This window comes from Luteibacter sp. RCC_6_2 (assembly GCF_041360655.1).
Lineage (GTDB): Bacteria > Pseudomonadota > Gammaproteobacteria > Xanthomonadales > Rhodanobacteraceae > Luteibacter.
In genome coordinates this window covers 230,687-285,520 of the sequence record NZ_JBFUPQ010000002.1, presented here as the reverse complement: position 1 = coordinate 285,520, position 54,834 = coordinate 230,687, and the positions used below count along the sequence as shown (strand labels likewise).

57 protein-coding genes and 1 tRNA gene (2 of these 58 only partly in view) are annotated in these 54,834 nt (G+C 66.2%); 43 read left to right on the top strand and 15 right to left on the bottom strand.

Features of this window, described 5'->3' with window-relative positions; translation table 11 throughout:
- Nucleotides 1-2,379: the 5' portion of a hypothetical protein gene (locus AB6730_RS03120; RefSeq protein ID WP_371022196.1), read on the bottom strand. Its footprint begins 12 nt before the window's first position; 2,379 of the gene's 2,391 nt are visible here — the first part of the coding sequence; the start codon lies at nucleotides 2,377-2,379; its stop codon lies beyond the left edge, outside the window.
- A gap of 243 nt (nucleotides 2,380-2,622) precedes the next feature.
- On the opposite strand from AB6730_RS03120, the gene dapE reads away from it, so the two are divergent.
- Entirely contained in the window at nucleotides 2,623-3,753 is a 1,131-nt protein-coding gene (gene dapE, locus AB6730_RS03115; RefSeq protein ID WP_371022195.1) for a succinyl-diaminopimelate desuccinylase, read from the top strand.
- A 13-nt stretch (nucleotides 3,754-3,766) separates the two neighbouring features.
- Here dapE and AB6730_RS03110 read toward each other — a convergent pair whose 3' ends face one another.
- Nucleotides 3,767-4,579, bottom strand: a complete 813-nt coding sequence (locus tag AB6730_RS03110; protein WP_371022194.1) for a phosphodiester glycosidase family protein — start codon at nucleotides 4,577-4,579, stop codon at nucleotides 3,767-3,769.
- A 103-nt stretch (nucleotides 4,580-4,682) separates the two neighbouring features.
- Between AB6730_RS03110 and AB6730_RS03105 the strand changes: the two genes are divergently transcribed.
- Complete coding sequence (locus AB6730_RS03105; RefSeq protein ID WP_371022193.1) at nucleotides 4,683-5,171, top strand: NUDIX domain-containing protein; 489 nt, start codon at nucleotides 4,683-4,685, stop codon at nucleotides 5,169-5,171.
- Between the two features lie 187 nt (nucleotides 5,172-5,358).
- On the opposite strand, the gene parC is transcribed toward AB6730_RS03105, so the two are convergent.
- Entirely contained in the window at nucleotides 5,359-7,599 is a 2,241-nt protein-coding gene (gene parC, locus AB6730_RS03100) for a DNA topoisomerase IV subunit A (protein ID WP_371022192.1), read from the bottom strand.
- Nucleotides 7,600-7,696: 97 nt separating this feature from the next.
- On the bottom strand, nucleotides 7,697-8,734 hold the full coding sequence (locus AB6730_RS03095) for a proline iminopeptidase-family hydrolase (RefSeq protein ID WP_371022191.1): 1,038 nt from the start codon (nucleotides 8,732-8,734) through the stop codon (nucleotides 7,697-7,699).
- 165 nt (nucleotides 8,735-8,899) lie between these two features.
- On the opposite strand from AB6730_RS03095, the gene AB6730_RS03090 reads away from it, so the two are divergent.
- Nucleotides 8,900-10,150 carry an acyltransferase family protein gene (locus AB6730_RS03090; RefSeq protein WP_371022190.1) on the top strand — a complete coding sequence of 417 codons (1,251 nt, stop codon included), beginning with the start codon at nucleotides 8,900-8,902 and terminating at the stop codon, nucleotides 10,148-10,150.
- Nucleotides 10,151-10,219: 69 nt separating this feature from the next.
- Nucleotides 10,220-10,711 carry a nuclear transport factor 2 family protein gene (locus tag AB6730_RS03085; RefSeq protein ID WP_371022189.1) on the top strand — a complete coding sequence of 164 codons (492 nt, stop codon included), beginning with the start codon at nucleotides 10,220-10,222 and terminating at the stop codon, nucleotides 10,709-10,711.
- Between the two features lie 9 nt (nucleotides 10,712-10,720).
- On the opposite strand, the gene AB6730_RS03080 is transcribed toward AB6730_RS03085, so the two are convergent.
- A complete protein-coding gene (locus AB6730_RS03080; RefSeq protein ID WP_371022188.1) occupies nucleotides 10,721-11,551 on the bottom strand; it encodes an endonuclease/exonuclease/phosphatase family protein in 831 nt (276 codons plus the stop codon).
- Between the two features lie 125 nt (nucleotides 11,552-11,676).
- Between AB6730_RS03080 and AB6730_RS03075 the strand changes: the two genes are divergently transcribed.
- Both AB6730_RS03075 and AB6730_RS03070 read left to right on the top strand, forming a co-directional pair.
- Nucleotides 11,677-12,159, top strand: a complete 483-nt coding sequence (locus tag AB6730_RS03075) for a hypothetical protein (RefSeq protein ID WP_371022187.1) — start codon at nucleotides 11,677-11,679, stop codon at nucleotides 12,157-12,159.
- A 43-nt stretch (nucleotides 12,160-12,202) separates the two neighbouring features.
- Nucleotides 12,203-13,123 carry a hypothetical protein gene (locus AB6730_RS03070; RefSeq protein WP_371022186.1) on the top strand — a complete coding sequence of 307 codons (921 nt, stop codon included), beginning with the start codon at nucleotides 12,203-12,205 and terminating at the stop codon, nucleotides 13,121-13,123.
- A gap of 49 nt (nucleotides 13,124-13,172) precedes the next feature.
- Here AB6730_RS03070 and AB6730_RS03065 read toward each other — a convergent pair.
- From AB6730_RS03065 to ftsY, 5 genes are all read right to left on the bottom strand, one after another.
- Nucleotides 13,173-13,248: transfer RNA gene (locus AB6730_RS03065), tRNA-Phe, on the bottom strand.
- A gap of 66 nt (nucleotides 13,249-13,314) precedes the next feature.
- On the bottom strand, nucleotides 13,315-13,593 hold the full coding sequence (locus tag AB6730_RS03060) for an oxidative damage protection protein (RefSeq protein WP_371022185.1): 279 nt from the start codon (nucleotides 13,591-13,593) through the stop codon (nucleotides 13,315-13,317).
- A complete protein-coding gene (mutY, locus tag AB6730_RS03055) occupies nucleotides 13,590-14,636 on the bottom strand; it encodes an A/G-specific adenine glycosylase (RefSeq protein ID WP_371022184.1) in 1,047 nt (348 codons plus the stop codon). The genes AB6730_RS03060 and mutY overlap by 4 nt, the downstream gene beginning before the upstream one ends.
- On the bottom strand, nucleotides 14,633-15,685 hold the full coding sequence (locus AB6730_RS03050; RefSeq protein ID WP_371022183.1) for an AsmA family protein: 1,053 nt from the start codon (nucleotides 15,683-15,685) through the stop codon (nucleotides 14,633-14,635). Before AB6730_RS03050 ends, mutY begins: the two co-directional genes overlap by 4 nt.
- Before the next feature lie 29 nt (nucleotides 15,686-15,714).
- The gene (gene ftsY, locus AB6730_RS03045; protein ID WP_371022182.1) at nucleotides 15,715-16,866 is read right to left on the bottom strand and encodes a signal recognition particle-docking protein FtsY; all 1,152 of its coding nucleotides are present in this window, start codon (nucleotides 16,864-16,866) and stop codon (nucleotides 15,715-15,717) included.
- Between the two features lie 64 nt (nucleotides 16,867-16,930).
- Here ftsY and rsmD point away from each other — a divergent pair, with 64 nt between their 5' ends.
- The 7 genes from rsmD (at nucleotide 16,931) to AB6730_RS03010 (ending at nucleotide 22,877) form a co-directional block, all read left to right on the top strand.
- A complete protein-coding gene (gene rsmD, locus AB6730_RS03040; RefSeq protein WP_371022181.1) occupies nucleotides 16,931-17,500 on the top strand; it encodes a 16S rRNA (guanine(966)-N(2))-methyltransferase RsmD in 570 nt (189 codons plus the stop codon).
- Nucleotides 17,501-17,526: 26 nt separating this feature from the next.
- Nucleotides 17,527-18,030, top strand: a complete 504-nt coding sequence (gene coaD, locus AB6730_RS03035) for a pantetheine-phosphate adenylyltransferase (protein ID WP_306851747.1) — start codon at nucleotides 17,527-17,529, stop codon at nucleotides 18,028-18,030.
- A 17-nt stretch (nucleotides 18,031-18,047) separates the two neighbouring features.
- A complete protein-coding gene (locus AB6730_RS03030; RefSeq protein WP_371022180.1) occupies nucleotides 18,048-18,551 on the top strand; it encodes a hypothetical protein in 504 nt (167 codons plus the stop codon).
- Nucleotides 18,552-18,898: 347 nt separating this feature from the next.
- Nucleotides 18,899-19,156 carry a YfhL family 4Fe-4S dicluster ferredoxin gene (locus AB6730_RS03025; protein ID WP_306851743.1) on the top strand — a complete coding sequence of 86 codons (258 nt, stop codon included), beginning with the start codon at nucleotides 18,899-18,901 and terminating at the stop codon, nucleotides 19,154-19,156.
- Nucleotides 19,157-19,220: 64 nt separating this feature from the next.
- On the top strand, nucleotides 19,221-20,936 hold the full coding sequence (gene ggt, locus AB6730_RS03020; protein WP_371022179.1) for a gamma-glutamyltransferase: 1,716 nt from the start codon (nucleotides 19,221-19,223) through the stop codon (nucleotides 20,934-20,936).
- A complete protein-coding gene (locus AB6730_RS03015; protein ID WP_371022178.1) occupies nucleotides 20,933-21,784 on the top strand; it encodes an MBL fold metallo-hydrolase in 852 nt (283 codons plus the stop codon). Before ggt ends, AB6730_RS03015 begins: the two co-directional genes overlap by 4 nt.
- Nucleotides 21,785-21,806: 22 nt before the next feature.
- Nucleotides 21,807-22,877 (top strand): TMEM43 family protein, encoded by a 1,071-nt coding sequence (locus AB6730_RS03010; RefSeq protein ID WP_371022177.1) that lies wholly within the window; start codon nucleotides 21,807-21,809, stop codon nucleotides 22,875-22,877.
- Here the strand turns inward: AB6730_RS03010 and AB6730_RS03005 are convergent.
- The 5 genes from AB6730_RS03005 to AB6730_RS02985 form a co-directional block, all read right to left on the bottom strand.
- Nucleotides 22,832-24,112, bottom strand: coding sequence for an EAL and HDOD domain-containing protein (locus AB6730_RS03005; RefSeq protein WP_371022176.1), 1,281 nt, complete (start codon nucleotides 24,110-24,112; stop codon nucleotides 22,832-22,834). The two genes, AB6730_RS03010 and AB6730_RS03005, sit on opposite strands and share 46 nt — an antisense overlap.
- A 54-nt stretch (nucleotides 24,113-24,166) precedes the next feature.
- Entirely contained in the window at nucleotides 24,167-24,610 is a 444-nt protein-coding gene (locus AB6730_RS03000; RefSeq protein ID WP_371022175.1) for a flagella synthesis protein FlgN, read from the bottom strand.
- The gene (flgM, locus tag AB6730_RS02995; protein ID WP_371022174.1) at nucleotides 24,607-24,915 is read right to left on the bottom strand and encodes a flagellar biosynthesis anti-sigma factor FlgM; all 309 of its coding nucleotides are present in this window, start codon (nucleotides 24,913-24,915) and stop codon (nucleotides 24,607-24,609) included. Before flgM ends, AB6730_RS03000 begins: the two co-directional genes overlap by 4 nt.
- Before the next feature lie 104 nt (nucleotides 24,916-25,019).
- Nucleotides 25,020-25,721: a flagellar basal body P-ring formation chaperone FlgA gene (gene flgA, locus AB6730_RS02990; protein WP_371022173.1), complete on the bottom strand. Its 702-nt coding sequence runs from the start codon at nucleotides 25,719-25,721 to the stop codon at nucleotides 25,020-25,022.
- Nucleotides 25,718-27,025, bottom strand: coding sequence for a methyl-accepting chemotaxis protein (locus AB6730_RS02985; protein ID WP_371022172.1), 1,308 nt, complete (start codon nucleotides 27,023-27,025; stop codon nucleotides 25,718-25,720). Before AB6730_RS02985 ends, flgA begins: the two co-directional genes overlap by 4 nt.
- Before the next feature lie 158 nt (nucleotides 27,026-27,183).
- Here AB6730_RS02985 and AB6730_RS02980 point away from each other — a divergent pair, with 158 nt between their 5' ends.
- The 30 genes from AB6730_RS02980 to fliP form a co-directional block, all read left to right on the top strand.
- The gene (locus AB6730_RS02980) at nucleotides 27,184-28,101 is read left to right on the top strand and encodes a chemotaxis protein (protein WP_371022171.1); all 918 of its coding nucleotides are present in this window, start codon (nucleotides 27,184-27,186) and stop codon (nucleotides 28,099-28,101) included.
- Between the two features lie 182 nt (nucleotides 28,102-28,283).
- On the top strand, nucleotides 28,284-28,703 hold the full coding sequence (flgB, locus tag AB6730_RS02975) for a flagellar basal body rod protein FlgB (protein WP_371022170.1): 420 nt from the start codon (nucleotides 28,284-28,286) through the stop codon (nucleotides 28,701-28,703).
- Nucleotides 28,700-29,113: a flagellar basal body rod protein FlgC gene (gene flgC / locus AB6730_RS02970; RefSeq protein WP_306851719.1), complete on the top strand. Its 414-nt coding sequence runs from the start codon at nucleotides 28,700-28,702 to the stop codon at nucleotides 29,111-29,113. The genes flgB and flgC overlap by 4 nt, the downstream gene beginning before the upstream one ends.
- 8 nt (nucleotides 29,114-29,121) lie before the next feature.
- Nucleotides 29,122-29,772 carry a flagellar hook assembly protein FlgD gene (locus tag AB6730_RS02965; protein ID WP_371022169.1) on the top strand — a complete coding sequence of 217 codons (651 nt, stop codon included), beginning with the start codon at nucleotides 29,122-29,124 and terminating at the stop codon, nucleotides 29,770-29,772.
- A 20-nt stretch (nucleotides 29,773-29,792) separates the two neighbouring features.
- Complete coding sequence (gene flgE / locus AB6730_RS02960; protein WP_371022168.1) at nucleotides 29,793-31,019, top strand: flagellar hook protein FlgE; 1,227 nt, start codon at nucleotides 29,793-29,795, stop codon at nucleotides 31,017-31,019.
- A 36-nt stretch (nucleotides 31,020-31,055) separates the two neighbouring features.
- Nucleotides 31,056-31,796 (top strand): flagellar basal-body rod protein FlgF, encoded by a 741-nt coding sequence (flgF, locus tag AB6730_RS02955; RefSeq protein ID WP_371022167.1) that lies wholly within the window; start codon nucleotides 31,056-31,058, stop codon nucleotides 31,794-31,796.
- A gap of 62 nt (nucleotides 31,797-31,858) precedes the next feature.
- Nucleotides 31,859-32,644 carry a flagellar basal-body rod protein FlgG gene (flgG, locus tag AB6730_RS02950; RefSeq protein WP_371022166.1) on the top strand — a complete coding sequence of 262 codons (786 nt, stop codon included), beginning with the start codon at nucleotides 31,859-31,861 and terminating at the stop codon, nucleotides 32,642-32,644.
- 8 nt (nucleotides 32,645-32,652) lie between these two features.
- Nucleotides 32,653-33,333 carry a flagellar basal body L-ring protein FlgH gene (flgH, locus tag AB6730_RS02945; RefSeq protein ID WP_371022165.1) on the top strand — a complete coding sequence of 227 codons (681 nt, stop codon included), beginning with the start codon at nucleotides 32,653-32,655 and terminating at the stop codon, nucleotides 33,331-33,333.
- A 23-nt stretch (nucleotides 33,334-33,356) separates the two neighbouring features.
- Nucleotides 33,357-34,457 (top strand): flagellar basal body P-ring protein FlgI, encoded by a 1,101-nt coding sequence (locus AB6730_RS02940; protein WP_371022265.1) that lies wholly within the window; start codon nucleotides 33,357-33,359, stop codon nucleotides 34,455-34,457.
- Between the two features lies 1 nt (nucleotide 34,458).
- Nucleotides 34,459-35,460 carry a flagellar assembly peptidoglycan hydrolase FlgJ gene (gene flgJ, locus AB6730_RS02935; RefSeq protein ID WP_371022164.1) on the top strand — a complete coding sequence of 334 codons (1,002 nt, stop codon included), beginning with the start codon at nucleotides 34,459-34,461 and terminating at the stop codon, nucleotides 35,458-35,460.
- A gap of 34 nt (nucleotides 35,461-35,494) precedes the next feature.
- Entirely contained in the window at nucleotides 35,495-37,369 is a 1,875-nt protein-coding gene (flgK, locus tag AB6730_RS02930) for a flagellar hook-associated protein FlgK (RefSeq protein WP_371022163.1), read from the top strand.
- 5 nt (nucleotides 37,370-37,374) lie between these two features.
- Nucleotides 37,375-38,571: a flagellar hook-associated protein FlgL gene (flgL, locus tag AB6730_RS02925; protein ID WP_371022162.1), complete on the top strand. Its 1,197-nt coding sequence runs from the start codon at nucleotides 37,375-37,377 to the stop codon at nucleotides 38,569-38,571.
- A 294-nt stretch (nucleotides 38,572-38,865) separates the two neighbouring features.
- Nucleotides 38,866-40,308: a flagellin gene (locus AB6730_RS02920; RefSeq protein WP_371022161.1), complete on the top strand. Its 1,443-nt coding sequence runs from the start codon at nucleotides 38,866-38,868 to the stop codon at nucleotides 40,306-40,308.
- A 139-nt stretch (nucleotides 40,309-40,447) separates the two neighbouring features.
- Nucleotides 40,448-41,806 carry a flagellar filament capping protein FliD gene (gene fliD / locus AB6730_RS02915; protein WP_371022160.1) on the top strand — a complete coding sequence of 453 codons (1,359 nt, stop codon included), beginning with the start codon at nucleotides 40,448-40,450 and terminating at the stop codon, nucleotides 41,804-41,806.
- 22 nt (nucleotides 41,807-41,828) lie between these two features.
- Nucleotides 41,829-42,245 (top strand): flagellar export chaperone FliS, encoded by a 417-nt coding sequence (gene fliS, locus AB6730_RS02910; protein WP_371022159.1) that lies wholly within the window; start codon nucleotides 41,829-41,831, stop codon nucleotides 42,243-42,245.
- A complete protein-coding gene (gene fliT, locus AB6730_RS02905) occupies nucleotides 42,242-42,538 on the top strand; it encodes a flagellar protein FliT (RefSeq protein WP_371022158.1) in 297 nt (98 codons plus the stop codon). Before fliS ends, fliT begins: the two co-directional genes overlap by 4 nt.
- Before the next feature lie 29 nt (nucleotides 42,539-42,567).
- Nucleotides 42,568-43,149 carry a PilZ domain-containing protein gene (locus tag AB6730_RS02900; RefSeq protein WP_371022157.1) on the top strand — a complete coding sequence of 194 codons (582 nt, stop codon included), beginning with the start codon at nucleotides 42,568-42,570 and terminating at the stop codon, nucleotides 43,147-43,149.
- Between the two features lie 285 nt (nucleotides 43,150-43,434).
- Nucleotides 43,435-44,853, top strand: a complete 1,419-nt coding sequence (locus AB6730_RS02895; RefSeq protein WP_371022156.1) for a sigma-54 dependent transcriptional regulator — start codon at nucleotides 43,435-43,437, stop codon at nucleotides 44,851-44,853.
- Between the two features lie 67 nt (nucleotides 44,854-44,920).
- On the top strand, nucleotides 44,921-45,250 hold the full coding sequence (gene fliE / locus AB6730_RS02890; protein WP_371022155.1) for a flagellar hook-basal body complex protein FliE: 330 nt from the start codon (nucleotides 44,921-44,923) through the stop codon (nucleotides 45,248-45,250).
- Nucleotides 45,251-45,287: 37 nt separating this feature from the next.
- Nucleotides 45,288-46,997 (top strand): flagellar basal-body MS-ring/collar protein FliF, encoded by a 1,710-nt coding sequence (fliF, locus tag AB6730_RS02885; RefSeq protein WP_371022154.1) that lies wholly within the window; start codon nucleotides 45,288-45,290, stop codon nucleotides 46,995-46,997.
- Nucleotides 46,998-47,010: 13 nt separating this feature from the next.
- A complete protein-coding gene (fliG, locus tag AB6730_RS02880; protein WP_371022264.1) occupies nucleotides 47,011-48,000 on the top strand; it encodes a flagellar motor switch protein FliG in 990 nt (329 codons plus the stop codon).
- Nucleotides 48,000-48,665 (top strand): flagellar assembly protein FliH, encoded by a 666-nt coding sequence (locus AB6730_RS02875; RefSeq protein WP_371022153.1) that lies wholly within the window; start codon nucleotides 48,000-48,002, stop codon nucleotides 48,663-48,665. Before fliG ends, AB6730_RS02875 begins: the two co-directional genes overlap by 1 nt.
- Nucleotides 48,662-50,023 carry a flagellar protein export ATPase FliI gene (gene fliI / locus AB6730_RS02870; protein WP_371022152.1) on the top strand — a complete coding sequence of 454 codons (1,362 nt, stop codon included), beginning with the start codon at nucleotides 48,662-48,664 and terminating at the stop codon, nucleotides 50,021-50,023. The genes AB6730_RS02875 and fliI overlap by 4 nt, the downstream gene beginning before the upstream one ends.
- Entirely contained in the window at nucleotides 50,023-50,475 is a 453-nt protein-coding gene (fliJ, locus tag AB6730_RS02865; protein WP_371022151.1) for a flagellar export protein FliJ, read from the top strand. The genes fliI and fliJ overlap by 1 nt, the downstream gene beginning before the upstream one ends.
- A gap of 5 nt (nucleotides 50,476-50,480) precedes the next feature.
- Entirely contained in the window at nucleotides 50,481-51,575 is a 1,095-nt protein-coding gene (locus tag AB6730_RS02860; protein ID WP_371022150.1) for a flagellar hook-length control protein FliK, read from the top strand.
- A 203-nt stretch (nucleotides 51,576-51,778) separates the two neighbouring features.
- Nucleotides 51,779-52,270 carry a flagellar basal body-associated protein FliL gene (fliL, locus tag AB6730_RS02855; RefSeq protein ID WP_371022149.1) on the top strand — a complete coding sequence of 164 codons (492 nt, stop codon included), beginning with the start codon at nucleotides 51,779-51,781 and terminating at the stop codon, nucleotides 52,268-52,270.
- A gap of 16 nt (nucleotides 52,271-52,286) precedes the next feature.
- The gene (fliM, locus tag AB6730_RS02850) at nucleotides 52,287-53,303 is read left to right on the top strand and encodes a flagellar motor switch protein FliM (protein WP_371022148.1); all 1,017 of its coding nucleotides are present in this window, start codon (nucleotides 52,287-52,289) and stop codon (nucleotides 53,301-53,303) included.
- A 378-nt stretch (nucleotides 53,304-53,681) separates the two neighbouring features.
- Nucleotides 53,682-54,014 (top strand): flagellar motor switch protein FliN, encoded by a 333-nt coding sequence (gene fliN / locus AB6730_RS02845; RefSeq protein ID WP_371022147.1) that lies wholly within the window; start codon nucleotides 53,682-53,684, stop codon nucleotides 54,012-54,014.
- A gap of 5 nt (nucleotides 54,015-54,019) precedes the next feature.
- Nucleotides 54,020-54,433: a flagellar biosynthetic protein FliO gene (gene fliO, locus AB6730_RS02840; protein WP_371022146.1), complete on the top strand. Its 414-nt coding sequence runs from the start codon at nucleotides 54,020-54,022 to the stop codon at nucleotides 54,431-54,433.
- Nucleotides 54,430-54,834, top strand: partial view of a flagellar type III secretion system pore protein FliP gene (gene fliP, locus AB6730_RS02835; RefSeq protein WP_371022145.1) — the 5' portion only. Its footprint extends 384 nt past the window's final position; the window shows 405 of its 789 coding nt (coding positions 1-405); the start codon lies at nucleotides 54,430-54,432; the stop codon falls past the right edge of the window. Before fliO ends, fliP begins: the two co-directional genes overlap by 4 nt.

Sequence of the window (54,834 nt, the reverse complement as noted above, 5' to 3'; positions counted from 1 at the left end):
CTCCGACTCATGCAACAAGCTGCGGATGCGCGTCTCGATCCGCTGCCAATCGGGCATCACCAGGCGCTGGTAGTGCAAGTTGACCATGGCCTTGTATTCGGGGATGAAGAACTCGTGGCTACAGGTGGCGCGCCGGAATACCCCGTCGATTTCGACCATACGCCCGTTCTGCATACGCACCCCATCGGGGATGGCCTTCGGCGAACATTTCAGCACCGTGCGCGGGAGACCGTCCTCGCCCATGTCGAGGTACCAGTCGTCGTTCATCGAACTCTCCGGCTCGGCGGCGCGCGTACCTGGACCGTACACCTCGACGTAGTAACGTCGCAGCTTGTCGAAGTCCGTGTAGTACGGCGTCAATCCGTGCACAGGCGCGCCCTTGATGCGCAGGTGAAGATTGTCGTTGGGGCGCTTGAGGTCTTCCGGGTCCGACGGGTTGTACGGCTCGATGGAGCGCCGTGGAAGCACCCGATACTGTTCGTCGCTCAGCCGGTCCAGGTACGACACGTTGATGCGCAGGGATGCAAGGAACCGATCGTTGTCCTTGTACATGTCGAAGCCATACGGCAGCGGCTCCAGCGTCGGCCAGTCGAGGACGAAGCCGAGTTCCATGTGATCGCCCGACGGCTGAAGATACGCATTGAACAGCTTCGATAGCAACCGGAACCGGTGCGGCCCGAGACACACCACTTCGCTCCCCTCGGGATCCTGGGGGAAAGTGGCGGTGCCGCAATCGCCTTCGGGCACCGCCACATAACCTAGCTCTTTCTGCGCCGGCGCGGAGCACCCGGCGACCAACGAGGCCAGCAGCACGGCCAGGGGTTTCGGAAACGGCATGGGTTCTCCTTGAGCGGGAACGGGTAGCGGTGGCGCGATGTCCCGTGTCGCCACGACCCGGCAACGCATGGCATGCGACATGGATGTGGCGAACACGGCTTGCTCGCCCGCGCGTAACGCCAGTAAGGCATCGGTGTCCGCGCTCGGATAGAACGGATAGGACGGGCCCCGCCGGGAAGCCGCATGCTTGCCGATGGCTGACGCCTCGCGCGCGGCCAGCGCACGATCGCATGGCGCCTGCACGGCCAGCACACCGAACCGGTGCATGAGCGCAGCAGCCATGCGCCCATAGGTGTCGTAGAGCGTGGCCATGCTCCTGACCGACGCCAGACAACGAAAGCCATCGACGGGGCCTTGCAGACAGGGCAGCGGCGGCCACAGGTCCAGGCCGTGGATGACGATCAGCGCACGCTCGTCATGCATTGCGTCCCGCCATTGCGCGACGAGGGCTTCGATCAGCGGCACCGCGTCGCCTCGTCGGGCGTAGGGCACGTCGAGGTAGGCGGTGGTGCTCGCCACCGCGGACAACGGCAGCCGGGCACCGCGCGTGCCTGCATCGAGGTCCACGCCCGCGAAGGTTTCCAGCGGCGCACGCAGCCGCGTACCGATGCTGCGCAGGGCGTCGTCGTCCAGCGCCGCCGCCTCGCGCAAGGCATCCCGTGTCGCCGGGCGCAACGCCGGGTGGCGTGCGAGGGTGGCGAGGACGCGGCGATCCAGCGATCCCCCGCCGACGGCGAGCAGTCGCCACAGGTCGCCCGGGGCGGGCGGAACGTTTTCGCCGGCCGCACGCATCACCTCGTCGAGAGCGGTCACCAAGGTGCGGAACATGCCGCGCACATGGCTGGCGCGCGCGCGGTCGGTGCGATCCCGCTCCGGGTACCAGCAGGCCGCCAGCGCATCCAGCGCCGACCGGTCCAGACCCCAATCGGTCCAGGCGATCGCCAGCGGATTCCACGGACGGCCACCGCCGAACGGGGCCAGGCGGTGTACGTCACCAAACGCCGCGCGCCAACCGGCCGTGGCGCCGTGCATCGCGCCGTCGAGGTCGATGACCAGTAGCGGTCCGCGGTTATCGCGCACGGCACCTTTCAGCACCGCATGGGTGGCGCCATAGGTCGGTGCGGCCAGCAGCAGCGATTCGCCCGGGGGCAGGCGATAACGGCGTAGCCGGTGCGTGGTCAGGACCGGTTGTCCCGGCGAGCCCGTACCGCCGTGCGGCCAGTCCGGAGGCGCGAGGAAATGAGGCCCGTACGGCCGCGGGTGCCGTGCGCGCGACCACCGCAAGAGACGTGCGAACCCGTACCCCCAGGCAGCCGGTGCCAGCGCCAGCCCGAGACCAGCGGCCCAACGGATGCGTGTGGCGTACGCCGCGAAGGCGGGCAGATCCAGTGCCTGCCAGTACGCGTAGGCCAGGCCGAACCGCAGCGAGGTAAGTGGCAGGCCGAGCACCGCGAGGATGCACGCGCCCGCCAGGTAAGGAGCGATCACGATCGCGCCCAGGCCTCCCAGGCCTGCTCCAAGGCGCCACACCAAAGGCATCATGCCGGTTCCAACGACGTCCGAAGCGCGGATCCTGCCATGGTCCGTGACGAGGAATCAGGGATGAATCGCGAAACGGCTTAAAACAAGCGGTTTCGACGCCGTCACGGTGTAGGTGCCGTCTTTCATCGGCTCCGGACTTTCGCAAACCGACGACTGGTCGCCGCTGCCTCCGCCCCATGAAGGGGGTACGCTGCCGCCGTCCTCCGGGTAATCTTGACCGCCAACCTCCGCGGTCACGGAACCATGTCCCCCGTACTTGCTCTCACTTCCGACTTGATACGCCGCCGCTCCGTGACGCCAGACGATGCCGGATGCCTGCCACTGATCGCGGATCGCCTCGCCAAACGGGGATTCCGCATCGAGCATTTGCGTTTCGCCGACGTCGACAACCTTTGGGCGACGCACGGTAATGACGGCCCGGTGCTGGCTTTCCTGGGCCATACGGATGTCGTGCCGACGGGACCGGAAAATGCATGGCGCTCACCGCCGTTCGAACCGACGGAACGCGATGGGATGCTTTACGGCCGTGGTGCCGCCGACATGAAGGGTTCGGTGGCGGCGATGGTCGTCGCGCTGGAACGCTTCGTCACGGCCCATCCGGATCATTCCGGTACCGTGGGCCTGTTGCTTACCAGCGATGAAGAGGGCGTGGCCCTGCACGGCGTGCGCGAGGTGGTCGATCACTTCGCGAAGACCGGCCAGCGCATCGACGCCTGTGTCGTCGGGGAGCCCTCCGCGAAGGCGAAGCTCGGTGACCTCATTCGCGTGGGTCGCCGGGGCTCGCTATCCGGCACGCTGACCGTGCGCGGCGTGCAAGGGCATGTCGCCTATCCCGAGAAAGCAAAGAATCCGATCCACGTCGTCGCCCCCGCCCTCGCGGCGCTGGTCGCGGAACGCTGGGACGAAGGCAATGCCGACTTCCCGCCGACCTCGTTCCAGGTGTCGAACATCAACGCGGGCACAGGGGCGAACAACGTCATCCCCGGCGAACTGGTGGCGCTGATCAACTTCCGTTTTTCCACCGCGAGCACGGCCGATTCATTGCGGGAGCGCAGCGAAACGATCCTGCGCGCACACGGTGTCGATTTCTCGATCGACTGGCACCTTTCCGGGCATCCGTTCCTGGCCACGCCTGGCGGGCGCCTTCGCGAAGTGGTGGTGGGTGTATGCCGCGACCTGTGCGGAATCGATCCCGAACAGAGCACGGGCGGTGGAACCTCGGACGGCCGCTTCATCGCCCCCATGGGTGCCGAAGTGATCGAGCTGGGGCCGGTGAACGCCACGATCCACAAGGTGGACGAGTGCGTGTCGGTCGCCGATCTCGAGCGTCTTCCGGATCTCTACGAGGCGATCTGCGAACGCATGCTGCGCTGACCTCGGCCCGCTGTCACTTGCGCTTGGGAAACACCGCGATCATGCCCGCGTAGGGCTTGGTCATGAACGCGGGCGCGCCCACGTAACCGTCGTCGGGCGTGTACGCCTGGGAAATCGTCCCGTCGAGGAAGAGCGCATCGCGGCACCCGATCTCGTCGCGGAACAGGCGGGCGAAGCTGTGGAAATTCACGGGTGCGCGGCTGACCACGAAGACGACGTCGTGCGAGGTCTTCGCACAGACGCCGCTTCGCCATTTCATGCTGTCCGAGCCGTTGTCGAACTGCGTGTTGATCTCGCCGTCTATCACCAGCATGGGACCGGACTGCGTGGCCCAGCGCGGTTTCCGGCCGGCGGCACGGAAGGCCTCGCTCGTGCGCACTTCCGCGCTTCCGTCCTCGTACACGGCGAATACGCCATTGGGCAGCAGCGAGAAGTTTCCCGACCGCGGGTTGCCGTGGACGAGGTTGAGTGGAACGATGGTCTTACCGTCCTCGACATATAGCCCGAGCGGTTTGAATTCGCGGTCGTAGATGCCGGCATTGGTGGCGAACGCCAGGTGGCGCCCCTTGGCGTCGGTCCATGTCTTCAGCGTCTCCAGGGTGCTGAACGGCTGGCCGCTGTCCGGGTTGCGCCAGTGGAGTTCGATATCCTCGTCGCGCGTGTCCACGGTGACCACGAAATAGGACTGGCTGTCGAATACGACGTCACGGCCATCGACGGCATCGGCCGGGTCCGCACAGCCCATGGCCAGCCCGGTGAGGGCGGCGAGGGCGAGGATGCGAAGGCCGACATGGCGGAACATCAGGGAGAAGGAAGGATGGAGCATCCGCCGATGTTCGCCGGGGCGGAGGGGCAGTGCAAGGGCCGAAGGCGCCAGTCCCGTGTGGAGGGCGTAAACTTCGGCGTTTTACCCCGATCCCACCTCCGCCATGCCTTATACGCCTATCGTCGCCACCCTCGGCTATGTACTGTCGCCCGACGGCAAGCGGGTCCTCATGATCCACCGCAACGCCCGGAAAGACGACCATCACCTGGGCAAGTACAACGGCCTTGGTGGAAAGATGGAGCCGGGCGAGGACATCGCCGCGTGCATGCGCCGGGAGATCAGGGAAGAAGCAGGTATCGAATGCCAGGAGATGCGCCTGCGCGGCACCCTGAACTGGCCCGGCTTCGGCAAGCATGGCGAAGACTGGCTGGGCTTCATCTTCGTGGTGACCCGCTTCGAGGGGGCGCCGCTGGAATCGAATCACGAGGGCGCGCTGGAATGGGTGGCGCTGGAAAGCCTGCAGGACCTTCCCATGTGGGAGGGCGACCGTCATTTCCTGCCGCTGGTATTCGACGCCGACCCGCGGCCATTCCATGGCGTGATGCCGTACAAGGACGGGCGGATGGTGTCGTGGGATTTCACCCGGCTGTAGAAGCATCGCCGCTGAAGCGGCTTCCCACCCGGCTACAGCACCCTGGGTGGGTCCATCGATTGCAGCACATCGGTTGGAAAGCTGCAGCACACTGGAATGGAAAGCCGCAGCTCACCGGGTGGGAAGCCGCTTCAGCGGCGATGGCCCCGGCAGGGGCCCGTGCGAGGCCCTACCGAAGCCCAACGCCTCAGCCCGTCGTCTCGATCCGCTCCACGCGCCGCAGACCGCGCGGCAACACACCGCCCCGGGTGGCGCGATTGCCGCCGTACTCGACGAGGTCGGCCCACCGCAGGGTGAGCTTGCGCTGCCCCGCGTACAGGGTGACTTCGCCCTTGCCTTCGGTGACCACGGCGACGCCAACCACGCGCTCTTCGCCCGAGGCCAGCTTGGCCTTCGGAACTTCGATGAGCTTGTTGCCCTTACCCTTGTCCAGCTCCGGCAGCTCGGCCACCGAGAACATCAGCAGATGTCCCTCGCTGGTGACGACGACGATGCGGTCGCGCGAGGGATCGGCGGTGATCGCCGGCGCCAGCACGCGCGCGCCATCGCTGAGCGAAATGATCTGCTTGCCTGCCTTCTGGCGACCCGTGAGCGCCTCGAAGCGGGTGACGAAGCCGTAGCCGAAATCGGTGGACAGGATGACGCGGGTATCGTTGTCCGCGGCGACCACGGCATCGAAGCGCGCGCCCGCCGGCGGACTGAACCGGCCGGTGAGCGGCTCGCCGTTGCCACGCGCCGACGGCAGCGTATGCGCCGGCGTGGCGTAGGCACGGCCGGTGGAGTCGATGAAGGCCACTTGCTGCGTCGTGCGTGCACGCGCCACGCCGAGCAGGCTGTCGCCATCGCGGTAGGAGAGCGCCTCGCCGTCGATGTCGTGGCCCTTGCCCGCGCGCACCCAGCCCTTCTGCGAGAGCACCACGGTGACCGGCTCGGACACGACCAGCGCGCTTTCGTCCAGTGCCTGGGCGGCGCTGCGCTCGATCAGCGGCGAGCGGCGCTCGTCGCCGTACTTCTCGGCGTCGTTGCGCAGTTCGTCCTTGATGAGGCCCTTGAGCTTGGCCGGCGATTTCAGGAACACGTTGATGCGGGCGCGCTCTTCCTCGAGCTTGTCGCGTTCCTCGTTGATCTTGAATTCCTCCAGGCGCGCCAGCTGGCGCAGCTTCGTCTCGAGGATGTAGTCGGCCTGTTCGTCGTCCAGCTTGAAACGCGCCATCAGGATCGGCTTCGGCTCGTCCTCGGTACGGACGATGCGGATCACCTCGTCGATGTTGAGGTAGGCGATGCGCAGCGCTTCCAGCAGGTGGAGGCGCCGTTCCACGCGGCCCAGACGATGATTCAGGCGCCGGGTGACCGTGTCGGTGCGGAAGCGCAGCCATTCGCTGAGGATGACCTTCAGATCCTTCACCTGCGGGCGGCCATCCAGGCCGATCATGTTCAGGTTGACGCGGAAGCTCTTCTCCAGGTCGGTCGTGGCGAAGAGGTGCTGCATCATTTCCTCCACGTCCACGCGGTTCGAACGCGGCACGAGCACGAGGCGGATCGGGTTCTCGTGATCGGACTCGTCGCGGAGGTCTTCGATCATCGGCAGTTTCTTCGCGCGCATCTGCGCGGCGATCTGCTCGAGGATCTTCGAAGGGGAGACCTGGTGCGGCAGGGCGGTGATGACGATATTGCCGTCGTCGCGCTCGTACACGGCGCGGGCGCGGATCGAGCCGGTGCCGTTCTGGTACATCGCCAGGATCTCGCGGCGCGGCGTGATGATCTCGGCCGTGGTCGGGTAGTCCGGCCCGTGCACGTGTTCGCAGAGGTCGGTGATCGTCGCGTCCGGATCGTCGAGCAGGCGGATGCAGGCGCTGGCGACCTCGCGCAGGTTGTGCGGCGGGATGTCCGTGGCCATGCCCACGGCGATGCCCATGGACCCGTTCAGCAGCACGTGCGGTACGCGCGCGGGCAGCCACGATGGCTCTTCGAGCGTGCCGTCGAAGTTCGGGACCCAGTCCGTGGTGCCATGGCCGAGCTCGGACAGAAGCACTTCCGCGATCGGCGTGAGGCGCGACTCGGTGTAGCGCATGGCCGCGAAGCTCTTCGGGTCGTCCGGCGAGCCGAAGTTTCCGTGGCCATCCACCAGCGGGTAGCGGTAGGAGAACGGCTGGGCCATGAGGACCATCGCCTCGTAGCACGCCGAATCGCCATGCGGATGGAACTTGCCGATGACGTCGCCGATGGTGCGCGCCGACTTCTTCGGCTTGGCGGTGGCCGCGAGGCTGAGCTCGCTCATGGCGTAGATGATGCGACGCTGGACCGGCTTCAGTCCGTCGCCCACGAAGGGCAGGGCGCGGTCCAGCACCACGTACATGGAGTAATCGAGGTAGGCCCGCTCGGCGTAGTCCTTGAGCGGGATCTGTTCGTAATTGGCTTGCAAATTCATGGGCTTGAGCATCCGGCTGGCGCGCCACGGCGCGTCGTTAACCGGACGATGGTGCCAGAAAGGCGTCTCAGGAGCGAAGACCGGGCGCGAGCGCCCATCAGTTCAACGGCTTGCCGGCGTCCACGTCCTTCAGGAACTTGACCAGCCCGGCGAAGTACGTCTTCTGGTCGTCGTACATCGCCATGTGCGAGCCCTGCGGGCAAAGCAGGAAGCGGGCGTCGGGCATCTTCTTCGCCATGGCCTCCATGTAGGCCGGGTCCATGGTGTCGTAGCGGGCGCCGATCACCAGGGTGGGTACCTTGATGGTCTTCAAGGCCTGGCTGCGGTCCCAGTGCAGCAGCTTGCCGCTGGCGCCCAGTTCGCTGGGACCCTGCATGGTCACGTAGATCTGCTGGTTGAGCCGCGAGAACGCACGCTCCACCGGGTCGGGCCACTGCGCGGCCGGCATGCGCAGGACGTGCTGCTCGTAGTGCATGGGCATGAGCAGGGCCATGTATTCCGGGTCGGCGGTCTTGTGCCCGGCTTCCAGGCGCTTCACCTCGGCGAGTTTTTTCTGGTCCATCGCCGGCATCAGCACCTTGCTGGCATAGGCGTTGTACGCCGGGATGCTGTCCATCATGTTGGAGATGATCAGCCCCTTGAGGTGCTGCGGATACTTCAACGCGTACTCGATGGCCAACACGCCGCCCCAGGAATGGCCGAGGAGGTAGAAGTTGTCCTTGTCCAGGTGCAGGGCCGTGCGGACCTGCTCCACTTCGTCGACGAAACGGGGAATCTCCCATAGCGACTCGTCCTTGGGATCGTCGCTGAAGGCCGAGCCGAGCTGGTCGTAGTAGTAGTACTCGATGCCCTCACCGGGAAAATAGCTGTCGAAGGCTTCGAAATACTCGTGCGTGGCGCCCGGGCCACCGTGCAACAGGAGCACCTTGATGCGCGGATTGTTGCCGACGCGCTTGGTCCACACCCTGAACTTGCCCTTGGGCGTGTCGATGACGATCGTCTTCACTCCACCCGAGAGGACGTCGTCGCGGCCGGTATTGTCGAAGTAGGAGGAGGTCGTGGCGGTCGGCGCCGTGCCCGCCTGCGCGCCCAGCGCGACAAGGCAGACCATGAGGGTGGCAAGTAGTCGTCGCATTGATTACCCCTTGAAGTGTGATGATCGTCATCGGCATGTGGCGACGGCCTCCCCGGCCCTCACGCCACGCTCACCTTCCCGAAGCGTACCCGAACGAAATATCCTGCGTTCACCCGTGAGCCAAGACCGGCTTGTTCCCATGGTCGTTTTCTAGTGGGAAGGACGATGGTCAAGGACATCTCGGCGGACGGCCTGCGGGGCCTCGCCGCGGCGAACGTATTGTTGTGCCACCTGTTCCTGGCCTTCCTGCCGGGTGGTTTCGCCTATATCTACCCGGATACGACGACGCCTGGGGCCATGCAGGGGGTGGTCGATCATGTCATCGCTTTCCCGCCCTTGTCCGTGCTGTGGAACGGCCAGTTCGCCGTATGCATTTTCTTCGTCCTGAGCGGCTACGTGCTGACCAAGTCGTTCCTCGACACCGGCGACCTGGGGATCTTCCGCCTGCGCGCGTCGCGCCGTTACCTGCGCCTTGGCGTGCCGATCTTCGGCGCCGTGATGTTCGCGTGGCTCGTCATGCGGATGGGCTGGAGCCATGCCGCGGAGGCGGGGCGGCTGTCGGGTTCCACCTGGATCGCCGACTTCTGGAAAGAGCCGCACGATCTCGCCGAGGCGCTGCGGGACGGCACGTACCGGACCATCCTGGGCGGCTGGTCGCATTTCAATCCCACGCTGTGGACGATGAAGATCGAGTTGCTGGGCTCGATGTTCGTCTTCGCCTACCGGTCGCTGAACCTGTCCGGGCGGCGGGGTGGGCTCGGCTTCTTGCTTGCGGTTGCCGGCCTCGCCTGGTTCTTCCCGCACGACTGGCCTTATTACGCCGCTTTCCTGGCAGGCAGCCATGTCGGCGAGGCACGCCTGACGACATCGAGGCCGCTGCTCGCGGCGGCCATGGTGGTGGCGGTGGTTTGTGGAGGATTCGATGTCTCGCCCTGGTACGACTGGACACGCATCCTGCCGCTGGCCGACAACGAACGAAAAGCCTTCTTCAACGTGCTGGGTGGCGTCCTCCTGCTCTACGTGGTGAGGTGCGGCGTGCTCGACCGGGTGCTACAAAGCCGCCCCGCGCAGTTCATGGGGCGCATTTCCTATGCGTTCTATCTCGTGCACCTGCCGATCCTGCTGAGCTTCTCGGCGTGGTTCTTCGTGATCATGAGCGAGCGGTTCGCGCTCGATCCTGTCGCCGCCGCGATGCTCACTGTGCCGGCGACCTTCGCGATGGTGATCGCCGCGGCAGTGGTGTTCGACCGCAGTTTCGACCGCTGGGGCATCCTTCTGGCCCAACGGGTCTTCCCGGCACCGCGCACACGGGTGAAAACCGTTTCGGTGGTGCTCGGGTCCGCGGGAGTCCGCAGGCGCGTGCGCTACCTTCGCCGTCGCCCGGCCGAGCGGCAGGCGCGTCGAAGCGGAGGGTGACGAACGGGCCATGCGCGCGAATCGTCGCCGCTGGATGATCCGGCGACATCCCGATGACGAGAGACGCTCATGTCGCTTTACAGAACGGCCTTGCTGTCCCTCGCATTCCTTCCGCTGGCCGGAACGGCCGCCGCCGCCGAGGGCACGCCCGAGGCCGCGGTAGCCCGCTACGTGAAAGCGGAACACGATTTCGACCTTCCCGCGCTGCGCGCGATCCTGCTACCCAATTTCGTCGAGGTATCGCCGCGCGGGGAAGTGGACGAGCACGATGCCGTGCTCGGTTTCTACGCCCCGGAAAAGAAGGGCGAGATGCCACCGACGTCACTCGACGACGTGAAGGCACGCGTCCACGGCAACAGCGCCTTCGTCACCGGCAGCGTGGTCTTCACGATGAAGGGCATGCAGCGGCGCCTGACCCTCGGCGCCAGCGTCGTCAAGGGCGCCGAGGGCTGGCGCATGGCATCGGCGCAGTACACGCCGGTGCCGCCGAAGGCGCCGCCGTTGCCTCCCGTCGCGCCGCAGCCGCCGGCGGCACCGCAGCCGCCGGTTCCTGGTGGTTGAGCTTTCGCGTCAGAGCGTGAAGTCGGCCTGCACCGGGAAATGATCCGAGGGGTAGCGCCCATCCTTCGATGAGGTGACGGTTTTGACCGACTTCGCCTCGACACCGCGATAGAGAATCCAGTCGATCCGCTTGGTCGCCTTGCCGGTGAAATCGTGGAACGTCTCCGCGGGGCCGTCCTGCTTCGGCGCGGCGTTCCATGCATCCTTCAGCGACGCGGTGAGCGACTTGTGCGTTTCGCTCTCCGGACCGGTGTTGAAGTCGCCCGTGAGGATCACCGGCACGTCGGCCGGCAGCTTCGCGATCCACGCGGCGATCTCCCGCGCGCTGCGCGAACGGGCGTCTTCGTCCTGGTCGCGGTAGGGGAAATGCGTGTCCAGCAGGTAGAAGCGCTTGTGGTCGCTGGTTCGCTCGAACAGCGCCCAGTTCACCATGCGCGGGAAGACGTTGCCCCAGGTAATGCTTGCGATCTTGTCCGGTGTATCCGAGAGCCAGAAGTCGCCGGATTCGACTACCTTCAGGCTGTCCTTCCGGTAGAAGATGCCCATGTGCTCGTCGCCGTGCGCGCCGAAGCGGTCGCGGCCGAACCATGTGTATTCCGGCAGGCGTTCGATGGTGTCGTCGCCCTGCTGCTTGTACAACTCCTGGGTGCCGATGACATCGGGATGCAACTGCCGGATGGTGTCGGCGAACAGGTCGCGGCGCTTGTCCCAGCCATTGGGTCCATCCTTGCCGGTCATCGTGCGGACGTTGAACGTCATCACTTTCAGGTCGGCCGCCGTGGAGGGAAGGACGGCCGCCGCGATGGAAAGGGCGAGGGCGATTCGAGGGAGAAGGGTCATGGCTACCTGCTTCTGCGGGACGATCGCCCGACTATAACGGCGCATCCGCGTCGGTGTCGTGACCTGTGTCGATATCGGGCGGGTGAGGCACAATGACCGGCAGAAGACGATTGGCAGAGGCTTGCATGGCGACGCATGGCGACAAGGCACCCGAGAGCGGACGCAATGGCCGCAAGATCGCATTGATCGTGATCGCCGTGGCGTTCATCGCCTCGGCGACGACGGCGATGCTCGCCTTCACGGCGTCGCATCGCGCGCGCGAGGCCGATGCCAAGGCACTGGAGGCCGACGGCGGCGACCTGCGTGAAATGATTTCCGATTGGCGATCGTTCCGAATCGACGCGGAGAAGGCGGCCCCCGAGGATCGCCAGCCGCGTGTCGATCGCCTCATCACTCGTATCAACGCGCTGTCCGACTGGAAGCCGCGCACTCCGTGTGGTCAGGAGACGCGTGATCGCTTGCGTGGCGTCATGGAAGAACGTGCGCGGCGGTTGATGCGTGATCCGTCAGCGCAGGATGCGACCCATCCGCCTGCCGATGAAATCACCTTGCTCGAATCGATTTGGCATACATGCGCCGTGCAGCCGGGCCTGGACGTGAATATCTGATGGTGTCGGTGTTTGCGGCACTTGGATCATCTGGAGAACGACGATGGTTTGTGCGATCCGCCATGCCGCATTTGCATGGATTATCGGGGCTGCCCTTCCAGTACCGGCGGCGGCGACGAGCCTGGCCGAACTGAGTGGAAATTGGGCCCTCCACATCGACGGCAAGGCGATGATAGTGCTGCGTCTGGAAGGCAGTGCGGCTAAGCCAGCGGGAGAAATGGTTCAACCGAAAGGCATGAGCGTGACGAATGGCCTTTTTTCTGTCGCTGACAACGCTCCCGATAGCCATTCCCTGTCGCGGTTCGTAGATAAGGGGGATTACGCGCTTGTGACGTTCCGTGACGCTACCGGGAAGACGACAGATTTCGAACTGCGGCCTGAATCAGGGAGGGTGGAAGTTGGAATAGCTGGCGTCCCATCCGGCGTCGGGCTCGGACCCTGGATCTTTGATCGCGCGGGCGCCCGAGAGATCGTTGCAAACGATTGGCAGCCCGGTCGTTCGTATGTATTGGGAGACAGCGACGTGCCGAGTGCGGAGATGGCTGGACTTTACCGCGAAGACCAAGAGGCTCGACAGAAGAGTTCCATCGATTGGTCTGCCGTCTCGAGTGGAGATGCGTTGCGTCGAAAGCGCACGCGCGAGCTGATCGTGAATGGGTCGCTACACACCGGTTCCGACTACAAGGAAGCGGCTTTCGTCATGCAGCACGGCACGACATCGGACGACTTTCTACTCGCACACTCGTTGGCGTTGGTTGCGATGGCGAAGGGCGAATCGTCAGCCGCGTGGATCGCGGCTGCGACGCTGGATCGCTTTCTCTGGTCGAAGGGCCTTCCCCAGATCTACGGAACTCAATCGAAGGATGACGGTAAGGGTGGGAAAACGTCCCAACCTTTCAATGACCGCCTTGTCGACGATCACCTCAGACAACAACTCGGCGCGACCAGTACGAACAAGCAATGAGTCCGCGGGCCGCGGCAGGTGTGAAAGTGTCGGGAGGCTTTTGAGGAAATGGTGGCCGAGGACGGAATCGAACCGCCGACACGGGGATTTTCAATCCCCTGCTCTACCAACTGAGCTACTCGGCCACGGGTGCCTGCAACGAGCGTTGCGGCGAGTGGAGCCGCGTATTAAATCCGTTGGGAGCGTCTGCGTCAAGCGTCCCGTTCGGGCGGGACATAGCCGGCCGGCTGGACCACGTCGCCGCCGAAGAAGTATTTCTCCATCTCGCCGCTGAGGAAGCTGCGCGTCTTCGGATCGAGTGGGGAGAGCCGCATCTCGTTGATCAGCATGGTCTGGTGGGCGAGCCACTGGGCCCACGCTTCCTTCGAGACGTTCTCGTAGATGCGCTTGCCGAGATCGCCGGGCCAGGGGGCGAAATCGAGGCCTTCGGCGTCGCGGCCGAGTTTCACGCAGTGGACCAGTCGCGTCATGGGGTTATCTCCGGAAGGTTGTCGAGCAGCGTGCGCACCGGGGCCGGCAGGCCGAGCGCCGCGATCTCGTCGCGGCCGCACCAGCGCCGGTCGGCCCGGTCCGCCATGGCGGCGAGCGGGGCCGCATGGTCGAACAGGATGGGCGATACGTCCAGCTTGTAATGGCTGAACACATGGGTGAAGGCAGGCAACGGGTCCGCATCGCCGACGCGGGCGAAGGCGGATGCCGCGCTGCCGGCCGCATCGGGGTCCGCTGCCTCGGGCAGGCTCCACAGGCCGGACCACACGCCTTGCGGGCCGCGTTTCTCTAGCAGGATGCGGCCGCCCGCGTCGCGCAGGAGCAGCATGGCGACCGAGCGCGTCGGCACCTTCTTGCCGGGCTTTGCGGTAGGCAACACGGCGGTGAGACCGTCGCGGTGGGCAACGCACGAGGCGGCTTGCGGGCACAGCAGGCACAGCGGTTTGCTGCGGACGCAGACCGTGGCGCCGAGATCCATGATGGCCTGGGTGTAGTCGGCCGTCCGTTCTTCCGGCGTGTGCTCGTCGGCATGCCGCCAGAGTTGTTTCTCGACCGCGCTTTCACCGGGAAAACCAGCGACGCCGTGATACCGCGAGAGCACGCGCTTCACGTTGCCGTCGAGGATGGGAAAGCGCAGCCCGTGTGCCTGGGCGAGGATCGCGCCCGCCGTGGAACGGCCGATGCCGGGCAGGGCCATCAACGCGTCGAGGTCGCGCGGCAGTTCGCCGCCATGCCGTTCGACGCACAGCTGCGCCGCCTGATGCAGGAACCGCGCACGACGGTAGTAACCGAGGCCGGACCAAAGGGCGAGCACCGTGTCTTCGTCGGCCTCGGCCAGGGCCGCGAGGGTCGGCAGGCGTTCCACGAAGCGCTGGAAATAACCGATGACCGTGACCACCTGGGTCTGCTGCAGCATGATCTCCGACAACCACACGCGATACGCATCGCGTGGGTGCTGCCAGGGCAGGTCCTTGCGCCCATGGTGGTCGTACCAGCGGAGCAGTTCGCGCGCGAACGTATTCATGGCGACACGCTGGGCCCGGCCGTCGCGCTCGACGCCGCCGGTGCGGGCACGCTGGGCGTCGCACGGATGCGCAACCCTTTCACGTGTACCGGTCCGGCATCGAGGGCCTTCGCATCGACGGTCCCGAGCAAGGGCGGCAGCGTGGGCGAGCCACCGGCGTTGATCCCGCCCCACCATTCGGCGAACGCGATCGGTGGAATGCGCAGGTCGGTGTGGTCGTTGTCGCCATCGAGCTTGATCGCGATATAGAGCGGGTCCTGCTGGTTGGCTGGCGTGACATCGAGCACGATGTCGTACGGCGTGCCCGACGCGCGCGTCATGCGGCCAGCCAGCGAAGCGCCGACGTCCGCACCGCCGCGCCATGTGGCGCTCCCGCGCAAGGTGGTCGAGAAGGTGGGCTTGCTCGCCACCTCGAGTGCGAGGTCATCGAGCGTGAGCACGCCACGTGATAGGCGAGGCGTGGTCTCCAGCTCCAGCGTGTACGGCGAATCGCCCGCCGTGTTGGCGGCGAGCGCGAGGTTGAATGGACGTCCATTCGCCAGCCGGCCGGCATCGATGTCCACGTTGGAGAGGAAGAGCTGGTTGCCGCGGGTGAGCGTGCCGCGGGTGACGCGGAAGCCCGCATCGATGGTGGGCAGGATCGCTCCCGCCGTGGACGGGCGCGAGGGCAGGGTATCGAGATAGGCGGATACCGCATTCAGGTCGATGCGCGCGCCTTCGACCTCCAGCCGGGAGATCCGCGTGCCGCCGCCCGTCAAGGTGCGCCAGGGAAGCACGAGCTTGCCGCGCGAAGCGACGATCATCGGCGTCCCGGCACCTTCGGCGCGCAACGTGAGTCCTTCCAGTTCCAGCGCCGGTTTCGGCCAGAGGGTGGGACTGGCGGGGCTGGCGAGGGTGAGGTCGAGGCCGGCGGCGCTGGCGCGGGATTGCAGCAAGGCGGTAAAACGCTCGGGCTGGAGCACCACGTACGTGGCGATGAAGGCGGCCAGCACGAGCACGACGATCGTTCCGCCGGCCGCGTAGAGTCCGATCCGCAGTCGACGGTTCATCGCCGCGTATCCTGCGCCATCGCCTTCACTCAGCCGCCGAGGCTCGCCGGGAGCAGGCCATCCACGAAGGCCTCCGCATCGAACACGCGCAGGTCGGTGGCCGTTTCACCCAGGCCCACATAGCGGATCGGCAGGCCGAATTCACGGGCGAGCGCGAACATCACGCCGCCCTTGGCCGTGCCGTCGAGCTTGGTCACGACAAGGCCGGTGACACCGGCGGTATCGCGGAACTGGCGCAACTGACTGATCGCGTTCTGCCCGGTAGTGCCGTCGATCACCATCAGCACTTCGTGCGGCGCCTCGGCGTCCAGCTTCTTCATGACGCGGGCGATCTTGCCCAGTTCGTCCATGAGGCCGCCCTGGGTATGCAGGCGGCCGGCGGTATCCGCGATCAACACCTGCGTTCCGCGCGAGCGCGCGGCTTGCAGGGCATCGAAGATCACGCTGGCCGAATCGGCGTCCTGGCCTTGCGAGACCACGGGCACCTTGTTGCGCTCGCCCCAGGTCTTCAGTTGCTCGACGGCGGCGGCACGGAAGGTGTCACCCGCGGCGAGCATCACGCCGCGGCCCTCGTCGGTGTAGCGGCGCGCCAGCTTGCCGATGGTGGTGGTCTTGCCCACGCCGTTGATGCCGACGGTGAGGATCACGAAAGGCGAGGCCGTGGAGACGTCGAGTGGCTTCTCGACGGGCTTCAGCAGGGAGACCAGTTCGTTGCGCAGCGCCTTGAGCAGCTCGCCCGCATCGGCGAACTCGCGTTTGTGCATGCGCTTGCGCAGGTCCTCCACCAGGTTCGTGCTGGCTTCGACGCCGACGTCGGCGGTGATCAGCGAGGTTTCCAGCTCGTCGAGCAGGTCGTCGTCGAGCTTGGGATGACGCACGAAGAGCGAGGAGAGGCTCTTGGCGAAACCGCTTCCGGAGAGGCGCTCGCGCCAGCTGCGCCGTGCCGGTTGCGCCTCGTGCTGTTCGGCTTCGCGCGCGGCCTCGACGACGGCGGTTTCTTCCGCCTCCGGTTCGATCTCGGGAGCCTGGGGCTCCGGCGCGGCGGTCTCGGCCAGCGTCTCGGCGATGGCGGAGCCGACCTCGGCCGACGCGGGGTCGGCGATCCGGTCGACGCGCTCGTCCTCGGCCGGAGACTCGGTGGTCGCGGGTTCGGCGGGCTTCTTCTTCCAGAACTTGAGCATTGCGCGAAGGATTCAAAGACAATAGGCGAATGCTATCACCCCCGCCCTCACTGGCCGCTGAGCGATGAGCGCTCCCGGCCGCATCCGCGTCATCGGCGGAACCCTGCGCAATTCACGGATCGAAGTCCCCGACCTTCCGGGCCTGAGACCGACGTCGGAGCGCGTTCGCGAGACCTTGTTCAACTGGCTCCAACCCGTCGTGGGTGGAGCGCGTTGCCTCGATCTCTTCGCCGGCACCGGGGCGCTGGGCATCGAGGCGCTGTCGCGCGGTGCCGCGGCGGTCACCTTCGTGGAGCGCGAGCCACGCCTGGCGACCGCGTTGAAGGCGAACCTGGCGCGTTTCAAGGTATCCGGGGAGGTGGTGGGTGACGATGCCAGCCGGTGGCTGCGCGGGCCCGGACGACCGTTCGACCTCGTCCTGCTCGATCCGCCATTCGCACTGGATGCGTGGGCGGATACGGCGCGGGCGCTGGAAGAGGGTGGCTGGCTGGCGGCGCACGCGTGGATCTACGTGGAGTCGCCCCGTGGCGCCGTCTTCGCCTTGCCCGACAACTGGCTGCCGCACCGCCGGGGGCAGGCCGGGGAGGTGGCCTACGCCCTCTATCGCCGCACACCTGCCGATCCGTTAAGCTAGCCCGCGTTTTCTCTCGACCTCCATCCATGACTCCTCTGCCGGCCAATCCGCGTCTCGCCGTTTATCCCGGCACGTTCGATCCCATCACGAACGGCCACGCCGACCTCGTGTCGCGGGCGGCGCCGCTGTTCGACCGCATCGTGGTCGCCGTCGCGGAAAGCCGGAACAAGGGTCCGGGCTTCAGCCTGGGCGAGCGCATCGCGCTGGCCCGCCTGGCCCTCGCCGACCTGCCGAACGTGGAGGTGCGTGGTTTCGACTGCCTGCTCGCCCACTTCGTCACGGAGATCGGCGCGGGCGTGATCCTTCGTGGCCTGCGCGCCGTGTCGGACTTCGAATACGAATTCCAGCTCGCCAGCATGAACCGTCACCTGATTCCCCAGGCCGAGACGCTGTTCCTGACCCCGGCGGAGCAATACAGCTTCATCTCCTCCTCGCTCGTGCGTGAAATCGGTCGCCTGGGTGGCGATATTTCCGGCTTCGTGCATCCGGCGGTGCAGCAGGCCATGCGCCAGCGCTGGCGCAACTCTTGAAACCAAAGGTGATCATCATGCGTAAGTTCGTCCTCGCCGCGTCCGTGGCCCTGACCGCCGCCCTGGCCCTCTCGGCCTGCAACAAGTCCGAAGACACCGACCAGGCTGCCACGCAGCAGGAAGCCGCTGTCGCGAAGCCGACCAATGCGACCGATACCAAGGCCTGGAGCCAGTATTTCGGCCAGATCGTGCGTAAGAACATGCAGGGCATGACGGCCGACCGTCCGTTCCCGTACTTCGTGCCGGCGGGTGACGACCAGGCGGGCCAGGACGGCCGTGCGCGCCAGCTCGAGAACGTGCAGGGCACCGTCGCCCGTGGCGTCACCCCGGGCAACATGCTCGTCTTCGGTGGCCCGGAGTCGGCCAAGACCGCCGACCTGATGGTCGAGGCCTTCAAGGGTGCGAACCCGGGCTCGTTCAAGAACGTGATCGTGCTGTTCATCGGCGACCAGGCCGACCAGCAGCGCGTCGCCGACGCCGTCGGCCCGAGCGGCGCGACGTTCCGTTTCGTCGCGATGTAATCGAGCCGGGTAACCGGCTCGGACGAAGGGCGCCGCTTGCGGCGCCCTTTTTCGTGCGCCCCGTGGCAGCCGCGCCCTGATGGGAGCCGCATCCTTGTGGGAGCCTCACCCTGATGGGAACCGCACTCTTGTGGGAGCCGACTTCGTCGGCGATCCCGCGGCAGCGGGCCAGTTCGAGGCAAGCACCCATCGCCGACGAAGTCGGCTCCCACAAAGGGCTTGGGGCAAGCACCCATCGCCGACAAGGTCGGCTCCCACCAGGCACGGTTTCCGTCGAGGTCGGCTCCTATGAGGCACGGCTTCCGCTGGGGGCGGCCGGGCGGGCGCAGGTAGGGTAAAATGGGGCCATGTCCCTGCTTATCCTCGATACCTGCGTCAACTGCGACGTCTGCGAGCCCGTGTGCCCGAACAAGGCCATCTCGCTGGGCGAGCAGTACTACGTGATCGACCCGAACCTGTGCACGGAGTGCGTCGGCCACTTCGACAATCCGCAATGTGTCGAGGTATGTCCGGTCGAGTGCATCCCGCACGATCCCGACCACGTGGAAACGCGCGAGCAACTCATGCTCAAGTACGAACACCTGATGGCGAAGGCCGGCACGTAAACGCTCCACGGGTGTCATGGGTTAATCTCAGGGGTAGCGATATCCCTTTCGGAGAGAAATCCCCATGGTCCATGCTCCGTCGTGGCGCGTACTTGCCGCGAGCCTTTTCCTCGTCGTCGGTGCCGGCCAGGCTGCCGCCAAGGATGCTCCCGCTTCACGGGGCCCCGGTCAGGCCGCCATCGCCAGCGCCAACTTCCTGGCCACCAATGCCGGATTCGAAGTACTCGCCAAGGGCGGCAACGCGTTTGACGCGGCCGTCGCGGTGTCCTCCACGCTGGCCGTGGTGGAACAGCAGAGTTCCGGCATCGGCGGTGGCTTCATGGCCCTGCTTCACAAGGCGTCCGATGGGCGCAACGTGTTCATCGACGCCCGCGAAACGGCGCCCAAGGCCGTGGACATGAAGGTCTACGTCGGCAAGGACGGCAAGCCGAACCGCGACGTATCGACCAACGGCCCGTTGTCGGCTGGCATTCCGGGTGAGCCCGCGGGCCTGGCCTGGATGGCCGAGCATTACGGCAAGCTGCCCTTGTCCGCATCGCTGGCCCCGGCGATCCGGATCGCGAAGGAGGGCTTCCAGCCCGACGCGCGCTTCATCGGCACCATCGAGGACCGCAAGGACGTCCTCGCGCGCTACCCCGCATCGGCCGCGATCTACCTGCCCGACGGCAAGGTGCCCGCGCAGGGCTGGACCTTGCGCCAGCCCGACCTCGCGAAGACGCTGGAACGCCTTGCCGCCAAGGGCGCCGACGGCTTCTACAAGGGCGAGACGGCGACGTTGCTGGTTGCCGCCTCGCGCGGTGCCGGCGGCAACTGGACGGAGGCCGATCTGGAGGCGTACCGCGTGAAGGAGCGCGAGCCCCTGAGCGTCGACTACAAGGGTTACCGCATCGTCACCGCGCCGCCGCCGTCGTCGGGCGGCGTGGCGATCGCCGAGGTGCTCAACATCCTCGCCGGCTTCGACCTCGCCAAGCTCGATCTCGCCCATGCCACGCACCTGACCATCGAAGCGATGCGACGCGCCTTCCGCGACCACAACGAATACCTGGGCGATCCGGACTTCGTGAAGATGCCGCTCGACATGCTGTTGTCGAAGTACTACGCGGACGGCTTGCGCGCGACCATCTCGCCGGACAAGGCGACCCCGTCCGACTTGCTGCCGGCGGCCATGGCGGCCGATCCGGGCATGCACACCACGCATTTTTCCGTGATCGACGCCGACGGCAACATGGTGGCGTCCACGCTCACCGTGAACCTGGAATTCGGTTCGGGCTTCGTCGCCAAGGGTACGGGCGTGGTGCTCAACGACGAGATGGACGACTTCGCCCTGGTGCCGGGCCAACCCAACGCCTTCGGCCTTCGCGGCGCACTGGCCAACGCCCCCGAACCGGGCAAGCGTATGCTTTCCTCGATGACACCCAGTTTCGTCTTCGGCGCCGATCGCACGGCGGTGATCGGTTCACCGGGTGGTTCGACCATCATCACGCAGGTCCTCGAAGGCATCCTCGCCTTCATCGACGGCAAGAGCGCCTCCCAGATCACGGCTCAGAAACGCTATCACCACCAGTACCTGCCCGATCGCGTGGACGTGGAAGCGGGTGCGTTCGACGAGGCCACGGCCAAGACGCTCACGGACATGGGCCACGTATTGAAGACCCGGTCGCCGTGGGGTTTCATGAACGTGGTCACCTGGGATCACCGGACCAACGCGCTGGATGCCGCCACCGATCCACGCCGTCCTTCGGGCCTGGGCAAGGTAGGTGCAGTAAAGTCCGTCCCATGAAGCTCTGGTCACTGATCGGCAATTCGCAAAAGCTCGACGGCGGCGCCATGTTCGGCAACGCGCCGCGCGCCATGTGGGCGCGCTGGATCGAACCTGACGAACAGAACCGCATTCCGCTGGCATGTCGTTGCCTGCTCGTCACCGGGTTGGATGGCCGCAACGTGCTCTTCGAGACGGGCATCGGCGCGTTCTTCGAGCCCGCGATGCGCGAGCGCTACGGCGTGGTGGAGGAGCGGCACGTGCTGCTCGATTCGCTCGCCGAGGCGGGGCTGGGCCATGAAGACATCGACGCGGTGGTGCTCTCGCACCTGCATTTCGATCATGCCGGTGGCTTGCTCGCTCCATGGGCGGAAGGTGAGCCGGCACGGCTGCTGTTCCCGAACGCGCGCTTCCTCGTCGGGGCGGCGCATTGGGAACGCGCCCGGAACCCGCATCCACGCGATCGCGCCTCCTTCATTCCCGACATCGTCCGGCTGCTGGAAGAGAGCGGCCGGCTGGAACTGGTGGAAGAGGGCAAGCCATCGTCGCTGGGCGACGCCGTGCGCTTCGAATTCTCCGAAGGACACACGCCCGGGCTGATGCTCGCCGAAGTGGGTGGCGTGGTGTTCTGCGCCGACCTCATTCCCGGACGCGCCTGGGTGCACGTGCCGGTGACGATGGGATACGACCGCTGGCCGGAGAAGCTCATCGACGAGAAAAAGTCCTTCCTGGACGACAAGATCGCGCGTGGCGTGAAGCTGTTCTTCACGCACGATCACGATTGCGCGCTGGCGAAGGTGGAGAAAGACGACAAGGGCCGCTACACGGCGGCCGATACGCTTGGGCGACTGGCTGGGCTCGATGTCTAGGCGAGCAGGGGATGGGGGCAGGATGTCATCGAACTACAGGATGAACCAGACGGGGATGGCCTTGGGAACCCGGCTCGCCGGTGCCGTGCTGTTGCTGGCCGGCCTGGGCCTCGTCGCCTGGAACGAACGCCGCGTGATGGACTACGCCGCCGCGCTGGCGCGGCATGGCTCGCCGGTGCTCGACCTCGGCGCCGCGGGACGACCCACGTCCGGGCAATACGGTGCGCTCACCCGGGTCAGCGGCATGCCATTGATCGTCGAGGCGCCGCGCGACCCGGAATTCGACGTCCGCGCGGAATCGCCGATCCTCATCCGCCACGTGGAGATGTTCCAGTGGCGCGAGATCACCGTGGGCGGCGCCTCCCACTATGAGCTCGATTGGGTGGACCGCCCCATCGACGCCACGAATTTCGCCAAGCCGGCGGGCCACGTGAATCCGGGTGCCTTTCCGATCCAGGGCAGGCAATTCGAAGCCGGCGAGGTGAAGCTGGGTAACTTCAAGCTGTCCGAGACGATCCTGCGCGCGTTCCCGGGACGCGTGGCCGTTCCGCCGGACGAGAAGAAACTTCCGCCGAACCTGGCCGCCACCTTCCAGCGCGCCGGCGACGCGCTGGTCACGAGCGCCAAGCCAGCCAATCCTCGCCTCGGTGACCTGCGCATCAGCTGGGAAGCGGTGCCTTTGCAACCGATGACCGTGCTGGCACGCATCGACGGCGACACGCTGGTGCCGGCGGCGAGCCGCGATGGCGACAATGGCTTCGACGTCCAGGTGGGCGAACGCAGCCTGCTCGACGTACTGCCCGCGCTGCCCGAACCGCCGGACGCCGTCATGCTCGCGCGTGCGGGTTCGTTCGTGCTGGCGATACTCGGGTCGCTGCTGCTCGCCTGCACCAGCCGTCTACGTAACGACGTGCTGTTCGCCATCGGCATCGGCGCGGTGGTGGTATCCGCCGTCGCCGGCGTCATGTGGCTGACCGGCGACGCGATGACGGCCAGCGTATGGTTGCTGGTGGCCGTGCTGGGCGCGGGGCTTGCGATCTGGCGGGTTCAGGCCTCGGCTTCGACGGCCGCCGTGCCATCGGCGAAGGAGTAGACGTGGTCGGCCCAGTTCGCCGCCTCCACGTACATCGCCGCCATCGTGTGCACGTGCTGCTCGCGCAAAGCCGTGTCGCTTTCCAGTTCGCCCTGTTCCCAATGGCGGATCTGGTCGAGGATCGGAGCGAACGGTCCGGTTCCTTCCAGCAAGGCTTCGCGGATCTCGATCGCCAGCGGCAGGTGCTCGAGCACATAGGCCATGGACACGTTCATGAGCGTGTCCAGCAGTGAGAACAAGCCGGCGGTGAAGGCCATTTCCTGCAGTTCAGGCTTGATGGCGCGGGCGAGCTTCTCGCACATGTGCGCGCGGATCAGGGCAAGGCGGAGCAATTCCGGCGGACGCTCGTCCATGCCCGATACGGCCATGGTGAAGATCCAGTTGCGCATGCGGTTGACGCCGAAGAACACCGCCGCCTGTTCCACCGACTTCAACTGGCGGGGCAGGGCGAAGTAGGCGGAGTTCACGCAGCCCAGCAGCTTGTAGCTGAGGATGGCGTCGTCGCGGATGATCTTGCCGAGTTCGACCGGGCCGTTCTCCGGGTCTTGCAGCGCGCCCATGAGGCGCAGGACGCCGAGCTTGCTCGGACTCAGGCGCGGCATGTCGACGCGCTCCGGGCGGAGCAGGTACTTGCCCTGGAAACCGTCGACGTCCTGGTCGGCGTAGTCGACGAAGGTTTCGTGCGTATCGACGCCGGTGACGATCACCTTCACGCCGAACGCGTGCACGTAATCCATGTGCGCGCGGGCGGCCACGGGGTGACGATGATCCACCGCCACCTTCGCGAACTGCACGATGCGCAGCAAGGCATCGACGCCGGCCCGGTGTTCCGGATCGGCGGGCAGGTTGAAATCCTCGAGCATGAAGAGGCAACCGTGGCCCTTCAGTTCGCGCAGCTTCACCAGGAGCTGTTCGTCGGTGCCGACGTCGGCACTGATGCTGGCGCCGAGCCGGGCGTTGTGGCGCAGGAGGTCGGCGTGCTGCAACAGCAGGTCGCGCGACATGTGCAGGAACGCGCGATTGTCGCGAACGAGGCGCTTCAGGCTGCCGTCGGCGATCGCGCTGAGCGTCGCCTGCGTATGGGCGAGCGAGGCGGCATCGATATCGCTGCCGATCGGCCGGGGAAAGAGCAGTTCATAAGCGAACAGGGACTGCTTCTTGTCCAGGATGGGCACGCGGACGATGGGGAGGATACCGTCGTCGTTCACCGCTGCCGGCTGGGGATGTGCTGCCATTGCTTCCTTCTTGCGCCGTCTGGGTGAGACTTGAGTATCGCTGCTTCGTTTCGGTCAAACCTGTGCAAGGGTCGCGGAACGAAGATTCACTTTCGCCACGCCGTTGCGGCCGTAGGTCGAGCCGCCTGGCGATTCGCCCGAGATCAGGGCGAGGGCCTGGCGGACGTGGCCCATTCGCTGGGCGACGATGCGTCCATTCACTTCATTGAGCTGCCGGCATTCGCCCAGGCGCTCGAGGGTGTGCAGCCAACGCGGATCGAGGAGGCTGTCGATGCCGGCCGCGTCGCCCAACTGGCGACGCTCCACGTCGAGTTTCTCGATCCGGTCGAGCAGCTTGCCTTTCGCCCGGCCGGCGGCTTCCAGCGCCTGCGGGTCCGCCTGGCCAAGGGCCATGCGCTCTTCGACCAGACTGGCATGCAGGGCGTCGACCTCACGGGCGAGGTCGCCCATGACCGCGACGAGCGCGGCATCGAAGTCGGGGCCGAGCGGGCCGGTCATGCCTTGCTACCGCCCATCTGGCCTTCCAGCGCGAGGAACTTGCTGGCGATGGCCTGGGCATCCGGTTTGTAGGTGCCATCGGCGAGTCGGGCGCGGATCTCGTCCACGCGCTTGGTATCGATGTCGTCGCCGCGGCTCGCGGCGTCGAGCGCCTTGGCCGAATCCGTGATCTTGACGCTGTCGTCGCTCGGGCGCACCGAACCGGTGCCCTGGGTCGAACCGGCGGAGCCGGCGGCCGGGTTCTGGGTGCGGAGCTGCACCTGGGGCTGCGGGGCCTGGAGGCCGGGTTTGATGGTCGTCGTCATGGATGTATCCCTCGGATCATTTTTCCGTCAGACCTTTATCGGCGGCCGGCGGGCGAACTTTAGCCGGCCCCGGGCCGTGAAGTGTGACCTGGTTCGGATTTCGTTCACGGCAGGACCGCGACGGTGCCGGGGCCGCTCACGATCGCGTCGAGCACCTTGCCCGACGAGGCGTTGCGGACCTTGAGACGCGCACCGGTATCGCCGGCACCCATGGCCACGCCTTCGGCGTGGATCGTCACGCCGTCGACACTGGCTTCCATGCTCACGGCGTCGCCGATGCGCACGGCCTGGCGGCCGGCGAGCATGCCGGGGGTGAGCACCGTGCCCGCGCCGAGCGGCCGGGCCAGCGAACGGCCACCGATCTGGTCGAGGTCGGCCACGTAGCCATACGCGAGCGTGGCGATGTCGCGTTCTTCGGCATGGACGTCGCCCGCGCCGATGCCGTCACCGCGGGCGAGCGGCCTGCTGGTGACCAGCACGTTGGTGAGCATTTTCACCCGCACGGGCACGCGCACCGTCCAGCCGCCCGGCACGGGGCAGTGGACCGTCACGCTGACCCGTGCCCCGAGCGGGCGATTGCCGGGCAACGACGCGTCCAGCGGGGCGGCGCAATCGGCGAGGCGCAGCCGGCTGTCGAGGGTACTGGCCTCGGCGGTCATGCGGGCGCCCGGCAGGTTGCGATGCTGTTGCAGCCAGTCGACGGCGGTGTCGCGTATCGCGTCCAGCGACTGGCCCGCTTCCACGGACGGGGGAACGGCGAGCATCGCGGCGAAGGCGAGGCCGATGGCGAGAACGCGATGGATCACGCGGCGCGTTCCGCCAGCGAGGTGGAAAGACCTTGCGCGATGGCATCCAACTCCTTCACGAGGCCCGGCAGCATGTGCCCGGCATCGGCGTGGCGGCCTTCGCCCAGGGTGATGGCGTACTGCGAGGCGAGGATGGAGAAACGCTCGCCGGCGGCGCGGATGGCATCGGCGGAGTCGTCGGGCCGGCGCGCGCGGAACTGGTCGATGCAACGCATCATCGGGGTGGTGTCGAGCCAGCGGCGGTCGAGGCTGGACGGGTCGCGCGACGCGAGTTCGAGGGCATAGCGCAAGCCCTGGCTGGCTTCGCGAATCATCTGGCTGAGGCTGGCGGCATCGAGGTTGCCCTCGGTTTCCAGCTTCGCGAGGCTCAGGCGATGGGCGAGGACGGCGGCGCGCGCGGCCGCGTCGGCCTGGCGCCGTGCGTCGTTGCCGATACGGCTGAGCGTGCCTTGCGTGGCCTGGATCGCGGCGATGCGGCCCTGCAACGCACCCATGCCTTCGCGTGCGGCCTCGAGGCTGCCGCGCGCCCCACGCACGGCGTCGTCGACGCGTCCGAGCGAGGCCTGCATGCCGGCGATACCGGACTGCGACTGGTCCAGGCGGCGCAGGCTCGTCTGCACGGCCTCGTCGAGATGTCCGGAGAATTCGCCCACCGCCTGGGTGACCTGATCGATCTCGGCGGTCGCCTGCGTGGTCTTTTCCGCCAGTTGCTTCACTTCGTCGGCCACCACCGCGAAGCCACGGCCGGCTTCACCGGCACGGGCCGCCTCGATGGCGGCGTTCAACGCCACGAGATTGGTCTGGTGGGCGATGTCCTGCACCGCGGCCGTGAGCTTGCGGATGGCGGTGAAATAATCGGCGAACTGGGCGTGGTTGCGGCTCATCCCCGACAAGGCGCTGCGCAGCAGGCGCAGTTGGCCGTCGAGTTCGGCCGACGTGGTTTGTCCCTGGCTGCCGGCATCGGCCATCCCGGCGACGCCGGCATGGGCCTGGTCGATCGCCGTCGAAATCCTGGCGCTGGCTTCCGTCAATCGACCGGCGGTATCGCGCGCGCCTTCGACGGCGGTGCCGAGTTCCTGCAGGGTCGTGCCGAGCGCCTGGGCATTGGTCAACACCATGCCCTGTTGCTCGATGGCCTGGATGGTCGTCGCCGCCGCGGTACGTGGCTCGGCGGGCTTGAGCAAGGCACCCAGCGCGCTCGCGGCTGCCGGATACTGGGCGGCGAGCGCCCGCACGCGCGCGGTGTCGCCCGTGGCGGCGGCGTGGGCTAGGAGGCGGACGTGCTGGCTCCAGAGGAGGGTCATGATTTCGCTTTCGCTTTGTTCGGGTGGTCGCCTCACTACATCGGTAGGAAGGCCGGCTTCTTGAGCCAAGCAATCGTCATGCCATGAGGCGCACCTCAAGCTCGCCCGTCCCCGGCCGATACGTTCCGCGACATCTTCCATAGACGCATGCGCAGCCCATGGCCCGACCGCTCCTCGATACCGTGGAAACCTTCACCCGCCTCGCGGGCCATAACCGCGTGGCGATGCTGCTGTTCCGGCTGGGCGATGGCCAGGCCTTCGGCATCAACGTGTTCAAGGTGCGCGAGGTACTGCGCCGGCCGCGGCTGGAGCGTATGCCCAGCATGCACGAGCTCGTCGCGGGCAGCTTCGACTACCGCGGCAGCACGATTCCAGTGGTCGACCTGGCCGCGGCCATGGGCTATCCGCCGCTTGCCACGGAGGACGGGGCGCACTTGATCGTGACCGAGTTCAACCGGTCGGTGCAGGGTTTCCTGGTCTCCGACGTGGACCGTATCGTCCATGTGGACGGCGGCAACCTGGTGGCGCCGCCCCCCGCGCTGGGCTATGGCCCGCGCGTGAACGCGGTAACCCGGTTGGACGGCAACCTGATGGCGGTGGTCGATGTCGAGCAGGTGCTGGCCAGCGTCGATCCACGCGTGGCGGAACTGTCCGAACGCGTGCAGCAGGCGGCCCAGGTCCAGCAGGCGTCGAATCGCCGGGTGCTCGTGGTCGACGACTCCCTCGTCGCCCGGACGCAACTGGTCGACCTCTTCCGCAAGATGGACCTGGAGTGCGTGGTGGCCAAGGACGGCAGCGAAGGGCTCGACATGCTACGCAGCCTGGCGATGGGACCGGCCGCAGAGCGGATCGCCCTGGTGGTGTCCGACATCGAGATGCCAGCGATGGACGGGTATGCGCTCACCCGCGCCATCCGCGAGGACGCCCAGCTGCGTCACCTCAAGGTCTTGCTGCACAGCTCCCTGAGTGGCGTCTTCAACGAGGCGATGGTGGAACGGGTCGGCGCCGACCGCTTCATCGCGAAGTTCCAGCCCGACGTGCTGGCCACCGCCGTGCTCGAGTTGCTGCCGGCCTGATAGCCGCCGCCACCCTGTCAGCGATGTGACGCAGGCGGGCGCCGGAATTCCGTCACGGTAGCGGGTGGACATGGTCCCCCGTCCCTGAAAACGGCGCCACGACGCCGTTTCACCCGTGCCGCCCTCGCGTGGCACGCGAATTGCTCAACCCCTCGGGCCAAGGTCACGAGAGGGCAGAGCCCATGATCGACAAACCCGATGCGCTGTTCGGCGTTCACGCCCAGGCCCTTGGCCTGTGGCAGAGCCGTGCCGAGGTGATTTCCTCGAACCTCGCCAATGCCGATACGCCCGGCTTTCTCGCCCGCGATCTCGATTTCCGCAAGGTCATGACCGCCGCCACCGGCGCCGTGGATGGCAATACGTTGCCGATGACCGCGACCGAGGCCGGCCATATCGGGGGCAACCCGGCCGCGGCGCTCGCCGATGCCCAGAAGCTCGCCTATCGCGCCGAGACCCAGCCGACGATGGACGGCAACACCGTCGATACCCAGGTCGAGCAGGCGCAGTTCGCCGCCAACGCCATCCATTACCAGGCGTCGCTCGGCTTCATCAATGCGCAGATCCACACCATGCGCCTCGCCATCACAGGGTCCAGCTCATGAGCCTGCTCAAGATCTTCGATGTCGCCGGTTCCGGCATGGCCGCGCAGTCGGCGCGCCTCAACACCACGGCCAGCAACATGGCCAACGCCGACAGCCTCGCGAGCAGCGAAGCCGGTGCCTACCGCGCGAAGCAGCCCTTGTTCTCTGCGGTGCAGCGCCAGGTGAACGGGCAGATGGAGAACGAGGGCGTGCGCACGCTCGGCGTCACCGAAAGCCAGGCGCCCGTGCAGTCGCGCTTCGAGCCGTCCAACCCGCTCGCCGATGCCAATGGCTACGTGTATTCGAGCAACGTCAACCCGGTCGACGAGCTGGTCAACATGATCTCCGCGTCGCGCTCCTACCAGAACAACGTCGAAGTCATGAACAGCGCCAAGCAGCTCATGCAGAAGACGCTCGACCTCGGCAAGTAAGGATTCCCATGGCAGTCGATACCGTCAACGGCAGCTCAACCTCCACCGCCCAGTCGTCCTCCGGCCAGCTTCAACAGCAGACGCTGAGCCAGTCGGATTTCCTGAAGCTGATGGTCACCCAGATGACCAACCAGGACCCGACCAAGCCCATGGACTCCACCCAGATGGTGGCCCAGATGGCGCAGTTCTCGCAGGTGGCCGCCACCCAGGAACTGCAGCAGTCGTTCGACTCGCTGGCCACCAACCTCAGCGGCGACCAGTTCGTGCGCGCCGCGGCGCTGGTGGGCCAGGAAGTGCTGGTGCCGTCCACGGCGGGCAAGCTCACCGATGGCACGTTCGGCGGTGCCGTCAACGTCGGTACGTCGGGTACCTACGTGAACGTGCAGGTCAAGGATTCGGCCGGGAACACCGTCCGCACGATTTCGTTGGGCCAGCCCGATGCCGGCCTCGTCCCCTTCACGTGGGACGGCAAGTCCGACGACGGCACGCAGCTGGACGACGGCGTCTACAAGATATCCGCTACTTCCGGCGGAACCGCGATCGATACCTTCGTTCGCGGCAAGGTGGAAGGCGTCGGCGCCTCGGGCACCGACGGAACCTACGTGCAGGTGGCCGGCTACGGCGGTGCCCTGCTCAGCCAGATCGCACAAATCCTGTAATTCCAGCGAGGAAACCCACCATGCCATTCGACATCGCCCTCAGCGGCATCAACGCGGCGTCTTCCGACCTGGAAGTCACCGCCAACAACATCGCCAACGTGAACACGGTCGGCTTCAAGGGCTCGCGCGCCGAGTTCTCGCAGGTCTATTCCGTGGCCGGCGAGAACCTCTCGGCCACGGCCGCCGGCAGCGGCGTGCGCCTGACCAACATCGCCCAGCAGTTCGGCGACGGCAACGTCACCCAGACCGGCAACTCCTACGATTTCGCCCTCAGTGGCGCGGGCTTCTTCACGCTTCGTGACGGCGCGGGTTATTCGTACTCGCGCGCGGGCAACTTTCACCCGGACGAGAACGGCAACATCATCAACGGCACGGGCCAGTTCGTGCAGGCCTATCCGCCGACCGCCACGGGCGGTTTCGACATCAGCAGCCTCGCCGACCTGAAGATCACCAACGGCTCCAGCCCGGCCAAGGCCAGCGCCGGCATCGGCATCACGGCGAACCTGCCGTCCAACGCCACGGCGCCGACCGGCGGCGCGTTCGATCCGACGGACGACAAGACCTACAACAACCTGTCGACTTTCCAGGCGTATGACTCGCTCGGCGCCTCGCACACGGTCAACCTGTACTACGTGAAGGACGCGACCGCCGCGAACACGTGGAACGTGAGCATGACGGTGGACGGCACGCAGGTCGGCACGCCGCAGCAGGTGGCGTTCAATTCGGGCGGTGCGCTGGTGCCGACCAACGGCGGCAAGCTGAACTTCGGCGCGGTGTCGCCGAACCCGGGTGCCGCGCCGATGGACCTGACCATCGACATGAACAAGGTCACCCAGTTCGGCAACACCTTCGCCACCACGGCGGTGCTCAACGACGGTTACGCCGCCGGCACGTTCTCCAAGATCGACGTGGCGAAGGACGGTACCGTCTCGGCCATCTATTCCAATGGCGTCTCCACGCCGCTGGGCCAGCTGGCGATCGCCACCTTCGCGAACAACCAGGGCCTGCGCCAGCTCAACGACACCAACTGGGTGCCGTCGTCGGAATCGGGCCAGCCGATCCGTGGCGTCGCCAACTCCGGCGATGTCGGCACCATCCAGGCCGGTTCGCTCGAGTCGTCCAACACCGCCGACCTGACCGCCCAGCTGGTCAACATGATCAAGGCGCAGCGCAACTACCAGGCGAACGCGCAGGTCATCTCGACCGACGACAAGCTGACCCAGACCATCATCAACATCCGCAACTAAGCGCGCCCGCGCCCGACGGCTCCCGAGGATTCCGCCATGGACCGCTCCGTATATGTCGCGATGACCGGCGCCACGCAGATCATGCGTGCGCAGGCCGAGGTGGCACACAACCTCGCCAATGCCAACACTGCCGGGTTCAAGGCGGAGTTGTCGGCGTTCCAGAGCCTGCCGGTGCAGGGCGATGGTTTGCAGACGCGTATCAATGGCGTGGCACAAGGCACCGGTTGGGACATGACCGCGGGCAACCAGATGCAGACCGGCAACGATCTCGACATCTCGGTGCAGGGCGATGGCTGGATCGCGGTGCAGACCCCGGACGGCACGGAAGGCTACACCCGTGCCGGAAACCTGCGCATCGACGCCGACGGTTTGTTGACGGACATGCGCGGCAACGCGGTGCTTGGCGGCGGTGGCCCGATCACGATCCCGCAGGCATCCAGTGTGAAGATCGGCTCCGACGGCACGATCTCGGTCGTGCCGCTCGGCGAAACCCCGGCCACCGTCGCCACCACCGACCGGATCAAGCTGGTCAACCCGGGCAACGACCAGCTGGCGTATGGCAGCGATGGCCTCATGCACATGAAGGACGGTACCCAGGCGCCTGCCGACGCCAACGTGCGCGTCGATGCCGGCGCCTTGGAATCGAGCAACGTCAATCCTTCCGACGTGCTGGTGAAGATGATCTCGCTGTCCCGCGAATTCGAAATGCAGGTCCGTTCGATCAAGACCGCCGACGACAACGCCCAGTCGGCATCGAAATTGCTACAGGTGGGGTAACCACCGCCGGGCGACGCAAAACCGTCGCCGGCACGTAAAGCGCCCGCGCGCAGGAGTCAACGATGTTCACGTCCCTCTGGATCGCCAAGACCGGCCTCGATGCGCAGCAGACGCGCATGGATGTCGTATCGAACAACCTGGCCAACACCAACACGACCGCGTTCAAGCGCTCGCGTGCCGAGTTCGAGGACCTGTCCTACCAGAACCGCGGCCAGGCCGGTGCGCAGACGACCGAACAGACGCAGTCCCCCACCGGCTTCATGCTCGGTACGGGCGTGCGCGTGGTCGGCACGCAGAAGATGTTCGAGCAGGGTGGCGTGCAGCAGTCCGACAATCCGCTGGACATGCGCATCGAGGGCCGTGGCTTCCTGCAGGTGACCCTGCCCGACGGCACCGTCGGCTATACGCGCGACGGCGGCCTCAAGCAGGACCAGGACGGCCAGATCGTCACCAACGACGGCTACCCGCTCGAACCCGCGATCACCATTCCCGCCAACGCGAAGACCATCAGCATCGGCACCGACGGCACGGTCAGCGTGACGACCGCCGCCAGTGCGGCTTCACAGCAGATCGGCACGATCCAGCTCGCCGACTTCGTCAACCCGGCGGGCCTCGAACCGCGCGGCGACAACCTCTACCTGGAAACGGCGGCCAGTGGCGCGCCGCAGACCGGTACCGCGGGCCTCAACGGCCTGGGCACCATCGAACAGAACTCCCTGGAAACCTCGAACGTCAACGTGGTCGAGGAAATGGTGAACATGATCGAGACGCAGCGCGCCTACGAGATGAACTCGAAGGCGATTTCCGCGGCGGACCAGATGCTGCAGTTCATCTCCAACAAGACCTGAGAAACGTCATGAACCGTTCCCTCGTCCGCCTTCTCGTCGCCGCGCTGCCGTTCGCAGCACTCGGTGGCTGCGCCATCGTCCCGCCCACGCCCAAGCCGATGTACACGGCGACGCTTCCCGTCGAACCGGCTGCGCAGCCGCAGGCCACCGGCTCCATCTACGCCGACCAGCAGTCGATGGAACTGTTCGCCGACCCGCGCGCGCATCGCATCGGCGACATCCTGACCATCACCCTGGTCGAGTCCACGCAGGCCAGCAAGAAGGCCGCGACCAGCACGAACAAGAAGAACGGCAACACCCTCTCGTCGCCGACCCTGCTCGGCCAGGGCCTGCGGATCGGTGGGAAGACCGCCGACAGTTCCCTGTCCAGCAGCAACGCGTTCGCCGGCGACGGCTCCAGCGAGCAGAGCAACCAGCTCACCGGCGAGATCACCGTCACGGTGGCGCAGCGCCTGTCCAACGGCGCACTGGTGGTCCGCGGCGAGAAGTGGCTGACGATCAACCAGGGCGAGGAACTGGTGCGCATCTCCGGCATCGTCCGTCCGCAGGACATCGGCAACGACAATATCGTCGCGTCCAGCCGCGTCGCCGACGCGCGCATCGAGTACGTGGGCAAGGGCACGCTGGCCGATGCGAACACGCGCGGCTGGTTGTCACGCTTCTTCGATTCGAAGTGGATGCCATTCTGATGAAGACCACGCAGCGCCTCCGCATGCTCGTTCGCAGCGCCGCCGCCGTGCTGGCCCTGGGCATCGTCGTGCCCGTGCAGGCCGATCGCATCCGCGACCTGGTTCAGGTGGGCGGCGTGCGCAGCAACCAGTTGATCGGCTACGGGCTCGTCGTCGGCCTCGATGGCAGTGGCGACCAGACCAGCCAGGCGCCGTTCACGACGCAGAGCCTGGAGAACATGCTTCAGCAGTTCGGCGTCAACGTGCCGTCCAACGTCCGTCCGCAGCTGAAAAACGCCGCGGCGGTGACGATCACGGCCGAACTGCCGCCATTCGCCAAGCCCGGCCAGCGCATCGACGTGACGGTGGCTTCGATCGGCAATGCCAAGAGCATCCGTGGTGGCGAACTGCTGATGTCACCGCTGAAGGGCGCCGACGGGCAGGTGTATGCGATCGCCCAGGGCAGTGTCGTCGTCGGCGGTGTCAGCGCCCAGGGCAAGAGCGGTTCCAGCGTGCAGGTGAATATCTCCGCCAGCGGCCGTATCCCCGGTGGCGCCAGTATCGAGCGCAGCGTCGCCTCGTCCTTCGACAAGGGCGGCGACCTCATGCTCAACCTCAACACGGCCGACTTCACGACGGCTTCCCGCATCGCCCAGGCGGTGAACCAGAGCTTCGGCGCAGGTACGGCCAACGCCATCGACTCCGCGTCGGTCGCCGTGCGCGCGCCGCTGGACCCCTCGCAGCGCGTGTCGTGGCTGTCCACCATCCAGGCCCTGGAAGTCACCCCGGGCGACGCACCGGCCCGCATCATCGTGAACTCGCGTACGGGCACGGTCGTGATCGGTTCCGACGTGAAGGTGGGCGCGGCCGCGGTGGCGCATGGTTCGATCCAGGTCACCATCAGCGAGCAACCGCAGGTCAGCCAGCCCGGCGCGTTCAGCCGCGGCCAGACCGCCGTGGTGCCCAGCAGCCAGGTCGCCGTGAGCGAGGAAGGCGGCCACATGTTCAAGTTCGGCCCGGGTACCAGCCTGGACGCCATCGTGCGTGCCGTGAATCAGGTGGGTGCGTCGCCGAGCGACCTCATTTCGATCCTGCAGGCGCTGAAGCAGTCCGGCGCGCTGCACGCGGAACTGGTGGTGATCTGACATGGCCGCCGCCGTCGACACCCAGAGGCTCGGCACCTACACGGACATGTCCGCGTTCGCCGGATTGCGGTCGGCTGCGCAAAAGGACTCCAAGGCGGCCCTGCCGACCGTCGCGAAACAGTTCGAGTCCATCTTCACCCAGATGATGCTGAAGTCCATGCGCGACGCCAGCGCCGCGATGGGCGACGACATCATGGGCTCGCAGGCGGCCGACGCCTATCGGGACATGTTCGATCACCAGTTGTCGCTCACGCTGTCGCAGGGCAAGGGAATCGGCATCGCCGACATGCTTATCCGCCAGTTGGGCGGCAGTACGTCGAAGGCCGGTTCGCCGGACGACCTGTTCGCCGGTGTCACCGGCGACGCCAGCACCGCCGCCGCCGTCTCGTCGCCGTCCGACCAGGACAGCGGCCTCATGGACTCGCTGGAGCGGATGCTCGGCCGCGCCGGAAAAGCCGTGGGCGATGGCGCGAACGCGGTGGCGGGCGCGGTCGGCAAACTGTCCATTTCCGGTCCGGAAGACTTCGTGCAGAAGCTTGCGCCGCATGCCATCGAGGCGGCGAAGAAGCTCGGTGTGTCCGTGCGCGCGCTGCTGGCACAAGCCGCCCTGGAAACAGGCTGGGGCAAGCATCTGCCGGCACAGGGCGGCACCACCAGTTTCAACATGTTCGGCATCAAGGCGGGCAGCAGCTGGGATGGCAAGCGCGTGAACGTGCCGACGCTCGAGTACGAAGACGGCGTCGCCGTGCGCCGGAAAGACAGTTTTCGCGCCTACGACTCGCCGTCCGACTCGTTCGAGGATTATGCCGACCTGGTCGCCAACAGTCCTCGCTATGCGGGTGCCGTGGGACGGGGCGACGACGTGGCCGGCTTCGCGCATGCCCTCGTCAAGGGCGGTTACGCCACCGACCCCAGCTATGCGCAGAAGCTCACCGATATCGCCAACGGTCCGGTGATGAAGCAGGCGCTCGCCGCGCTGAAGCACATCGCCGCGGACCTGTAAGACACGGGCCCATGAAAGATCACAAGGAATAACGATGGCCGACTTGCTCTCCACCGGCGTCTCCGGGCTGCTTGCATCGCAAGTCGGCCTGTCCACCGTCGGCCACAACATCAGCAACGTCAACACGGCCGGGTATACGCGGCAGACGACGTCGTTCAACGCGCGCGCGCCGCAGTACAACGGCGGGTATTACGTGGGCCAGGGTGCCGACGCGGTCAGCGTCCAGCGCGCCTACAGCCAGTTCCTCACCCAGTCGGTGTGGTCGGCGAACTCCGGCCAGAGCCGCGCCACGCAATACGCCAGCCTGACCGCCTCGGTGAACAACGCGGTCAGCGGCTCGGCCAATCTGCAGACCGCGCTCGACGGCTTCTTCGGCGCCGTGAGCGACCTGGCCAACGCACCGGTCGACACCGCGAGCCGCCAGGCCTTGATCGGCAAGGCGAGCACCCTCGTCTCCACGTTCCGCTCGCTGTCGTCGCAGTTCCAGCAGATCGACCAGCAGACCAACCAGGAAATCAGCAACTCCGTCGACAGCATCAACAGCCTGGCGCGGAGCATCGCCGACCTCAACGGACAGATCCAGAAAGCCTATGCGGGTGGCGCCGCGCCCAACGACCTGCTCGACGCGCGTGACCAGGCGATCTCGCAGCTGTCGCAAGTGGTGGGGGTGAACGTCACCCAGGGCAGCGACCACATGGTCACGGTATCGGTCGGCAACGGGCAACCCCTGGTCAATGGCACCGATGCCACCAAGCTGAGCACCGCCGCCAATCCCTACGATTCCTCGCGCATGGAAGTGGTGGGACCGGGCGGCTCCGTCATCAGTGGCCAGCTCGGTTCCGGTTCGCTCGGGGCGACTTTCGATTTCCGCACCAACGTGCTCGATCCGGCGCGCAACCAGCTCGGCCGGTCGGCCATCGCCCTCACTGACGCGTTCAACAAGCAGCATGCGCAGGGTATCGACCTCAACGGCGACGCGGGTGGGGATTTCTTCACCATCGGCGATCCTGCGGTGTTCAACAACACAGGCAATACGGGCAACGCCCAGGTCACGGCGACCGTGACCGACGTGGGCAAGCTCGGCAGCGCCGACTACATCATGCGTTACAACGGAACCGGCTGGTCGGTGACGACGTCGGCCGGCGTCACCGTGCCGTCGACGGGCACGGGCGCCGCGGGAGACCCCATCCTCATCGACGGGCTGGCGATCTCGGTGCCGAGTGGCACGCCCCAGGCCGGCGACAGCTTCCAGATCCAGCCGACGCGCAATGCCGCCTCCACCATGAGCGTGGCGGTCAGCGACACCAACAAGATCGCCGCATCGGGTCCCTTGGCCGCGACCAAGGCCTCCGGCAACACCGGCAAGGCCATCCTGGGCGCCCTCACGGTCACCAATGTCGCCGATCCGGCGTTCAGCACTCCGGCCAACATCGTCTTCACCTCGCCGACCACGTACACCATCAATGGTGGCGCACCGCAAACTTATGCGGACGGCGACACGATCACCGGCAACGGGTGGACGCTCAAGCTTTCCGGTGTGCCGGCCGCTAACGATACGTTCACCGTGAAGCCGGCGGGTTCGGCCAGCGGTGACAACGGCAATGCGCTTGCGCTCGCGAACGTCGCCAACAAGGGCGTCCTCGACAACGGCGTCACCACGGTAGGCAAGTCCTATAGCCAGCTGATCGCCCAGGTGGGCACGGCGGGCGCGCAGGCGAACACCGCGCTCGACGCCCAGCAGAGCATCCTCGACCAGGCGATGGCATCGCAGCAGAGCCTTTCCGGAGTGAACATGGACGAAGAAGCGGCCAACCTCCTGCGGTTCCAGCAGGCGTATGCGGCATCCGCGCAGGTGATCAACGCGGCGAACACCATCTTCGATTCCCTTATGACCGCCGTGCGGGGCTGACGACCATGCGTATTTCCACTTCCTGGGGCCAGCAGCAAGCCGTCGACTCGATGCTCGACAGGCAGTACCAGATGTCGCAGACCCAGCTTTCGCTGGGCAACGGCAAGGCGATCCAGACCCCCGCGGACAACCCCGCGGCCGCCGCGCGCGCCGTCGACACCAATTCCGCCAGCGCTCAGAACGACCAGTACACACGCAATATCCAGTCGGCCACCACGCGCCTGTCCGTCGAAGAGCAGTCGCTTTCGTCGGCGGGCGACATCCTCGACCGTATCCGTTCGCTCACGCTGGAAGGCATGAACGGCACGCAGACGGACGAATCGAGGCAATCGATCGCGACGGAGTTGCGGCAGACGCTGCAACAACTGGTCGCGCTGGGCAACACGAAGGACGGGCAGGGCGAATACATCTTCGCGGGCAACCGTACCACCACCCAGCCCTTCACCATCGACGGCCTGAGCGTGAACTATGGCGGCGACCAGGGCCAGCGCATGGTCGCCGCGGCGGCGGGCTTGCAGGTCGCGACCGGCGACAACGGCGCCGACGTCTTCATGTCGATCCGCGGCGGCAACGGGACCTTCGTCACCAGCGCGGGTGCCACCAATACCGGCACGGCCGTGGTGGGTGCCACCTCGGTCACCGATGCGAGCGCATGGGACGGCGGCAGCTACAGCATCACCTTCACCTCGGCCACCGACTACGAGATCCGCGACGTCAACGACCCGACCAATACGGTCATCTCCACGGGGACGTACACGGGCGACACCGGCACCATCGCCTTCAAGGGCGCGCAACTCAATGTCACGGGCAACCCGGCCACGGGCGACACCTTCGCCGTGGGCCCCTCGTCGTCGCAGGACGTCTTCTCCTCGGTGGCCGGCATCATCAACGCCTTCGAGGCACCGGGTGGCGGCGCGGCGATGAACAACCAGATCAACGCGCAGTTGCAGAACCTGGACCAGGCCGCGACCAGCTTCCTCGACACGCGCACGAAGATCGGCGCGCGCATGAACACGCTCGACCAGCAGACCCAGATCGGCGCGGACGTGAAGTTGCAATACGCCGACACGCTGTCCAGCTTGCAGGACCTCGACTACGCCAGCGCCATCAGCAAGTTCACCCAGCAGCAATCCGCCCTGGACGCCGCGCAGCAGTCGTACGTGAAGATGCAGAACCTGAGCTTGTTCAACTACCTCAAATAAGAAACGCGTCGATCCTCTTGCAGTGCATTGGAGGCGGCCGCGAGGCCGCCTTTTTTCTTGCAATGAGGCCTAAACCCCGGGCCGGACGTGCCGATAAGGAACCCTGACAGCGGCCGGCGAGGCGTCATTGACGGGTGCTGATCAAGAAAGTGGTTGACAGGTAGAAAAAGTTCTCAAGTTTCTTCCCGGCGTGCCGTAAACCTCTCTGAGGCGGAAGGCTTCCCTAACGGAACCCCGCCGGACTACGCCGCACAACCTCCGGCATTTCGGTTCCGCTTACAAAGGATCAATCCCATGGCTCTGACCATCAACACCAACATCATGTCGCTGAATGCTCAGCGTAACCTGAGCACCTCGCAGACGAAGCTGTCCTCGGCCATCGAGCGCCTGTCTTCCGGTATGCGCATCAACAGCGCGAAGGACGACGCCGCCGGCCTCGCCATCTCCACCCGCTTCACCACGCAGATCAACGGCCTGAACCGCGCCGTGCAGAACGCCAACGACGGTATCTCGCTGTCGCAGACGACCGAATCGGCGCTGGACGAAGTCACGAACAACCTGCAGCGCATCCGCGAACTGGCCGTCCAGTCGACCAACGCCTCGAACTCGGACAGCGACCGCGCCGCGCTCGACGCCGAAGTCCAGCAGCGCTTGGCGGAAGTCACCCGTATCGCCACGCAGACCAACTTCAACGGCATGAAGGTCCTCGACGGTTCGGCCAACTCGCTGAGCTTCCAGGTCGGTGCCAACGTCGGTGAAGTGATCACCGTCGGCCTGAACCAGGGCATGAAGGCCAACCAGGTCGGCCAGCTGGCCTCCGGTTCCGCCTCGCTGGCGTTCACGGCCACCGCCGCCTCGGGCGCCGTCACCACGGCCGGCCAGGCCCTGGCCACCGCCGATTTCTCGACAGTCCCCGCAAACTTCACCGTCAACGGCACCGCGGTCAGCCTGACCACGGACCTGACGGACGCCGCTGGCGTCGCTGCCGAAATCAACACGCAGCTGGGCGCCGGCGCCACGGCCACGGCTTCGGTCAACGCCACGACGGGCCGCATCGAGTTCACCAGCACGGCCACGGGCAACACCGCGACGGCTCCGGTCATTGCCGGCGCCAATGCGTCGATCTTCGGCACCACCTCCACGACCGCTGGCGTCAGCATCGGCGATAAGACCCCGGTCACGCTCGCCGCCGGCGCCGTCACCCTGCAGGTCGGTGACAACGCCTCGTTCGACCTCGCCGGCACGTACAACTCGGCGCAGGACCTGGCCGACGCGATCAACGCCAAGTCGGGCCAGGGCATCAACGCCTACGTCGGTTCCGACGGCGCGGTGAAGTTCGCTTCGGCGAAGGCGATCACGGTGGGTGGCACGGCTCCGGCCGACGCTGGCCTGACGGCCGGTACGCTGGCGGTCTCCACGACCGACACCCTGGCCAACTCCTCGGTCAAGACGGTCGACGGCGCCAACCAGACGATCAACCGCATCGACGCGGCGCTGCAGTCGGTCTCGGACCTCCGCTCGGACCTCGGTGCGGTGCAGAACCGCTTCGAGTCGACGATCTCCAACCTGCAGAACATCTCGCAGAACCTGACCTCGTCGAAGTCCGCCATCACGGACGCCGACTTCGCCCAGGAAACGGCGAACATGTCCTCGGCCCAGATCCTGCAGCAGGCCGGCGTGTCGGTCCTCGCCCAGGCGAACCAGGCCCAGCAGATCGTCTCCAAGCTGCTCCAGTAACAGGCGTCACACCGCCAAATCCGGTTAACGCCGGGTTTGGCAGGGTAATTGCTTAGTTGTCGGCGGTTGGCACTCGAAAGGGAGCCAGCCGCCGACAAATTGGCGCCCAGGGCAGTGAGGCGTCCTCCAGGAGAGCTTCATGGCGACGAATCCCATCACCCTCGGTTCCAGTTCCATCGACGTCGCGAGCATCGTCACCAACCTGACGAACAACAAGCGCTCGGCGACGGACAGCGCCCTGGCTGCCCAGGTCAGCGCGAACACCACCCAGATTTCCGCGATCGGCAATTTCACCTCGTCGCTGACGAGCTTGCAGAACGCGATGAAGGCACTTACGGACGGCAGCGCGTTCACGACGCAGAAGACCTCCGTCGGTGACTCGACGATCCTTTCCGCCACGGCGGATGCGGATGCCCAGCCGAACACGTACAACATCGTCGTCGGCAAGCTGGCCACCTCGCAGAAAACCACCTCGACGGCTTTCGCCACCAGCAAGACCCTGGTGGGCACCGGTACGCTCACGATCGCCATCGGCGGTAAGTCGATGAGCCTGAACGTCGCATCCGGCGCCAACTCGCTCGAAAACATCCGCGATTCCATCAACAAGGCTTCGGACAATCCGGGCGTCACCGCCAGCATCGTCACGGGTACCGACGGCGCGCATCTCGTGCTGACGTCCACCTCCACCGGTGCGGCAAACGCCTTCACGGTGAGCTCCAGCGGCGGCGACGGCAACCTGTCTCAGTTGAACTTCGATCCAGCGACCGATGCGGCGACGGTCAAAGCCCAGGATGCCGAGTTCACCATCGACGGTCTTCCCGCCACGAGCTCGTCGAACACCGTGGCCACCGCCATCGACGGTGTCACCCTCGCCTTGTCCAAGACGGGTACCAGCACCGTCACCATCGCCAATGATCCCTCCGCGGTGTCCACGGCCGTCACCTCCTTCGTCGCGGCCTACAACGCCTTCGTTTCCACCTACCAGACGCTGACCAAGTACGACGCGACCAACCAGCAGGTCGGCGCCCTCATCGGCGACGCGACGCTGACCTCGATCAAGAGCCAGATCACCTCGCTGGTCGGCTCGCAGTCCACGGGCACCGGCGCCGGTCCGAAATCGCTGAGCGACCTCGGTGTGGCGTTCCAGATCGACGGTACGTTGAAGTTCGATTCGACCAAGCTGGCCAAGGCGCTCGCGACCAATCCCAAGGAGACCCAGGGCCTGCTCAGCGGCAGCGATGGCATCGCGCCCAAGCTGGACAAGCTCATCACCAGCTGGACCTCGTCCAGCGGCATCCTGACCCAGCGCACGGCCAACCTGAACAAGAAGGCCAAGGATCTCACCCAGCAGCAAACGGACTTCAACGTCACGATGAAGGCCTATTCCGACCGCCTGACCAAGCAGTACACGGCGCTCGACACGATGATGACCAAGCTCAGCAATACCAGCAGCTTCCTCCAGCAGCAGTTCGACGCGTTGACCACCAGCAAGAGCTGACGGCCTTCCCAGGAAAAGACTCATGGCACTCGGATATTCCCAGGGCGCAGGCGCCTACAAGCAGGTCCGTACGCAAGGCGGCATCGAAACCGCCGACCCGCACGGCCTCATCACCATGCTGATGGACGGTGCTTTGGAGAAGATCCGCTTCGCCCTCGGCCACATGGTGACCGGGAATGTGGCCGGCAAGGGCGAGGCCATCTCGAAGGCCATCGAAATCGTCGGGGCGCTGCAGTCCGCCCTGAACCACGAGGTGAAGTCGCCGCTGGTGGGGCAACTGGATAGTCTGTACGACTACATGAGCCGCCGCCTCTTGCACGCCAACCTGCACAACGACGCGGACGCGCTGGACGAGGTGACCCGCCTGCTCGGGCAGATCCGCGAAAGCTGGATCGCGATTCCCGTCGACGCCCGTCAGCCTGCCGGAGCGGGAGCGTGACCGGCGTCGTCTGGTGCGACCTCGACCGCGTCCTCGGTCTGACCGAGGCCATGCATGCCGCGGCCGCCGAAGGACGCTGGGACGAGCTGGCGGAACTGGAGGCCGAGCGCGAGCCGATCCTCAGGGGCGGCAGCATGCGTCCCGCGCCGGAGACCCTTGAGTCGTTGAAATCCATCATGCTGCTCGACGGCCTCATCAAGGATCTCGTCTCCGTGGCCCGCGACGAGGTTTCCGTCGCATGGGATGCCTCCCGCCGGGTACGCCGGGCCGTGGCCGCGTATAGTTCCTTCTGAACGTTGATCTTCGGCAGGGGGTAGGGCGGATGAGCGGCGAAGACTGGCAGGCATTCTCCGATCGCGTCGCCTGGGACGCGGCATTCCACGCCACGTGCGATGCCGTCGAGCGGCCCGACGCCGCCGCGCTGTCCCTCATCAACGATCGCAACGCCAGCGTCCTGGTCGCGGTGTCGGCGCTCATGGATCGCCGCAGCGATCCCGCCGAGGACGACAGCCCGCTATCCCAGGAAGTGGGCCGGCTCGACGCCAAGCTCAACGTCCTGATGGAGATCGTGAACCGGCTCCTGCTTCCGCAATCGGGCTTGCCGCCGCGGATGCCGCTGCGTTTCAACGCGGCCGGTGCCGTACTGCCCTGGCATGGCTTGCCTCCCGTAGGCCAGCCCGTCCTGCTCAAGATCCATTTCGACGTGTGCCGCGCGCTGCCATTGGAACTGCCCGGCGTGCGCCTTGCCGGCCCGCTGGACGGCAAGGGATTCATCGGCTTCGAGGGCTTGTCCGAAGCCGTGCGGGATGGCCTGGAACGACTGGTTTTCCGTCAGCACAGGCGGCAGATCGCCGAAGCACGGGCCCAGGCAAGACCTGCGGAAGGCGCCTCGGACGCGATGTGACCTTTTACGTCACGTGACATCGGAACGTCGCGTGGCGTCCCGCGTCACATTCGTGACGCCTGTCGTCACGATTGACACCAGGCGCCTTCCAGCTCGTCCGGCGGCCATCGAAACGGATTTCGCGCACAGCCGGAAGGGCCGCGGTAGCACGTGCATTTCAGCCGTCGTGCGCCGGAATTCCGACGTTGGCACGCTCTTTGATTGATACCTTGCAACGAGGTCGACGGGATTCCATCGCGGAACCGTTCCACGGCCTTCGACCACACGTCATGCGAGGTACTCCAGGTGAAGTCTTCCAATTTTCTCGTTGTCGAATCCGACACCGCCCGCGCCGACAGCATCGTTTCCGCGCTGGCCTTCCTCGGCTACCGCCCGGTGCTGGCCAAGCAGATGCAGTTGGCCGAAGTATCGGAAAGCTGGCGCGGTGCCTATGTCGGCATGGTGGACGACGAGAACGAACTGGAAGGCTACCTTTCCGCGCTCGGCCGTGGCGGCCGCCAACTGCCGCTGCTGGTCGCGGCGGACTCTCCGCTCGCCACTTCGCTGATCGCCGACGACGTGCGCAGCCAGCACGTGGAACTGGTGGACATGCCGCTGCGTTACGAGCGCCTGTCCGAAGCACTGCGCGCCTTGCAGTCGCGCATGGAACCGATACCGTCCAGCCGCCGTTTCGTAGGCCAGTCCGGACCGATGCAGCGCGTGAACGCGCTGATCCGCCAGGTCGCGCCGTTCGATTCCAGCGTGCTGGTGCTGGGTGAGTCCGGCAGCGGCAAGGAACTCGTCGCCCGCACCATCCACGATTGTTCGCCGCGGCGCGACAAGCCGTTCGTCGCGATCAACTGCGGCGCGATTCCCGCCGAACTGCTCGAAAGCGAACTGTTCGGCCACGAGAAGGGCGCCTTCACCGGCGCGATCAGCACCCGCAAGGGCCGTTTCGAGATGGCCGAGGGCGGCACGCTGTTCCTGGACGAGATCGGCGACATGAGCCTGCCGATGCAGGTGAAGCTGCTGCGCGTGTTGCAGGAGCGCGTGTTCGAGCGGGTGGGCGGGAACCGTCCGCAGCGTTGCGACGTGCGCATCATCGCCGCCACCCACCGCGACCTCGAGGACGCCATCGAGCGCGGCGGTTTCCGCGAGGACCTCTTCTATCGCCTCAGCGTGTTCCCGCTGGAGATGCCGCCTCTGCGCCAGCGCCTCGAAGACCTGCCGGCACTGATTTCCGAGTTCAACCAGCGCCTGGTCCAGCGCGGCCTGTCGTCGATCCGCTTCTCGCCGAGCGCCATGGGCGCCTTGTGCCGCTATGGCTGGCCGGGCAACGTGCGCGAGTTGTCGAACCTGGTCGAGCGGATGGCCATCCTCATGCCCCACGGCGAAGTCCGCGCGGCCGACCTTCCGGAGAAGTACCGGGGCGTCCTGCCGGTCGAGGAAGTCTCGGGCGCGGCGCTCATCGCGATGATGGAAGCCGAACCGGAAATCACCGAGACCTTCGGCTACGCCGGCGAAGGCGACCCGTCGGTCCTGCCCCAGGGCGGCCTGGATCTCAAGGATCACCTTGCCGGCATCGAGATCGGCCTGATCCGCCAGGCTTTGAACTCCGCCAACGGTGTCGTCGCCCACGCCGCCAAGCTGCTCCGCGTCCAGCGCACCACGCTGGTCGAGAAGCTGCGCAAGTACGGTTTGTCCGAGACGGTCCAGGCGGGCTGATAACCCGCCGCTTGGCACAGGTCGTGCATCGGGTGACGCAAAGCCGATAACGCGTTGGAAAACCGTCATGACCACGATCGACGTCAACAGCCTCCTGCTCCAGATGCGCCGTATCAGTGCGCAGACCGAGATGCCCGCCCTGCGCGGTGTGGGCGAAGCCGCCCCGGCGGCGAAGGGTTCGTTCGGCGACTTGCTCAAGCAATCGATCGATGGCGTGGCGCAGAGCCAGGACAAAGCCAGAAAAATGGCGACGGCATTCGAGCGCGGCGATCCGGGTGTCGATCTCGCCCAGGTGATGATCCAGGGGCAGAAAGCCGATCTCTCGTTCCGCGCGATGACCGAGGTGCGCAACAAGATGGTCGATGCCTACAAAGAAATCATGAACATGTCGATCTGATTCGGCATGAGCGCAATGACAGGATTCGAGTCGAACCATGGCAGATAACGGCGTAGCCACCACGGACAGCAATAACGCGTCACGCATGGACTCGCTGAAGTCGCTGGCGCAGACGCCCGCGGCGCGGCAGATCTTCATGCTGGCCGGTATCGCCGGTGCCGTCGCTATCGGCATCGCCGCGGTGATGTGGTCGCGCGCGCCGAACTACGGGCTGCTTTATGGTGGCCTGGAGCAGAAGGATGCCGCCGCCGTCACCCAGGCGCTGCAGGCAGGCAACACGCCCTATACGCTGAGTTCGGATGGCAGCTCGATCTTCGTGCCCGCCGCGGACGTCGCCGGCGTCCGCCTCAAGCTGGCCGGCCAGGGGCTGCCCCAGGGCAGTGCCGCCAGCGCCATTCCGCAGGCCGACTCGCCGTTCGGCATGAGCGACATGGCCGAGCGTTCGCGTTACCAGTCACTGCTCGAGAACGACCTGTCCAATACGATCGCCGGCCTCCAATCCGTGCGTGCGGCGCGCGTGCACCTGGCCTTGCCCAAGCCGTCGGCGTTCATCCGCGACAACAAGCCGGCCAGCGCATCGGTGGTCGTCACCTTGTATCCGGGCCGGCAACTCGACCAGGGCCAGGTGGCCGCCATCGTCCACCTCATCGCCGCCAGCGTGCCCGACCTCGATACCCGCCAGGTCTCGGTGATCGACCAGGGCGGCAACCTTCTTACAGTGAGCGACCCGGACAGCGCCTCGGCCATCGGCGACAGCCGTCTTCGCCTGTCCAACCGCATCGAAGCTACCTACACGCAGCGCGTCGAAGACCTGCTCACGCCACTCGTGGGCGCGGGCAAGGTCCGCGCCCAGGTCTTCGCCGATCTCGATTTCTCGCAAACCGAGAAAGCCAGCGAAACCTTCAACCACGACAATCCGGCGCTGCGCAGCGAGCAGACCAATAGCGATACGCGTACCGAGCCGGCTAACAACGGCGGCGTGCCGGGCGCATTGAGCAACCAGCCCCCGAACACGGGCGCGAACGCGACGGCGGCCAACCCCGCCGCGGGCGCCGCCAAGCCGGGCGCACAGGCAGCCGCCACGCAGACCGCGCAGACGCCGACGCAGCAGACCCAGAGCGCCACGCGCAATTACGAACTCGATCGCACGGTAAGCCATGTCACCGATCCGGCGGGCAAGGTCGCCCGCCTCTCGGTGGCCGTGGTGGTCGACAACAAGCAGATGCCCGACAAGGACGGCAAGACCAAGAGCGTGCCGTTCACGCCGGAGGAATTGTCGCGCCTGACCGAACTCACCAAGAACGCCGTGGGCTTCAGCGCCGAGCGCGGTGACAGCGTCAGCGTCATCAACGAACCCTTCCATGGCGCCACCGCGGAAGAAGCACCGGTCAGCGCGCCTTTCTGGGAACGTCCTGGCATGCTCGACCTGATCAAGCAGGGCCTGGGCGTGATGATCGCGCTGCTGGTGGGGTTCTTCGTCCTGCGCCCGATCCTCAAGGGGCTGTTGAAGCCCGCTCCGCTGGCGATGAACAACGTCGCGCTGGCGGGACCGATGCCGAGTGTCTCGGTGATGGTCGATGACGACGACATGACGCCGGACCGTGTCAGCACGTCCCAGGCCCAACTCGGCTCGCCCGCGTTGCTGGCCTACGAACAGAAGGTGGGCCTTGCCAAGCGCATGGCCGCCGAAAATCCGAAACAGGTGGCGCAAGTCGTGAAGAGCTGGGTGTCCGACGATGGCGGCTGAACAGAAAGAGGCCCTGACGGGCGCACAGAGGGCGGCGATCCTGCTTCTCACCCTGGGTGAGGAAGACGCGGCGTCCATCCTGAAGCACCTCGGCGCACGCGACGTGCAGGCCGTGGGCACGGCCATGGCCGCGTTGAAGAACGTGACCAAGGAACAGGTGGACCTCGTCCTGACGAAACTCCAGGAAGATGTCGGCCAGCATACCTCGATCGGTGTGGGCACCGAGGAATACATCCGCCGCATCCTGGTCAACGCATTGGGCGAAAACAAGGCCGGTGGCCTCATCGATCGTATCCTCCTGGGCCGAAGCAGCAAGGGCCTGGAATCGCTGAAGTGGATGGAAAGCCGGGCCATCGCCGAGATGATCGGCCAGGAGCATCCGCAGATCATCGCGCTGGTGCTGGCCCACCTCGAGTCCGACCAGGCCGCGGAAGTGATCGGTTATCTTCCCGTGCGCACACGCAGCGACGTGGTGATGCGCATCGCCACGCTCGACGGCGTGCAGCCGCACGCCCTGAACGAACTGGACGAAATCATGGAGCGCCAGTTCTCGGGCAATTCGAACAAGCTGAAGTCGGCGAGCGTGGGCGGCCTCAAGGCCGCGGCCGATATCCTCAACGCGATGGAAACCTCGCGCGAAGCCGAGCTGATGGCCTCGATTCGCGGCATCGACTCGGGTCTTGGTGAGCGCATCGAGGAACTGATGTTCGTGTTCGACGACCTCGCCGAACTGGACGACCGCAGCATGCAGACGCTGTTGCGCGAGGTTCCGTCCGCACGCCTCATCACGGCGCTCAAGGGCGCGGAATCCGCGATCCGCGAAAAGATCTTCTCCAACATGTCCAAGCGTGCCGCCGACATGCTGCGCGACGACCTCGAAGTCAAGGGCCCCGTGCGCCTTTCCGAGGTGGACGCGGCACAGAAGGAAGTGCTGGCCACGGCGCGGCGTCTCGCTGATGCGGGCCAGATCAACCTTGCCGGCGGCGGCGAAGAATTCGTCTGATGAGCCTGACCTCCATCCTCGCACGCGAGCGTGTCGGCCAGTTCGAACGTTGGGAACTCCCCGTCGTCGGTGCGCCCGATGCGCCGGATGCGCGCGACGAAGCGATGGACGAGGGCCCGCACCGGCCGACCGTCGCCGAGATCGAGGCGATAGAACGGCAGGCGCGCGAGGAAGGGTTCAATGCGGGCCTGAACGAAGGCCGCGCGATGGCGAAGCGGGAACTCGCCGCGCAAGTCGCGCGACTCGACGCCTTGTTCGCGGCGGTGGAACGGCCGTTCGCCGACCTGGATAACGACGTGGCGGGCGACCTGGCCATGCTGGCCACGGTCATCGCCGAGCGTGTGCTGGGTTACGAGATCTCGACGCGGCCGGAAAAGATCCTCGACGTGGTGCGCCAGGCGGTCGATGCACTGCCAGCGGCCACGCGCCACCTGAAGATCCACCTGAATCCCGCCGACGCCGCCATCGTGCGCGAGCATCGTTCGTCGCTCGACCATGAAGGCACGGTGGTCGACGACCCGATGCTGGAACGCGGCGACGTACGTCTCGAGAGCGAGCATTCGCGCCTCGATGCCCGCGTGCGCACCCGGCTCGCGGCCGTGGTCGATAGCGTGCTGCAGGGGCGCGTCGATACGTCCATCGATGATGAAACGGGCGCGGCATGAGTACGATCGACCACGTCGCCGCACGCAACGCGCATTGGCGCGAATCGTTGGCCGCCCAGCGTGCCGGCGCCGAGCATGTCCGCCCTTTGCAGGCCGAAGGCAAGCTTCGACGTGTCGTCGGGCTGACGCTCGAGGCGGTGGGTTGCGAGGCGCCGGTCGGTGCCCGTTGCATGGTCGCGGGCGCCGATGGCAAGCAACTGGAAACCGAGGTGGTCGGCTTTTCGGACGGTCGCCTGTTGTTGATGCCCACGGGCGAAATGCACGGCGTGTTGCCGAATGCGCGGGTCATCCCGGTGGCCTCGGTCTCGGGCATTCCCGTGGGTGATTCGCTGCTTGGACGGGTGATCGGGCCGGACGGCGTACCGCTGGACGGGCAGGGGCCCTTGCTCGCACGCGAACGCGCTCCGTTGCGTCGCGATCCGATCAATCCCATGCTCCGCCAGCCGATCGACACCCCCCTGGATACCGGTGTGCGGGCGATCAATGCCCTGCTCACGGTCGGCCGTGGTCAGCGCATCGGCCTGTTCGCCGGCTCGGGCGTCGGCAAGTCGACCTTGATGGGGATGATGACCCGCTTCACCAACGCCGATGTCGTCGTGGTGGGCCTGATCGGCGAGCGCGGCCGCGAGGTGAAGGAATTCGTCGACCATACGCTGGGCGAGGAAGGCCGCCGCCGCGCCGTCGTCGTCGCCGCGCCGGCCGATGCCCCGCCGCTGTCGCGCCTGCGCGGCGCGCAGGTGGCCACCGCCGTCGCGGAGTACTTCCGCGACCAGGGCAAGCGCGTGCTGCTGCTCATGGATTCGCTCACCCGTTACGCCCAGGCGCAGCGTGAGATCGCGTTGGCCATCGGTGAACCCCCGGCCACCAAGGGTTATCCACCGTCGGTGTTCGCGATGTTGCCCGCGCTGGTCGAGCGGGCAGGCAACGACGCGGAAGGCCGCGGCTCGATCACCGCGTTCTATACCGTGCTCACGGAGGGTGACGATTACCGCCACGATCCGATCGCCGATTCCGCGCGAGCCATCCTGGATGGCCACATCGTGCTGTCGCGTGACCTGGCCGAGGCCGGACACTACCCCGCGATCGACATCGAGGCATCGATCAGCCGCGTGATGCCCGCCGTCGTCAGCAAGGAGCACATGCGCTCGGCGCAGCGCTTTCGCCAGGTGTATTCGGCATATCGCCAGCAGCGTGACCTGATCGCCGTGGGCGCCTACCAGAAAGGTAGCGATCCGCGTACCGACGAAGCCATCGCGCTCTACCCGCGGCTCTCGGCCTTCCTGCAACAGGAAACCGAAGTGCCGGTGAACCTCCAGGAGGCCGAAGCCGGCCTCGCTGAAACCACGGCGACCGGCTGATGCCCTCGCGCGCCGATCGCCTCCAGCCCGTCGTCGACCTGGCCACCGAGAAGGCCGAGGACGCCACGCGCGCGCTGGCCGTGCAGCAACGCGCGCTCGCCGACGCGGAACACCAGTTGACGGAACTGCGCCGCTACAGGAACGAGTACGCCGAGATGCCCAATGGCATCGGTGTGAGCGCCTTGCTCAACCGGCAACAGTTCCTGCAGAAGATCGACATGGCCATCGTGCAGCAATTGGGTGAGGTGCAACGCCGTGAACGCGCGCTCGAGCGGGCGCGCCAGGATTGGACCGACGCCCGTGGCCGCGCCAAGGCACTGGATTCGGTCACGACGAAATATCGCGAGCAGGAACGCAAGACACAGGACCGCCGCGAGCAGGAACAGGCCGACGAACGCTCGCAACATCGACGCCAGCCACGTCCATCCACGCCGACCGATTTGAACGAGTAACCCGTATGAACAACGCCACGCTCGCCCTCAACGTTTCCCGTTCCTCCGCCCCGGCCGTTCCGCCGGCGACGGGCCGCGACGCGGACGCCACGCCCCCGTCGAAGCGCTTCGACGCCGCGCTGGACGCAGCGCACGCCGATGCGCCCGATTCACGCAAGCCGGCGAAGGAACCCGCGGCAAGCGGCGATGCCGCGCCGGTGGCGAAGGCCGCGGTCGCGAAGGACGCCGTGCGCGACGCGGACGAGCCGGCGAAGAAGGAAGACAAGACCGAGGACGACGCGTCGATCGCCGCCACCATGTTGTCGCTGATCGGCGTGCCGCCGAAGGTGACCGATGTGGCGACGAAGGCGCTCGGCACGCTGAAGGATGGAGCGGCGGTCGCCGGCGAGGCGCTCGGTTCGGCTGCCGCATTGGCGGGTGCCTTGCCGGGAACGGAAGCGGCGATGGATGTAGCGGCCGCGCTGAAGGATGGCGCCCAGGCTCCGCTCGGTGCCGCCGCTTCGTCGGGTTCCCTCGGCGGCGGCGCGGCCGCCGCCATCGCCTCGCCGTTTGCCTCGCTGCTGGCCGCGTCGGGCGATGCCCCGGCAGTGAAGGACGATGCTTCGCCCGGCGCCGATGCCGTCAGCCCCATGCCCCTCGCGCATGCGCAAGGACTCGACCAGGGCGGCGTGCGCGTCGTGCAGGTGCAGGCCACGCAACCGGCCACCTCGCCTCAGTTCGCCCAGGAACTGGGCGAACAGATCGCATGGATGGGCTCCGGCCAGGTCAAGGAGGCTCGGATCAAGCTTCACCCGGAAGAACTCGGCAGCATGGATGTGCGTGTCAGCCTGGAGGGCGGCAAGGTCAACGTCGCGATCCTGGCGCAGCACCCGGCGGCGGTACACGCCGTCCAGCAGACGCTGTCGCAGTTGGACAGCATGCTCGCCCATCACGGTCTTTCGCTGGGACAAGCCGATGTCGGCCAGCGCCAGGCCGAGCACGGTGGCGAGCATGGCGGGCAGGGCACGAGCGGCCAGGGCAACGACACCGAGGCGGCCGGCGCCGCCACGACGGTGGTGACGTCACGTGTTTCGCGCGGGCTGGTCGACGAAGTCGCCTGACGCGCTGCCGACGTAAAGTCGACGATCGTCAAATTGTCGACTTGATCACGAGGGGCAGGGCCCGGCGAATCGCGCCACGACGCCCTGCATCGGTTTGAAAAGCGGTTCGCCCTGATGGCACGCCGTTTGCAGCACCCGCACCATCGGCGGTACGTCTCCGGGCGTTATCGTCACAGCATTCCGTATCGAGAGGTTTTTCACGCATGGCCGCAGCACCGAAAGAAGCCGAAGGGACTCCCGGCAAAAAGAAGAAGGGCAGCCTGCTGCTCATTGGCGCGCTCGTCGTCCTGGCCGCCGGTGGCGCCGGCGGCTGGTTCATGCTGAAAGGCGGCCATGCCAAGCCGGGTGAAGATGCCGCGGAAGCGGCCAGGTCGAAACCGGCGGTCTATCTCCAGCTCGATCCCGCCTTCGTGGTCAATTTCCAGGACGAGGCGGCGCTGCGCTTCCTCCAAGTGGGCGTGAACGTGATGTCGCACGATCCGGAAGCGATCGCCGCCGCCAAGCAGGCCGACCCGGAGATCCGCAACGCGTTGCTGATGCTGTTCTCGGCCCAGGACATGAAGTCGCTGTCCGACGTGAAGGGCAAGCAGAAGCTGCAGGCCGCCGCCCTGGCCGAGATCCAGCGCGTGTTGAAGGAAAAGATCGGCCGCCCGGGCGTGGATGCGGTCTATTTCACCAGCTTCATCATGCAGTGACGGGAACCTCGCAGCCATGACGGACATCCTTACCCAGGACGAAATCGATGCCCTCCTGGCGGGCGTGGAAGGTGGCGCGGTCGAGACCGAGGTCGATCTTCCGCCGCCCGGCGGCATCCTCGATTACGATTTCACCCAGCAGGACCGCATCGTCCGCGGCCGCCTGCCCACGCTGGAAATGGTCAACGACCGTTTCGCCCGCTACTTCCGCGCCAACCTGTTCAACGTGTTGCGCAAGTCGTGCGAGGTGTCGGTCCTCGGCGTGAGGATGACCAAGTTCAACGAGTACGTGCATTCGCTCGCGGTACCGAGCAATCTCAACCTCATCCGCATCAAGCCCCTGCGCGGCACCGCCCTGATGGTGTTCGAACCGCGCCTGGTCTTCACCGTCATCGACAACTTCTTCGGTGGCGACGGCCGCTATCACGCCCGCATCGAGGGTCGCGACTTCACGCCGACCGAGAACCGGGTGATCCAGATCGTGCTCCAGGAGGCGTTCGGCGCCATGGCCGAGGCCTGGGCACCGGTATTGAAGATGCACTTCGAGTTCCTGAATTCGGAGATCAACCCGCAGTTCGCCAATATCGTGAGCCCCACCGAGACGGTGGTGGTGTCGAGGTTCCATATCGAACTCGACGGCGGTGGCGGCGAAGTGCACCTGACCCTGCCGTACTCGATGGTCGAGCCCATTCGCGAGTTGCTCGACGCGGGCGTGCAGAGCGACCGAGCCGAACGCGACGACCGCTGGATACAGAACCTGCACGAGGAACTCCTCGATGCGGAAGTGGAGGTCACCGCCATGCTCGCCGAGGCTCGCCTGACCATCGGCGACTTCCTGCACCTGCGCAAGGGCGATGTCATTCCGATCAACCTGCCCGAGACGGCCACGGTCTTCGCGGAAGACGTGCCCATCTTCCGCGGACGCATGGCCAGTTCCAGCGGCAACAAGGCGATCCAGTTCGAATCGCTGCTTCGCCGCACGGCCCCCCGCTCCTCCACGGTACCCACCCAGCCGACCATCGAGCCGGCCTGACATCGCCAAGCCGGCCGACGTCACCAACCCGGTCCGACGTCACCAAGCTGGCCCGACGTCACCAAGCTGGCCCGACGTCACTTTGTGAGCCGGCCCCCGGCCACGCTTGCCGTGCATGGTGGGAGCCGCTTCAGCGGCGATCCGCCGGCAGGCGGCACACCCCCTCATGCCGCCAATGGTCCGTCACGGTGACTAACTGCCGTCGAGCGTCAGCTTTCCGTCTGCCGCTACGGGTCACCCATTCAAGCCAATCCCCGGCGTAGCACTAAGTGCCTGATCCACCTGGGCAACATCACCGTTCCACAGGCGTCCACTCCATGGCACGCGGCTTGCTTCATAGGGTTTCGAACCCCTCGGCAACGCAAACACTGGAACGACATGAACGCCACCCTCGACGAAATCGAAAACACCAACGAAGCCACGCTGGCCTCGTCCATCGGCCTCGGCAACGAAGTGAACCTCGACGTCATCCTCGACGTACCGGTCACCATGGCCATGGAAGTGGGCCGGACCAAGATCAGCATCCGCAACCTTCTCCAGCTCAACCAGGGTTCCGTCGTGGAGCTCGACCGCGCCGCCGGTGAACCGCTCGACGTGTTCGTCAACGGCACCCTCGTCGCCCATGGCGAAGTCGTCGTCATCAACGAGAAGTTCGGTATCCGGCTGACCGACGTGATCAGCCCGGCCGAGCGCGTCCGCAAGCTTCGGTGATTTCCATGCGCCGTACCGTCGCCGCCTTCGCCGGTGGCTTCCTTCCCTGCGCCCTGATGGCGGCTCCTGTCGCCGCCCCGGCGGTCGATTCGGGTGCGGAATTGCTCCGCGTGCTGGTCAGCCTGCTCGGCGTCGTGGCGCTCATCTTCTTCGTCGGCTGGTTCGGCCGCCGTGCCCAGGCGCGCGTGCGCCCCGGCGGCCGGAAGATCCGGGTCATCGAGTCGATGCCGGTCGGCATCAAGGAAAAAGTGATGCTGCTGGAAGTGGGCGGCACGCAGCTCCTGGTCGGGGCTTCGCCGACGGGTGGCCTGCGTACGTTGCATGTGCTCGCCACGCCGGTACCGGACGATGCGCCGCCTTCGGCGACGCCGGTGGTGCGTGGTTTCCGTGACGTGCTCGCACAGTGGAAGCGCTCATGAAGGCCGTGGCTATCGCGGACAGGGTCCGCTCCCACAAAGTACGGTGGTCGTGGCTGGTGGTGCTGTTCTTGTTGTTCGTGCCCGCCGCGGCGTTCGCCGCCGAGCCGCCGGGCATCCAGCTGCTGAACGTGCAGCCGGGCGCCAACGGTTCGCAGACCTGGTCGCTGTCGATCCAGATGCTGGCGCTGATGACGGCCTTGACCGCCTTGCCGGCCATCCTGCTGATGATGACCTCGTTCACCCGCATCATCATCGTGCTCGGCTTCCTGCGCCAGGCGCTGGGCACGAACAGCACGCCGCCCAACCAGGTGATCCTCGGCCTGTCGCTGTTCCTCACGTTGTTCGTGATGACGCCCGTCATCAACAAGGCCTACGACGCCGGGATCAAGCCGTACATGGAC

What these genes read in the sequence shown, in the direction of transcription:
- flgK (WP_371022163.1), top strand. Translation starts at nt 35,495, where the DNA reads ATGGCCGACTTGCTCTCCACCGGCGTCTCCGGGCTGCTTGCATCGCAA.
- fliE (WP_371022155.1), top strand. Translation starts at nt 44,921, where the DNA reads ATGACCACGATCGACGTCAACAGCCTCCTGCTCCAGATGCGCCGTATC.
- AB6730_RS02940 (WP_371022265.1), top strand. Translation starts at nt 33,357, where the DNA reads ATGCTCGTTCGCAGCGCCGCCGCCGTGCTGGCCCTGGGCATCGTCGTG.
- flgL (WP_371022162.1), top strand. Translation starts at nt 37,375, where the DNA reads ATGCGTATTTCCACTTCCTGGGGCCAGCAGCAAGCCGTCGACTCGATG.
- AB6730_RS02985 (WP_371022172.1), bottom strand. Translation starts at nt 27,025, where the DNA reads ATGACCCTCCTCTGGAGCCAGCACGTCCGCCTCCTAGCCCACGCCGCC.
- AB6730_RS03005 (WP_371022176.1), bottom strand. Translation starts at nt 24,112, where the DNA reads ATGGCAGCACATCCCCAGCCGGCAGCGGTGAACGACGACGGTATCCTC.
- fliD (WP_371022160.1), top strand. Translation starts at nt 40,448, where the DNA reads ATGGCGACGAATCCCATCACCCTCGGTTCCAGTTCCATCGACGTCGCG.
- fliN (WP_371022147.1), top strand. Translation starts at nt 53,682, where the DNA reads ATGAACGCCACCCTCGACGAAATCGAAAACACCAACGAAGCCACGCTG.
- AB6730_RS03095 (WP_371022191.1), bottom strand. Translation starts at nt 8,734, where the DNA reads ATGCGACGACTACTTGCCACCCTCATGGTCTGCCTTGTCGCGCTGGGC.
- flgJ (WP_371022164.1), top strand. Translation starts at nt 34,459, where the DNA reads ATGGCCGCCGCCGTCGACACCCAGAGGCTCGGCACCTACACGGACATG.
- AB6730_RS03080 (WP_371022188.1), bottom strand. Translation starts at nt 11,551, where the DNA reads ATGACCCTTCTCCCTCGAATCGCCCTCGCCCTTTCCATCGCGGCGGCC.
- fliS (WP_371022159.1), top strand. Translation starts at nt 41,829, where the DNA reads ATGGCACTCGGATATTCCCAGGGCGCAGGCGCCTACAAGCAGGTCCGT.
- flgC (WP_306851719.1), top strand. Translation starts at nt 28,700, where the DNA reads ATGAGCCTGCTCAAGATCTTCGATGTCGCCGGTTCCGGCATGGCCGCG.
- flgE (WP_371022168.1), top strand. Translation starts at nt 29,793, where the DNA reads ATGCCATTCGACATCGCCCTCAGCGGCATCAACGCGGCGTCTTCCGAC.
- AB6730_RS02900 (WP_371022157.1), top strand. Translation starts at nt 42,568, where the DNA reads ATGAGCGGCGAAGACTGGCAGGCATTCTCCGATCGCGTCGCCTGGGAC.
- AB6730_RS03090 (WP_371022190.1), top strand. Translation starts at nt 8,900, where the DNA reads ATGGTCAAGGACATCTCGGCGGACGGCCTGCGGGGCCTCGCCGCGGCG.
- AB6730_RS03075 (WP_371022187.1), top strand. Translation starts at nt 11,677, where the DNA reads ATGGCGACGCATGGCGACAAGGCACCCGAGAGCGGACGCAATGGCCGC.
- fliF (WP_371022154.1), top strand. Translation starts at nt 45,288, where the DNA reads ATGGCAGATAACGGCGTAGCCACCACGGACAGCAATAACGCGTCACGC.
- AB6730_RS02920 (WP_371022161.1), top strand. Translation starts at nt 38,866, where the DNA reads ATGGCTCTGACCATCAACACCAACATCATGTCGCTGAATGCTCAGCGT.
- AB6730_RS02875 (WP_371022153.1), top strand. Translation starts at nt 48,000, where the DNA reads ATGAGCCTGACCTCCATCCTCGCACGCGAGCGTGTCGGCCAGTTCGAA.
- fliM (WP_371022148.1), top strand. Translation starts at nt 52,287, where the DNA reads ATGACGGACATCCTTACCCAGGACGAAATCGATGCCCTCCTGGCGGGC.
- flgB (WP_371022170.1), top strand. Translation starts at nt 28,284, where the DNA reads ATGATCGACAAACCCGATGCGCTGTTCGGCGTTCACGCCCAGGCCCTT.
- flgF (WP_371022167.1), top strand. Translation starts at nt 31,056, where the DNA reads ATGGACCGCTCCGTATATGTCGCGATGACCGGCGCCACGCAGATCATG.
- fliO (WP_371022146.1), top strand. Translation starts at nt 54,020, where the DNA reads ATGCGCCGTACCGTCGCCGCCTTCGCCGGTGGCTTCCTTCCCTGCGCC.
- fliI (WP_371022152.1), top strand. Translation starts at nt 48,662, where the DNA reads ATGAGTACGATCGACCACGTCGCCGCACGCAACGCGCATTGGCGCGAA.
- AB6730_RS03030 (WP_371022180.1), top strand. Translation starts at nt 18,048, where the DNA reads ATGCGTAAGTTCGTCCTCGCCGCGTCCGTGGCCCTGACCGCCGCCCTG.
- AB6730_RS03105 (WP_371022193.1), top strand. Translation starts at nt 4,683, where the DNA reads ATGCCTTATACGCCTATCGTCGCCACCCTCGGCTATGTACTGTCGCCC.
- flgH (WP_371022165.1), top strand. Translation starts at nt 32,653, where the DNA reads ATGAACCGTTCCCTCGTCCGCCTTCTCGTCGCCGCGCTGCCGTTCGCA.
- AB6730_RS03070 (WP_371022186.1), top strand. Translation starts at nt 12,203, where the DNA reads ATGGTTTGTGCGATCCGCCATGCCGCATTTGCATGGATTATCGGGGCT.
- mutY (WP_371022184.1), bottom strand. Translation starts at nt 14,636, where the DNA reads ATGAATACGTTCGCGCGCGAACTGCTCCGCTGGTACGACCACCATGGG.
- AB6730_RS02860 (WP_371022150.1), top strand. Translation starts at nt 50,481, where the DNA reads ATGAACAACGCCACGCTCGCCCTCAACGTTTCCCGTTCCTCCGCCCCG.
- ggt (WP_371022179.1), top strand. Translation starts at nt 19,221, where the DNA reads ATGGTCCATGCTCCGTCGTGGCGCGTACTTGCCGCGAGCCTTTTCCTC.
- rsmD (WP_371022181.1), top strand. Translation starts at nt 16,931, where the DNA reads ATGAGCGCTCCCGGCCGCATCCGCGTCATCGGCGGAACCCTGCGCAAT.
- coaD (WP_306851747.1), top strand. Translation starts at nt 17,527, where the DNA reads ATGACTCCTCTGCCGGCCAATCCGCGTCTCGCCGTTTATCCCGGCACG.
- AB6730_RS03000 (WP_371022175.1), bottom strand. Translation starts at nt 24,610, where the DNA reads ATGACCGGCCCGCTCGGCCCCGACTTCGATGCCGCGCTCGTCGCGGTC.
- AB6730_RS03060 (WP_371022185.1), bottom strand. Translation starts at nt 13,593, where the DNA reads ATGACGCGACTGGTCCACTGCGTGAAACTCGGCCGCGACGCCGAAGGC.
- AB6730_RS03010 (WP_371022177.1), top strand. Translation starts at nt 21,807, where the DNA reads ATGTCATCGAACTACAGGATGAACCAGACGGGGATGGCCTTGGGAACC.
- AB6730_RS02965 (WP_371022169.1), top strand. Translation starts at nt 29,122, where the DNA reads ATGGCAGTCGATACCGTCAACGGCAGCTCAACCTCCACCGCCCAGTCG.
- dapE (WP_371022195.1), top strand. Translation starts at nt 2,623, where the DNA reads ATGTCCCCCGTACTTGCTCTCACTTCCGACTTGATACGCCGCCGCTCC.
- parC (WP_371022192.1), bottom strand. Translation starts at nt 7,599, where the DNA reads ATGAATTTGCAAGCCAATTACGAACAGATCCCGCTCAAGGACTACGCC.
- AB6730_RS03050 (WP_371022183.1), bottom strand. Translation starts at nt 15,685, where the DNA reads ATGAACCGTCGACTGCGGATCGGACTCTACGCGGCCGGCGGAACGATC.
- fliL (WP_371022149.1), top strand. Translation starts at nt 51,779, where the DNA reads ATGGCCGCAGCACCGAAAGAAGCCGAAGGGACTCCCGGCAAAAAGAAG.
- AB6730_RS03085 (WP_371022189.1), top strand. Translation starts at nt 10,220, where the DNA reads ATGTCGCTTTACAGAACGGCCTTGCTGTCCCTCGCATTCCTTCCGCTG.
- ftsY (WP_371022182.1), bottom strand. Translation starts at nt 16,866, where the DNA reads ATGCTCAAGTTCTGGAAGAAGAAGCCCGCCGAACCCGCGACCACCGAG.
- flgM (WP_371022174.1), bottom strand. Translation starts at nt 24,915, where the DNA reads ATGACGACGACCATCAAACCCGGCCTCCAGGCCCCGCAGCCCCAGGTG.
- AB6730_RS03025 (WP_306851743.1), top strand. Translation starts at nt 18,899, where the DNA reads ATGTCCCTGCTTATCCTCGATACCTGCGTCAACTGCGACGTCTGCGAG.
- flgG (WP_371022166.1), top strand. Translation starts at nt 31,859, where the DNA reads ATGTTCACGTCCCTCTGGATCGCCAAGACCGGCCTCGATGCGCAGCAG.
- AB6730_RS03110 (WP_371022194.1), bottom strand. Translation starts at nt 4,579, where the DNA reads ATGCTCCATCCTTCCTTCTCCCTGATGTTCCGCCATGTCGGCCTTCGC.
- AB6730_RS03015 (WP_371022178.1), top strand. Translation starts at nt 20,933, where the DNA reads ATGAAGCTCTGGTCACTGATCGGCAATTCGCAAAAGCTCGACGGCGGC.
- fliJ (WP_371022151.1), top strand. Translation starts at nt 50,023, where the DNA reads ATGCCCTCGCGCGCCGATCGCCTCCAGCCCGTCGTCGACCTGGCCACC.
- AB6730_RS02980 (WP_371022171.1), top strand. Translation starts at nt 27,184, where the DNA reads ATGGCCCGACCGCTCCTCGATACCGTGGAAACCTTCACCCGCCTCGCG.